The sequence below is a fragment of the Terriglobus saanensis SP1PR4 genome (assembly GCF_000179915.2).
Lineage (GTDB): Bacteria > Acidobacteriota > Terriglobia > Terriglobales > Acidobacteriaceae > Terriglobus > Terriglobus saanensis.
The window spans coordinates 2,413,427-2,471,097 of record NC_014963.1; the positions used below are offsets into that span (position 1 = coordinate 2,413,427).

Annotated in this window: 45 protein-coding genes and 1 tRNA gene (2 of these 46 running past the window's edge); 27 read left to right on the top strand and 19 right to left on the bottom strand. The window is 56.9% G+C overall.

Going from position 1 to position 57,671, the window contains the following annotated elements:
• A protein-coding gene (locus tag ACIPR4_RS10025) for a mechanosensitive ion channel family protein (protein ID WP_013568550.1) crosses the window boundary here: on the top strand, positions 1–930 show its 3' portion. The gene continues 18 nt to the left of window position 1, outside the view; the window shows 930 of its 948 coding nt (coding positions 19–948); its start codon lies beyond the left edge, outside the window; it ends in the stop codon at positions 928–930.
• Between the two features lie 12 nt (positions 931–942).
• On the opposite strand, the gene ACIPR4_RS10030 is transcribed toward ACIPR4_RS10025, so the two are convergent.
• Both ACIPR4_RS10030 and ACIPR4_RS10035 read right to left on the bottom strand, forming a co-directional pair.
• Positions 943–3,087, bottom strand: coding sequence for a thioredoxin domain-containing protein (locus ACIPR4_RS10030; protein WP_013568551.1), 2,145 nt, complete (start codon positions 3,085–3,087; stop codon positions 943–945).
• 37 nt (positions 3,088–3,124) lie between these two features.
• Positions 3,125–5,224 (bottom strand): TolC family protein, encoded by a 2,100-nt coding sequence (locus tag ACIPR4_RS10035; protein ID WP_245536505.1) that lies wholly within the window; start codon positions 5,222–5,224, stop codon positions 3,125–3,127.
• A 320-nt stretch (positions 5,225–5,544) separates the two neighbouring features.
• On the opposite strand from ACIPR4_RS10035, the gene truA reads away from it, so the two are divergent.
• The 6 genes from truA (at position 5,545) to ACIPR4_RS10065 (ending at position 11,471) form a co-directional block, all read left to right on the top strand.
• The gene (gene truA / locus ACIPR4_RS10040; protein ID WP_245536506.1) at positions 5,545–6,354 is read left to right on the top strand and encodes a tRNA pseudouridine(38-40) synthase TruA; all 810 of its coding nucleotides are present in this window, start codon (positions 5,545–5,547) and stop codon (positions 6,352–6,354) included.
• On the top strand, positions 6,351–7,571 hold the full coding sequence (locus ACIPR4_RS10045) for a M20/M25/M40 family metallo-hydrolase (RefSeq protein ID WP_013568554.1): 1,221 nt from the start codon (positions 6,351–6,353) through the stop codon (positions 7,569–7,571). Before truA ends, ACIPR4_RS10045 begins: the two co-directional genes overlap by 4 nt.
• Positions 7,572–7,587: 16 nt before the next feature.
• Complete coding sequence (locus tag ACIPR4_RS10050) at positions 7,588–8,511, top strand: DMT family transporter (RefSeq protein ID WP_013568555.1); 924 nt, start codon at positions 7,588–7,590, stop codon at positions 8,509–8,511.
• 139 nt (positions 8,512–8,650) lie between these two features.
• Complete coding sequence (locus ACIPR4_RS10055) at positions 8,651–10,303, top strand: trypsin-like peptidase domain-containing protein (RefSeq protein WP_013568556.1); 1,653 nt, start codon at positions 8,651–8,653, stop codon at positions 10,301–10,303.
• Between the two features lie 148 nt (positions 10,304–10,451).
• Complete coding sequence (locus ACIPR4_RS10060; RefSeq protein ID WP_013568557.1) at positions 10,452–10,859, top strand: peptidoglycan-binding domain-containing protein; 408 nt, start codon at positions 10,452–10,454, stop codon at positions 10,857–10,859.
• A 15-nt stretch (positions 10,860–10,874) separates the two neighbouring features.
• Positions 10,875–11,471: a hypothetical protein gene (locus ACIPR4_RS10065; RefSeq protein WP_013568558.1), complete on the top strand. Its 597-nt coding sequence runs from the start codon at positions 10,875–10,877 to the stop codon at positions 11,469–11,471.
• 17 nt (positions 11,472–11,488) lie between these two features.
• On the opposite strand, the gene ACIPR4_RS10070 is transcribed toward ACIPR4_RS10065, so the two are convergent.
• A complete protein-coding gene (locus tag ACIPR4_RS10070) occupies positions 11,489–11,848 on the bottom strand; it encodes an FtsB family cell division protein (protein ID WP_245536507.1) in 360 nt (119 codons plus the stop codon).
• Positions 11,849–12,320: 472 nt separating this feature from the next.
• Between ACIPR4_RS10070 and ACIPR4_RS10080 the strand changes: the two genes are divergently transcribed.
• The 3 genes from ACIPR4_RS10080 (at position 12,321) to ACIPR4_RS10090 (ending at position 14,062) form a co-directional block, all read left to right on the top strand.
• Positions 12,321–12,893 (top strand): biotin transporter BioY, encoded by a 573-nt coding sequence (locus ACIPR4_RS10080; protein ID WP_013568561.1) that lies wholly within the window; start codon positions 12,321–12,323, stop codon positions 12,891–12,893.
• Between the two features lie 32 nt (positions 12,894–12,925).
• Entirely contained in the window at positions 12,926–13,828 is a 903-nt protein-coding gene (locus ACIPR4_RS10085) for a menaquinone biosynthesis family protein (protein ID WP_013568562.1), read from the top strand.
• A gap of 158 nt (positions 13,829–13,986) precedes the next feature.
• Positions 13,987–14,062 (top strand) — tRNA-Lys (locus tag ACIPR4_RS10090).
• Positions 14,063–14,147: 85 nt separating this feature from the next.
• Here the strand turns inward: ACIPR4_RS10090 and ACIPR4_RS10095 are convergent.
• Positions 14,148–15,629, bottom strand: a complete 1,482-nt coding sequence (locus ACIPR4_RS10095; RefSeq protein ID WP_013568563.1) for an MATE family efflux transporter — start codon at positions 15,627–15,629, stop codon at positions 14,148–14,150.
• Positions 15,630–15,754: 125 nt separating this feature from the next.
• Here ACIPR4_RS10095 and ACIPR4_RS10100 point away from each other — a divergent pair, with 125 nt between their 5' ends.
• Complete coding sequence (locus tag ACIPR4_RS10100; protein WP_013568564.1) at positions 15,755–16,114, top strand: winged helix-turn-helix transcriptional regulator; 360 nt, start codon at positions 15,755–15,757, stop codon at positions 16,112–16,114.
• A 627-nt stretch (positions 16,115–16,741) separates the two neighbouring features.
• Here the strand turns inward: ACIPR4_RS10100 and ACIPR4_RS22720 are convergent.
• The gene (locus ACIPR4_RS22720; protein ID WP_187290279.1) at positions 16,742–16,900 is read right to left on the bottom strand and encodes a hypothetical protein; all 159 of its coding nucleotides are present in this window, start codon (positions 16,898–16,900) and stop codon (positions 16,742–16,744) included.
• A 116-nt stretch (positions 16,901–17,016) separates the two neighbouring features.
• On the opposite strand from ACIPR4_RS22720, the gene ACIPR4_RS10110 reads away from it, so the two are divergent.
• Both ACIPR4_RS10110 and ACIPR4_RS10115 read left to right on the top strand, forming a co-directional pair.
• Positions 17,017–17,310 carry a hypothetical protein gene (locus ACIPR4_RS10110; protein WP_013568566.1) on the top strand — a complete coding sequence of 98 codons (294 nt, stop codon included), beginning with the start codon at positions 17,017–17,019 and terminating at the stop codon, positions 17,308–17,310.
• A gap of 111 nt (positions 17,311–17,421) precedes the next feature.
• On the top strand, positions 17,422–17,805 hold the full coding sequence (locus tag ACIPR4_RS10115) for a hypothetical protein (RefSeq protein ID WP_013568567.1): 384 nt from the start codon (positions 17,422–17,424) through the stop codon (positions 17,803–17,805).
• 51 nt (positions 17,806–17,856) lie between these two features.
• Here ACIPR4_RS10115 and ACIPR4_RS10120 read toward each other — a convergent pair whose 3' ends face one another.
• Together ACIPR4_RS10120 and ACIPR4_RS10130 are read right to left on the bottom strand one after the other, a co-directional pair.
• Positions 17,857–20,736 carry a TonB-dependent receptor gene (locus ACIPR4_RS10120; protein ID WP_013568568.1) on the bottom strand — a complete coding sequence of 960 codons (2,880 nt, stop codon included), beginning with the start codon at positions 20,734–20,736 and terminating at the stop codon, positions 17,857–17,859.
• Between the two features lie 1,053 nt (positions 20,737–21,789).
• The gene (locus ACIPR4_RS10130) at positions 21,790–23,010 is read right to left on the bottom strand and encodes an FAD-dependent oxidoreductase (protein ID WP_013568570.1); all 1,221 of its coding nucleotides are present in this window, start codon (positions 23,008–23,010) and stop codon (positions 21,790–21,792) included.
• A gap of 134 nt (positions 23,011–23,144) precedes the next feature.
• Here ACIPR4_RS10130 and ACIPR4_RS10135 point away from each other — a divergent pair, with 134 nt between their 5' ends.
• Positions 23,145–25,736, top strand: a complete 2,592-nt coding sequence (locus ACIPR4_RS10135) for a hypothetical protein (protein WP_013568571.1) — start codon at positions 23,145–23,147, stop codon at positions 25,734–25,736.
• Between the two features lie 170 nt (positions 25,737–25,906).
• Here the strand turns inward: ACIPR4_RS10135 and ACIPR4_RS10140 are convergent, their stop codons facing one another.
• From ACIPR4_RS10140 to ACIPR4_RS10155, 4 genes are all read right to left on the bottom strand, one after another.
• Positions 25,907–27,247 (bottom strand): Gfo/Idh/MocA family protein, encoded by a 1,341-nt coding sequence (locus ACIPR4_RS10140; protein ID WP_041586034.1) that lies wholly within the window; start codon positions 27,245–27,247, stop codon positions 25,907–25,909.
• 309 nt (positions 27,248–27,556) lie between these two features.
• The gene (locus ACIPR4_RS10145; protein WP_013568573.1) at positions 27,557–29,170 is read right to left on the bottom strand and encodes an amino acid permease; all 1,614 of its coding nucleotides are present in this window, start codon (positions 29,168–29,170) and stop codon (positions 27,557–27,559) included.
• Entirely contained in the window at positions 29,170–30,720 is a 1,551-nt protein-coding gene (locus ACIPR4_RS10150; protein WP_013568574.1) for an APC family permease, read from the bottom strand. The genes ACIPR4_RS10145 and ACIPR4_RS10150 overlap by 1 nt, the downstream gene beginning before the upstream one ends.
• A gap of 62 nt (positions 30,721–30,782) precedes the next feature.
• A complete protein-coding gene (locus tag ACIPR4_RS10155) occupies positions 30,783–31,439 on the bottom strand; it encodes a thiamine phosphate synthase (protein WP_013568575.1) in 657 nt (218 codons plus the stop codon).
• A gap of 194 nt (positions 31,440–31,633) precedes the next feature.
• Between ACIPR4_RS10155 and ACIPR4_RS10160 the strand changes: the two genes are divergently transcribed.
• From ACIPR4_RS10160 to ACIPR4_RS10175, 4 genes are all read left to right on the top strand, one after another.
• Positions 31,634–32,407, top strand: coding sequence for an SDR family NAD(P)-dependent oxidoreductase (locus tag ACIPR4_RS10160; RefSeq protein ID WP_013568576.1), 774 nt, complete (start codon positions 31,634–31,636; stop codon positions 32,405–32,407).
• Positions 32,391–33,488, top strand: coding sequence for an NAD(P)H-dependent flavin oxidoreductase (locus tag ACIPR4_RS10165; RefSeq protein ID WP_013568577.1), 1,098 nt, complete (start codon positions 32,391–32,393; stop codon positions 33,486–33,488). Before ACIPR4_RS10160 ends, ACIPR4_RS10165 begins: the two co-directional genes overlap by 17 nt.
• Before the next feature lie 234 nt (positions 33,489–33,722).
• Positions 33,723–35,129, top strand: a complete 1,407-nt coding sequence (locus ACIPR4_RS10170; RefSeq protein WP_013568578.1) for a DUF418 domain-containing protein — start codon at positions 33,723–33,725, stop codon at positions 35,127–35,129.
• Between the two features lie 150 nt (positions 35,130–35,279).
• Positions 35,280–35,765 (top strand): SRPBCC family protein, encoded by a 486-nt coding sequence (locus ACIPR4_RS10175; protein WP_013568579.1) that lies wholly within the window; start codon positions 35,280–35,282, stop codon positions 35,763–35,765.
• Positions 35,766–35,825: 60 nt separating this feature from the next.
• Here ACIPR4_RS10175 and accC read toward each other — a convergent pair whose 3' ends face one another.
• The 3 genes from accC to ACIPR4_RS10190 all read right to left on the bottom strand — a co-directional run bounded on the left by accC (position 35,826) and on the right by ACIPR4_RS10190 (position 38,967).
• Positions 35,826–37,199, bottom strand: a complete 1,374-nt coding sequence (gene accC / locus ACIPR4_RS10180; protein WP_013568580.1) for an acetyl-CoA carboxylase biotin carboxylase subunit — start codon at positions 37,197–37,199, stop codon at positions 35,826–35,828.
• Positions 37,200–37,325: 126 nt separating this feature from the next.
• Positions 37,326–37,799: an acetyl-CoA carboxylase biotin carboxyl carrier protein gene (accB, locus tag ACIPR4_RS10185; protein ID WP_013568581.1), complete on the bottom strand. Its 474-nt coding sequence runs from the start codon at positions 37,797–37,799 to the stop codon at positions 37,326–37,328.
• Between the two features lie 73 nt (positions 37,800–37,872).
• The gene (locus tag ACIPR4_RS10190) at positions 37,873–38,967 is read right to left on the bottom strand and encodes a M24 family metallopeptidase (RefSeq protein WP_041586035.1); all 1,095 of its coding nucleotides are present in this window, start codon (positions 38,965–38,967) and stop codon (positions 37,873–37,875) included.
• A 46-nt stretch (positions 38,968–39,013) separates the two neighbouring features.
• On the opposite strand from ACIPR4_RS10190, the gene ACIPR4_RS10195 reads away from it, so the two are divergent.
• Entirely contained in the window at positions 39,014–39,871 is an 858-nt protein-coding gene (locus tag ACIPR4_RS10195) for a metallophosphoesterase (RefSeq protein WP_013568583.1), read from the top strand.
• 47 nt (positions 39,872–39,918) lie between these two features.
• On the opposite strand, the gene ACIPR4_RS10200 is transcribed toward ACIPR4_RS10195, so the two are convergent.
• The 4 genes from ACIPR4_RS10200 to ACIPR4_RS10215 all read right to left on the bottom strand — a co-directional run bounded on the left by ACIPR4_RS10200 (position 39,919) and on the right by ACIPR4_RS10215 (position 48,010).
• A complete protein-coding gene (locus ACIPR4_RS10200; RefSeq protein ID WP_013568584.1) occupies positions 39,919–40,170 on the bottom strand; it encodes a helix-turn-helix domain-containing protein in 252 nt (83 codons plus the stop codon).
• A 130-nt stretch (positions 40,171–40,300) separates the two neighbouring features.
• The gene (locus ACIPR4_RS10205; RefSeq protein ID WP_013568585.1) at positions 40,301–42,046 is read right to left on the bottom strand and encodes an AMP-dependent synthetase/ligase; all 1,746 of its coding nucleotides are present in this window, start codon (positions 42,044–42,046) and stop codon (positions 40,301–40,303) included.
• 199 nt (positions 42,047–42,245) lie between these two features.
• A complete protein-coding gene (locus ACIPR4_RS10210; protein ID WP_013568586.1) occupies positions 42,246–43,325 on the bottom strand; it encodes an IS30 family transposase in 1,080 nt (359 codons plus the stop codon).
• 146 nt (positions 43,326–43,471) lie between these two features.
• Positions 43,472–48,010: a glutamate synthase large subunit gene (locus ACIPR4_RS10215; protein WP_013568587.1), complete on the bottom strand. Its 4,539-nt coding sequence runs from the start codon at positions 48,008–48,010 to the stop codon at positions 43,472–43,474.
• Between the two features lie 295 nt (positions 48,011–48,305).
• Here ACIPR4_RS10215 and ACIPR4_RS10220 point away from each other — a divergent pair, with 295 nt between their 5' ends.
• From ACIPR4_RS10220 to ACIPR4_RS10255, 8 genes are read left to right on the top strand one after another with little or no spacing between them, the layout of a single operon-like run.
• Positions 48,306–48,746, top strand: a complete 441-nt coding sequence (locus ACIPR4_RS10220) for an arginine repressor (protein WP_013568588.1) — start codon at positions 48,306–48,308, stop codon at positions 48,744–48,746.
• Entirely contained in the window at positions 48,743–49,789 is a 1,047-nt protein-coding gene (gene argC, locus ACIPR4_RS10225; protein ID WP_013568589.1) for an N-acetyl-gamma-glutamyl-phosphate reductase, read from the top strand. The genes ACIPR4_RS10220 and argC overlap by 4 nt, the downstream gene beginning before the upstream one ends.
• Positions 49,786–50,568 carry an acetylglutamate kinase gene (gene argB, locus ACIPR4_RS10230; protein ID WP_013568590.1) on the top strand — a complete coding sequence of 261 codons (783 nt, stop codon included), beginning with the start codon at positions 49,786–49,788 and terminating at the stop codon, positions 50,566–50,568. Before argC ends, argB begins: the two co-directional genes overlap by 4 nt.
• The gene (locus ACIPR4_RS10235) at positions 50,565–51,896 is read left to right on the top strand and encodes an acetylornithine transaminase (protein ID WP_013568591.1); all 1,332 of its coding nucleotides are present in this window, start codon (positions 50,565–50,567) and stop codon (positions 51,894–51,896) included. The genes argB and ACIPR4_RS10235 overlap by 4 nt, the downstream gene beginning before the upstream one ends.
• Positions 51,886–52,992: an ornithine carbamoyltransferase gene (gene argF / locus ACIPR4_RS10240; RefSeq protein ID WP_013568592.1), complete on the top strand. Its 1,107-nt coding sequence runs from the start codon at positions 51,886–51,888 to the stop codon at positions 52,990–52,992. The genes ACIPR4_RS10235 and argF overlap by 11 nt, the downstream gene beginning before the upstream one ends.
• 50 nt (positions 52,993–53,042) lie before the next feature.
• Positions 53,043–54,257, top strand: a complete 1,215-nt coding sequence (locus ACIPR4_RS10245) for an argininosuccinate synthase (RefSeq protein ID WP_013568593.1) — start codon at positions 53,043–53,045, stop codon at positions 54,255–54,257.
• A gap of 2 nt (positions 54,258–54,259) precedes the next feature.
• Positions 54,260–55,660 (top strand): argininosuccinate lyase, encoded by a 1,401-nt coding sequence (gene argH / locus ACIPR4_RS10250; protein WP_013568594.1) that lies wholly within the window; start codon positions 54,260–54,262, stop codon positions 55,658–55,660.
• Entirely contained in the window at positions 55,650–56,201 is a 552-nt protein-coding gene (locus ACIPR4_RS10255; RefSeq protein WP_013568595.1) for a GNAT family N-acetyltransferase, read from the top strand. Before argH ends, ACIPR4_RS10255 begins: the two co-directional genes overlap by 11 nt.
• A gap of 1,149 nt (positions 56,202–57,350) precedes the next feature.
• Here the strand turns inward: ACIPR4_RS10255 and ACIPR4_RS10265 are convergent.
• Positions 57,351–57,671 carry the 3' end of an ABC transporter ATP-binding protein gene (locus tag ACIPR4_RS10265; protein WP_041586629.1) on the bottom strand. Its footprint extends 486 nt past the window's final position, so the window shows 321 of its 807 coding nt (coding positions 487–807); its start codon lies off the right edge, out of view; it ends in the stop codon at positions 57,351–57,353.

A 57,671-nucleotide genomic window follows, 5' to 3' on the forward strand; every position in this document is an offset into this window, starting at 1 on the left:
ACAGTCAATACCGCGCTGGAACATCCTGAAAAAAGCGTTCGGTCACTGGGAGCAAACTTCCACGATGACCTGATCGACTTTATCCATCATGACGCGCCGAAGATTGTTTTTATTCTTTTCGTTGCGTTCGTTTTGCAGCAGGTCGTCTCCTTCTTCGTGAAGCGCATGCGTGTCATGGCGGACAACCAGGTGGGCAATTCGAAGCGCGCCGCTCAGTTGAGGACTCTCTCTTCGATCCTTCGGGCCACGGCGTATGGCGCGATTACTTTTCTTGTCCTGTTGGAGATCCTTCCCCTCTTCAATATCGATCTCAAACCACTTCTCGCTTCAGCAGGCGTGGTCGGACTCGGGATCTCTTTCGGAGCGCAGTCCATCTTCAAAGACGTCCTCAACGGAGTCTTTATCTTTATCGAAGATCAGTTCAACGTGGGCGACGTGGTTAAGCTGGCCGGTCTGACCGGACAGGTGGAAGACCTGACGCTGCGCGCAACCACGCTTCGCGATGGGGACGGCACCCAGTACTTTATTCCTAACAGTCAGATTGCCACCGTCTCCAACCTGTCACGCGAATACTCCGTGGCTTCGCTCCCTGTAAGTGTGGATGCCAGCGCCGACCCGGACCGCGTGATGGCGCTGCTCCGCAAGATCGCGGATGAGGTACGCAATGACAAGGCTTTTGCAGACGTAGTCATCGCGGACGCGGACATTCTGGGCGTGGACAAGATCGTAGGCCGGGAGGTCATTTATCCGGTGAACCTGCGTGTGCGCGCAAACCAGAAAGACGGTGTTCTCCGAGCCCTGCGCAGGAAGGTTCTGATTGCATTCGAGAAGGAAGAGATCCCGCTGGGTGTCTCCAGCAGTACGATCCTGATGCAACAAAAAGCGGATCCCACCCAGTCTCCAGCACAGCCTACCCTCGGCGAGGGATAGGCTGCACAACCGTTAAGCTATTTCAGAGATTTCCCGAACAAGGACATCAGGATCGGAGGTTGGAGGTTGGCAACGACCGTCTCCGCAGACCATAGCAAAGCTGTTCTCAAACATCTCCGCTGGCAGATGAGGCAACGTCTCCGCCATGGGACCACGAAGGTCTTCAAGTTGAGACCGTTTTAGACGAAGGACGCTCTTGGTTGCAGAGTATCCGGCAAGCGCCGCGGCCTCGAGTACCGCGGAGGAATCGTCCTCGCCCACAACGACGATCTGAATTTCAGGCAGCAGTAATCGCTGCAATGCGAGACCGAAGGTGGCCGCATACAGTCCAAAGTGCTCGACGATCCCAGCGAAGGTCTCCAACGTGTCTGCGGCCTTGGCCTGGAGCTTTTCATCCATCGTCCAGTCCGCGAGTTGCAAAAGAAAGAGCGCTGCAGCGGAGTTTCCTGCTGGCGTAGGTGAGTCCTGAAGAGGCTTTCTTCGCGCCGACAGTGCACCCAGAGCGACGCCGGAGCCGCGCGCCGTATCGAAGAATCCGCCACCGACGGCATCCGCGAAATCGCGAATCATCCGTGCCGCTAGCGCCTCGGCATGGCGAAGCCACCGGCTCTCGCCCGTCACCTCCCATGCCGCGACACAGGCCAGACCCGCGAAGGCATAATCTTCCAGGACACCCGCTACTGCCTGTGCAGGTACATGCCCGTCCGCATACGAGATCACATGGCCCAGACCCGTCTCTTCATTCCATGCCTCTTGCAAAAGGCGGTCGAGGGAACGCAGGCCAAACTGAACCGTCTCCTGGTTGTGCAGTGCTCGTCCCGCTTCCAGATAGGCGGCGATGCATAGCCCGTTCCATCCTGTGTACATGGTGCGATCGACAAACGGCGCAGCACGTTCACTCCGTGCGCTGGCGAGTTTTCCGCGCAGAGAAAGCAGTAGACTCTGCACTTCCTCTTCGGTAATGCCAATGCGACGCGACACCTCTGCCAGCGTGTACCTCACATGGAGCACATTGCGAGAGGGATCGTGGTGCATATCGCCGATTTCACCGATATCGTAGTAGATCTCTGCCACGGCGAGTTCTTCAGGGCTTAAAACGGCAGCGGCTTCATCCCGTGTCCAGGTGAAGTAATCTCCGTCGTCGTCCAGGGTCAAATCTGCATCCTGCGAGCTGTAGAAGCCGCCGCGTTCGCGGTCGGAGAGTGTACCGTCCATCCATCGCAGAATCTCTCGTGCGACCTCAGCGTATTCGGGCACCAGAAAAGTCCGGAAGGCCCGGACATAGCTCTTCAGCAACTCTGCGTTGTCATAGGCCATCTTTTCGAAGTGAGGAACCACCCAGCGCTCATCTACTGAATAGCGATGAAAGCCCCCGCCAATCTGGTCTCGCATGCCGCCAAGGGCCATCTTGTCGAGGGTCACGCGCACGACGTTGCTTGCCTGCTCCGCAAGTGGGCCTCCACGCGAAGCGATATCCGTCAAAAGATCCAACGCACCGGGGTGCGGAAACTTCGGCTGAGAACCGAATCCGCCGTACTGCGGATCGAACTGCTTCAGCATCGACTCCGCCAGTTTGTTCACAAGGTCGGGACCTAAATCGGAGGACCGTCCGGAAAAGCTCTCATTGAATTCGATGGCTTGCATTACGGAGTCGGCAGAGTCCTCGACCTCGCTTCGCCGATCCTGAAAGGCATCCGCCATCGTTTGCAGCACCCGCTGAAAGCTGGGACGACCGAAACGGTCTTCTGGCGGAAAATAGGTTCCGCCGAAGAAAGGCTTGCCCTCGGGGGTCAGAAATGCAGTCAGTGGCCATCCGCCCTGTCCACTGATCGCGGAAACAGCTGCCTGGTAGCGGGTATCCACATCCGGACGCTCGTCGCGATCCACTTTGATTGCGATGAAGTATCGGTTGATCAGATCTGCCGTGTCCGCGTTTTCATACGACTCGCGATCCATCACATGGCACCAGTGGCACCAGACCGCTCCGATATCGAGGAGAATCGGCTTATTTTCACGAACCGCAAGCTCAAACCCCGCGTCTCCCCACTCATGCCATTGCACCGGCTGGTGCATGGCAGAGCGGAGATACGCGGAGGCGGAAGTCGCCAGGGAGTTCAAGACTTCGGTGCTCTGATCGGGCTTGTAATCAACACTCATACAAGCCCGATTCTAAATGCAGCGACGTCCCTGTTTCTTAGTGAACCGGCGTTGGCGCGATGTTAGGTAATGGTTCTGGTGATGCAGTGAGTGGCTTTGCTACGGGAGTCGGCCCGGGGGCCGTAAGGCCAGGAACCGCCGGTTTCTGGACCACGGTGCCGGTCGCGGCATCGGCGAGCGAGATGCCGTAGCGATCCAACGTGTTGGCTAGAATCTGCAGAAGGCTGGCGCGATCCCGGGCGTAAGCAGCCGTGGCCGAAATCAGGCTGTTCTCTGCGGTCGCTAGGTTGCGCTGCTGCTGCAGAACGTTCGCAGTAGTGGAGGCACCCAGCTTGTACTTCTTCTCTTCCGCGTCGAGAGACTGCAGCTGGAAGTCACGCGAACTCTGCGCAGACTGAACCGCCGCACGATCGTTGGTCAGCGCATACTGCCCGTTGATGACTTGCATGCGGGTCTGAATGTAAATCTGCTGCAAACGCATCTCGGATTGCTGATATTCCATCTGCGAACGCGCCTGATCCGCCTGTGCGATGCGGTTACGAATCGGAATGCTTACCGTTACACCTGCGCCCTTGTCGGGAGAAGTGTTGTTGAACAGATTTGAGAAGACATTGCCATAACCTGACGAGTTAGCACCCGGATTATTTGCGGTGACTACACTTCCGCCTACCGCAGAAGAACCATAAAAACCATAGACATCGACAGTCGGAAGAAGTCCGTTTTTCAGAGCCTTCCGCGTGATGTCGTTGTTCTTCATATTTAGAACAGCTTGCTCAATTTGAGGGTTGTTCTTATACGCCAGGGCGACCAGATCTTCGACGGTCTGGTCTTCTTCAGGAAGACGTCCAAGGTCGACGCGGTCCGTCGGAATCACAGGAGCTACCGAAAGCTGCGGATCGCTCAGGTTGCGCGCAATCGCCTGCTTCAGCAAAAGCTGCTGGTACTCCAGGTTGGTCTTGGACTGGATGCTCGCCTGCTGATCTGTGGCAACGGCATTATCCGAGTTCACAATATCCAGTGGCGCGAGCGTCCCGATCTCCAACTGTTTCCGGTTATCCTTCGCAAGCTGTGTGCTCTGCTCCAGAGCGCGCGTCTTGGCTAGGTCATCTTCATAGGCCGAAACAAGCGCCCAGTAGATGCTTTCCACCTGTGTGACGGTATAGATCACCTGTTGGCGAAACCCGGAGTCTGTAATCCGTCGAGTGTTCTTCGCCTGCACGATGAAGCGCCCGTTGACTCCCCACCCAAAGCCCTGCAGAAGATGCTGCTGTACACGCGCCTGGAAGGTGGATTGAAGAAGTGGGTTATACGAGGTGCGCGTGCTATTGCTGGTCTGGTGCGTATTGTTGAATGTCACAGCCAGAGTAGTACCCGTGATAAATCCCTGGTTATAACCAAAGTTGTAGGTGTTTGTGTCTTGGCTCAAAACATTTGTTCCACTGATGAGGTTGCTCGATTGCACAGTGCTGGCGCGCTCCGCCTGCACTGTGCCAGTAAGTGTGGGATCTAGCAACTGTGGCACAGGGCCCAATCCATTGGTGGAAAGAACGAGACCCGATGCACCCGTACCCGAGCCGCCGGTCGAAGTAGTCGTACCGCCCGGTCCACCCCCACCCGTAATGGTCGTCGTGGTGCCGCCCAAGGTGTTCGTCACGAGTCCGGTGGAAACACCACGCAGGGATCCGCCTGCCTTGGCGCGAAGGAGGTCGGTGTCGGCGATATCCAGATTCACGCGCGCGATAGCAATGTCATAGTTATTTTCCAGCGCCAGGGTAATGGCGTCAGAGAGCGAAAGGTAGATTTTGCCACCGCTCATCAGATCACCCAGACGCGGTGTATTGCTCAGACGCGGACGGGGGTAGTCCATCGAGGTATAAGGAGCCCAGACTTTGGGGAAAGCCTTTTTCGGCTTGGCGTAGTCGCCCGGCGTATCCCGGAGGAAGAGCGGTTCGGTGTAGACCGGCTGCGGGGCTTGAGGGAGCCCGGCCTGGCCGGTGGTATCGTTCTGCACGGCCTGAGGCGCAGCGGGTGTCGTCGGCGAAGGCGCAGGTGTCTGCTGCCCCCATGCCGTTCCATTCAGAGAACCCATCAGCATCAGGGCGATTCCTGCTGCAGCCTGCAAATTCTTCGATCTCACGTGTTTGCTCTCCAACAATAACTGCCTGCACCGTATACGGGCGAGACCTACACTTCGTTCCACGAACGCCTGAATCTTCTTTACGCATTTGAGCCGCAAAAAGGCCCAACGCTTCAAAAGTTTCGAACGCCACAGAATCAAAAGGAACGGAACCTCTGAAGTATAGCAACGCCTCTCTTGGCTTCAGGGTAGAAAAGCAAACGCGCATGGTACCGTCCAAGTGACGGCCTACGATGACCGCACATTGGCGCCACCCTCCTCACTTCATGCCGGACGCGACTCCCATTTCCGACGCATCAACCTCCCTCCAAGCGTGGAGATTGAAGCTTGCCTATGACGGCACAGACTTCGCTGGCTGGCAGGTACAGCCGGGCCTTCCTACGATTCAAGGCTCGCTGGCGAGCGCCATTCGTTCTGTAACTTCCGAGGAGGTGTTGCCCCAGGGCTCTGGCCGAACCGATGCAGGGGTGCACGCACTGGGGCAGGTCGTCTCGCTCAAGTTGGCCGTGCCCATCCCTCCGGACAATCTTAAGCGCGCCCTCAATCGCATCCTGCCCACCAGTATTCGCGTTCTGGAAGCTGGAATCGTCGCGCCGGAGTTCCATGCGCGCCGTGGCGTCCTCAGTAAGACCTACCGGTACACCCTCTTCCTCTGTCGTCCCACAAAGGATGTCGAAGAGATCGTCTGCTCTCCGGAAAGAGCACGCTGGGTATGGCAGTATCCCGCGCCACTTGACGTCGCCGCCATGATGCAAGCCGCGGAAAGGTTTGTAGGAACACACGACTTTACCTCGTTTGCCGCCAACGATCCCGAGCGCAAGACCCGTTTGGAGGCGGAAAGCAACGCCCCGGACAATATCCGAACACTCTATTCGTCGGCATGGACTCTGTGCGGAGACGAACTCTCCTACCAGGTCAGGGGGTCCGGCTTTCTTCACCATATGGTGCGCAACCTGGTCGGAACCTGCGTCGATGTGGGTGCTGGCCGCATCCTTGCTACTGAGATGGAGAAGATTCTGGTTGCAAAAAATCGCGGTGCCGCTGGCCCAACGGCACCGCCGCAAGGCCTCAGTCTGCTCGAAGTCGAATATGGGTCGGAGGATCTCTCCGATAAGGACAAGCGCGCATGAACGCCTCAGCCCATCAACGGATCGTTCGGATCGCCGCGCTTCCGGCAGTGCATCGCGCGTTTCAATGGCTGCACCTGCAGGAACAACGGTTTCGCCAGTGGCAGATCGATCTGACCCGCATCCCTGCACCTCCTTTTGGAGAAGCCAAGCGCGCCGCATGGACGCTGGAACAGATGCAGACGCTCAGCCTGACTTCTACCGGAATCGACGGCGCTGGCAATGCGATTGGTTATCTTCGCCCACCCGTGCCCGGAGAGCCTCTGCTTCTGCTTTCTGCCCATCTCGACACGGTATTTCCCCAGGAGACAGCCATTGACGTCCGTGAAGACGGCGATCTGCTCCATGCCCCCGGCATCTGTGATAACGGCGCAGGGGTTGCCGGTCTTCTTGCGCTGATTGGGTCCATCCTGCACGCGGGGCTACCCCTTGCAACCAACATTCTCTTCGCCGCAAATGTAGGCGAAGAGGCCGAAGGCAATCTTCGGGGTATGCGCCATCTCTTTCACGGGGAGATGGGACCGCGTATCACCACTGCCATCGCGCTGGAGGGAAGCGGCACAGAAACAGTCGTCACACGTGCCCTTGGAAGCAAACGCTTTCAAGTAACGGTAGCTGGCCCCGGAGGACACTCCTGGACCGACGCTGGGCGCGCCAACCCCATCGTCACACTGGCGCGTGCGATCGCCGAACTCACGCCTCACTCTCTCCTGGAAGATCCGCGGACGACGATCAACGTCGGCACCATCCAAGGTGGCACCTCGGTCACGGCGATTCCAGAAGTCGCGACCGCTCTCTTCGATCTGCGCTCGGTGGATGAAGGAGAACTTCTCGCCAGCGAAGTCCGCCTCTTCCGTGCAGTAGAAGATGCAGTACTCGCTGCAAACCTCTCACCAGGGAAAGACCTCAGTACGGAGGAGAACCTCCGCTTCCATATCCGCTCCATCGGCGACCGCCCCGCCGCCACGCTGCCCGAGGATTCTCCTCTCCTCCAGACGATTCAGGCAGTAGACCGTCACCTTGGCATTCGGACCAGCGAGCGTGTCGGATCCACCGATGCGAACCTCCCTCTGTCCCTCGGGATTCAGGCCGTCGCCATCGGCGCGGGAGGACGCGGAGGCGGCATTCATACCCTGCGCGAATGGTACGATCCGCGTGGCCGGGAGATAGCGCTGCGAAGAATCCTGCTCACGCTCGTCGACCGCTGTGATCTCAAATGAACAGGGATACTGCGGCATGACAACCAGAAAAGACTCCATCACCGCGCATCTCCTCCTTTTGGCGGTCGTGGCCCTCTGGGGTGGGACCTTCGTCCTGGTGAAAGACGCCCTCATCGACGCCAGTCCCCTGTTCTTCAACCAGATCCGTATGGCACTTGCCTTCGTGGTGCTTGCCGGCATTCACTGGAGGATCTGGCACAGCCTGACGCGCACCTCCCTCATCGCGGGTGCTGTCGCGGGTCTCTTTCTTGCTGCGGGCTACGATTTCCAGACTGTCGGCCTCGCGCGTACGACTCCATCCAAATCTGCCTTCCTCACAGGCCTGGTCGTAGTCTTCGTCCCGCTGCTGAGTGCGATTCCAAAACTGCGCCCCGCAGGAGTCGGAAGCCCAAGGTGGCCGGCAATCGCAGGAGCTGTGCTCGCTTTTGTTGGCATTCTTCGACTGACCTTACCCTCCGGCACTCCCATGCAAGAGATGTGGAGTGCGATCAACGTAGGGGATCTGCTGTCGCTGGCCTGCGCACTTGCCTTCGCCCTGCATCTGCTCGCCCTGGGACGCATGGCCCGGGAAGTCCCCACAGGCCACCTTGCCACCCTGCAGATAGGGTTTTGCGTCCTGTTCATGACCTTCGCCACACCAACATTCGAGAAAAGTTATTTTCATATGACACCACGCCTCGTCCTGGCCCTTGGGATCTGCGCTGTCTTTGCCACAGCCGCGGCATTCAGCATTCAGACCTGGGCCCAGCAGCACCTCAAACCGACGCACACGGCGCTTTTGCTCTCGCTGGAGCCTGCCTTCGCCTGGATAATGTCGCTTTTGTTGCGTCGCGAGGCCTTCAGCCTCCGCTCCGCTCAGGGTGCGGGCCTTATCTTTGCAGGCATCCTTGTAACAGAACTTCTGACCTTTCCCGTCGCCCTGGAGCCCGAAGCCAACTAGTCCTAGACTCATCCTTATATACCCTTTGGACCTTTCCGTGCGTCTAAATCCCCAAAGGGTGGGCCGGTGCATCTATACCGGAACAGACCTATACTCGGAAGCTTGAGCGACCGAACCCATACGAGGGATACTGCAGCATATGGAACAAACTCAGCCCAAATCTAATGGCTTTCTTGACCGCATTAGGAATCACCGCCTATCGGCCACTTTCTTACTTCTCGGCGTTCTCTCCGTCGGCATCCTTGCCGGGTCTGCGCTCACCACTACAGTTCACGGCAAAGAGCAGCAGATCAACAGCGCTGACGCCGCACCGCTCCGCATCCCACCCATGACCTCCACTTCCAACGCCTTCTCCACCATTGCAAAACAGGTGGGTCCAGCGGTTGTAAACATCAATACCGAGTCACTTCCCAAGCAGTCCACGGCACCAAAGCGCCGCACACAGCGCCGTGGTCAGGGTCAGGGTAACGATGATGATCCGCAGCAGCAGGGAGATATGCAGGACTTCTTCAACCGCTTCTTCGGCGGACAGCCCGGCGGCGGGGATGGAGATGATGAAGATGGTGCCGGTGGTGGCGAACGTCGCGCCCTCGGTTCCGGTTTCATCGTGGATCCGCGCGGTTACATCATCACAAACAATCACGTCGTCGACAAAGCGGACAAGATCTACGTCAAGCTTTCGACCGACTCCGACAACGGCCTTGGCCGTCTGGCGCGCGTGATCGGTACTGACAAAGACACCGACATCGCCGTCATCAAGATCGACACAAACCAGACGCTCCCCACGGTCAAGCTGGGCAACTCCGATTCTGCGCAGGTAGGAGATTGGGTGCTCGCCATCGGCAGCCCCTTCAACCTTTCGCAGACTGTAACGGCCGGAATCGTCTCTGCCAAGAACCGCACCATCGAAGATGGTCCGCAGAGCCAGTTCCAGCGCTTCATCCAGACGGACGCTTCCATCAATCCCGGCAACTCGGGCGGTCCCCTGGTCGACATGACTGGAGCGGTGGTCGGCGTCAATACGGCGATCTACACGCAATCTTCGGGCTCGGTCGGGCTTGGCTTTGCGATGCCGTCCAACACCGTAATCAACGTCTACAACATGCTCATCGCACCCGAGCACAAGGTTGTTCGCGGGTCGATCGGGATTGAGTTCCAGACCGGCGTCTCCTCTGCGGTAAGCCGAATGTACGGCTTCTCCAAGGGCGGCGTGCTCATCAACAGGATCACGCCTAATGGTCCCGCTGCCAAGGCGGGTCTTCAGCCTCAGGACGTGATCGTCTCCATTGACGATCGACAGGTGAAAGACGGGGATGACCTGGTCGCTGATATTGCACCTCGTCATCCCGGTTCCACGGCCAAGATCACCTATCTGCGTAACGGAAAGCAGAACACTGCCACCGTCACGATTGGAGATCGCTCCAAAACCGTCGCTGCGATCGCAGGCAATGGCGACCCAGACGATAACTCGCCCCAGAAGGACGACGCCACTCAGGGCAAGATCGGCATTACGGTAAGCGCCGTCCCCCCCGCTCTGGCTAAGGCACAGGAGATCAGCGGCGGCGTGTTGGTCACTGCGGTTCGTCCCGGTTCCTTCGCGGACGACCTCTCCCCTCGTGGGCTGGATAAGGGTGACATCATCGTGGAAATCAACCGCCATGTTGTGACGGACCAGGCTTCCCTGACCTCGATCGTCAATGGCCTAAAATCCGGCGACGACGTTGTCTTCGTGATTCGTAATGCGAGGGCACGTGATAAATCCAACACGTTCCTCGGTGGAACCTTGCCGTAGGTCGTTCTGAACGTTGCAGAAGGGGTTGGAGACACATGTCTCCGGCCCCTTTTACTTTCCGCGGCCTCTTGTAGAGGACGCACGCTTTCTGTAACTTGAAACAGTGACAGGAACCCTGAAACACTCCTCCCCGAGGTCGCTCGCTACCATGCGCCCATTTACTCTCACTGCTCTCTTTTTGCTCGCCCTGATCTCTTCAACCCCATCCCAAGCTGTTCGAACACGGCGCGGACCCACCTCCGGCAGAGCTTCACAGCGCGGGACAAAGGCTTCCAAGCACAAAGCAGAAGCCGTATCGCATCCGCGCGCGATCGAAGACGCCCGTGCGACACAGATTCAATCCGCTCTGATCAAAGCCGGTTACATGTCGGGAGAACCGACCGGCCACTGGGACTCTGCAAGTGAGACAGCCATGCAAAAGCTCCAATCGGACAACGGCTGGCAGAGCAAGCTCGTTCCGGATTCGCGCGCTCTCATCAAGCTGGGTCTCGGACCACAGACGCCGCAGACCACCACCGCCTCGTCCGCGGCTCCCACCGCACATATCGCGCAGTAGCCGCGTGACCCCACGGTGAAGCGGCATCTTCTTACCCTCCTCGCCGGTCTGGTGCTCGCGCTAGCTTCCGTTCCCGCGAGGGCTCTGGAACTCCGCATCACGGCGAAGGCTCTCGAACGCACGCTGCAGGCGCAGCTCTTCACCAACATTGAAGGTCGTTACTACATGCGCGGAGATCCAAATTCCGCCTGCTTCGTCTATGCCGACCAACCGCACGTCTCTTTTCAGGACGACCGCGTCGTCGTCCATGTACGCACCAACTCGCGCCTGGGCACAGGCATGTTCGGCAAGTGCGTTGGCCTAGGCTTTAACACGCAGGCAGACGTTTCGTTCATCCCCGACGCGGAGGGAGAAACCATCGGCTTTCGCGATGCGCGCATCGAGCGCTTTACCGGCAACAAGGAGCTGGATTTTCTCGTCGTCCCGTTTCTGAGTCGCAAGCTGCCCCAGCAGATGAAGGTCAACGCCGCCGATATGTTGCGCAGTCTGCTCGCCACGTCGCTGCAGTCGACCGGTTATGCCATGAAGCTGACAAACCTTAAGATTCACTCGATGCAGGTGCAGAAAGACGTTCTCATCGTCGATCTGGATGGCTCGCTCGACGTAGATTGATGGAGTTTAGGGAACCGCTAGTGCTTCGCAGGCTCGACGGGAAGGGTATAGATCACTTCTCCGGGACGCGTGTAGTGGAGTTCTTCGCGTGCCTCATGCTCAATCGCATTGGGATCGCTCTTGAGGCGTTCCACGTGCGCGTGTAGACGCTCATTTTCTTTCGTCAGATCGCCCAACTGCGCGTCCAGACTCTTGGTGTCCATACGCTTCTGCTGGAAAGCCGTCAGGCCATTCCGTCCGAAGACGACATGATATCCAAGCATTAGTGCTAAAACGCCCACAGCACCAGTCGCCATTCTCCGCCGACGTTGATACGCCTTTTCTCCCATGCGCGCTGCGGCAGAGGTAAGACGATGCAACGAAAGGGATGGGCTCACTCTTGGATTCATGACAGCTTTCAGTAGAACCTGAACTTCCCCTGGCATCAACCTTTAGCTCCCACGATTTGCATAGGGGAATCAAGCTCGGAACCTCTACGGTTTTGGTATCCTTGCTCACGGCCTATGCAGATTCTCTTCGCCATCGCGGTGCTCTCCTGTTCTGCTCTGATCTGGGCCGCGATCTCGATTACAAAACATATTCAGCGTACGAACAGGCGTTCTCGTTCTGCGCATCATGCTCCGGAGACTTTTGTTTCCTACGCCCAGGCTGGGCGTCCGCAGCAAGGCCCCCATCCTCGGGAAGACTTCGCTTCAGGCCTCGCCTCTCGCCTGTCGCAAGAGCAGTTTTCTCCCCTTTCCACGCGCAGACCTCCGGTCTCCGTCAGACCCGACCTCAACAATCGCAAAGCCAACGGGACTAACGGCTTCGCGCGTTGAATTGAATCCAAACCGAGGAACAAAGATCACTATGTCCATCAACGTCGCAGGCAAATACTCCGCCGCACCCGCCAAAGCCTACAGCATCGTATGGAACACCGTCTTCGTCATTGCCGGGTCGATGTTCATCGCAATCTGTGCTCATATCGCGGTCCCACTTCCCTTTTCTCCGGTCCCGATGACCCTGCAGCCCTTTGCCGTCATCCTCATGGGTATGATGCTCGGTCCAGTTGCTGGCTCGGCTGCGGCCGCAGCGTATCTTTTCGAAGGCCTGGCCGGCGCGCCCGTCTTCACAACACATGGGCCCGGCGGTCTGCTTCAGCTCCTCGGTCCGACTGGTGGATACCTGATGTCCTACCCGTTTGCCGCAGCCATCGCGGGTGCACTCTTCGCATGCCGGCGAACGTTCTTTGCTGGCGCCCTCGCGGGCACCGCCGCCATGGCCCTCGTGTTCCTCAGCGGTGCCGTATGGTTCGCTACCCTGACACACGCTCCGGCCCACGCTGTCTGGATCGCCTCCGTAGCCCCTTTCCTTCCAGGCGAAGTGGTTAAGATCTGCGCCGCCGCTGGCATCGCCTCCGCTCTACCCAACTTTCGTAACTAATTTCCTTACGCAGCATTCTTAGAAAGCAGCAGATGAGCCTCAGTCCTACAGATCCGAAGACGAAAACTAAAGCAGACGCTAAATTAGAGACCACTGCGGACACCCGCGTGATCTCCATCGCACATAGCCCCGACTCCGATGATGCCTTCATGTTCTATGGCCTTGCCACGAACAAGGTTCGCGTCCCTGGCTATAAGTTTCACCACACCCTGAAGGACATCGAAACGCTTAACCATCGCGCCATTGAAGACCCGTTCTTCGACGTCAGCGCCATCTCCTTTGGCGCCTATCCTTACATGCAGTCCGAATATGCCCTGATGGCCTGCGGAGGATCCGTAGGCGATGGCTACGGCCCGATCATCGTCTCGCAGAAGCCCTTCACGCCCGACGAAGTCCGCAAAGTGCGCATCGCTGTCCCCGGTGAGCTCACGACCGCTTACCTCGCTTTGAAACTCTTTGCTCCGGAGGTTGAAACAACGAACGTCCAGTTCCAGGAGATCATTCCCGCCGTTCTCGCCGGACATTTCGATGCCGGCCTCCTGATCCACGAAGGCCAACTGACCTACGCTGCCAACGGGCTGAAGAAGGTCCTCGACCTCGGCAACTGGTGGCGCGAGCAGACTGGCCTTCCCCTCCCTCTCGGAGGCAATGCCATCCGTCGCTCACTCGGCGAAGAAGCAATGAACATCACCACGCATGCCGTGCGTGACAGCATCCAGCATGCTCTCGACCATCGCGAGGAAGCTCTCAGCTACGCCATGCAGTTCGCGGGCGACATCGAACCTTCGCTTGCCAACCGTTTCGTTGGCATGTACGTGAATGAGCGCACACTCAACTATGGTGAAGACGGTCGCGAGGCCATCCGCCTCTTGTACGAGATGGGCTATGATCGTGGCGTCATCGCTCAGAAGACAAAGGTCGACTTCATCGGTTAATCGTGTTCCGATGGTCCGCAGGAGCGAGGGATTTCTTAACCTGCGGACCGAAGCGCCAGCAGAATCATGCGGCGAGATGTGGTATAGTTTGTATAAATCAGCCCAGCGAATCAATACTTTTCGCGCGGATCTTCCCGAGATCCATGAAGGCTAAACCTGGACGCGTAGCTCAACTGGCAGAGCATTCGACTCTTAATCGACAGGTTGTAGGTTCGATTCCTACCGCGTCCACCATCACATCTGCAACTTACAAGGCGATGCGCTCCACAGGCGCTCCGTTTATTTCTTTCAGCGCCACTGTACGTACAAAGCGGACATTTCAAGTGGACGCAGAATTTCCGAAGCTTCCATTGAACATAGGAATTGAGCAGACGAAAGCATCGACGACAATAGCGGCAGCTCCGATGAGAGAAAGTGTCGCGATACCTGCACCGAAATGTGCGACTGCCAGCCACCCCAAACCGGCCGCAATAAGCAGTCGGCTTGTTCCGGCTGCAAAGGGCCAGAACATGTGTCCGCTGCCCTGAGAGGCGAAGCCTAGCGAGAAACCAAAGCCGAGCAGACCATAGACGGGCGCAACTCGACGAAGATAGATTGCAGCCAGCAGGATCACCGCCGCTTCATGGCTAAAAAGATGCAGCCAGAGATTTGGGTAGAGAGCGATAACGAGACCAAGCGGTCCAATGATTAACGCGCCAAGTCCGCCGCCCATCCATGCGATGCGCCTGGCCCGGTGTACATGACCCGCTCCAATGTTCACGCCCGTCATAGTCAGTAAGGCCGTCCCTAGCCCGAACAATACCGGAATAAGAAAGTAATCCAGACGCGATGCAATACCGTACCCTGCAAGGGCATGTATCCCGAACACGCCGAAGGCTCCCGTGACCGCAATGACCGTGAGGTTTGTCTGGATAATCGCGATCGTGCTTAGAAGACCAACACGCAGGATGTCTGCAAAGAGACGCCATTGCAGCGGCGCCAAGGTAAGCTTCAGACCCGAACGGCCCGATGTCATATACCGGAGCAGCAACAAAGAAGCGATTGTGTAGTAACTACCGATGGCTATTCCTGCCCCGGCAACACCGAATCTGGGAACGGGCCCAAACCCAAAAATAAGTGCAGGCGAGGCGGGAATCAAAACAACCGCCCCTGTAAGGGTAACGACCGCAGGAACACGCATGTTACCGGCGCCACGAAGAGCAGAGGTAAGAAGACTAACTACCCAGATCGGTATGGAGCCAGCGAAGATATATCGTGAGTAGCGAATCGCGACACCGAGCGCCTCGCCACGCCCACCCAGTAAAGAGAACAGGGTCGGTCCAAACAGCCACGCGCCGATTGAAAAAAATAATCCCAGAACAATCGCAAGCACCAGCCCATGGAATACGAGCGCATCTGCGTCATCATGACGATCTGCCCCGATTGCGCGAGCAATCGCGGAAGATACCCCGCTTCCCATTCCTCCGTTCGACACCATCGTCATCAGTGACCAGAATGGAAAGACAAGCGCAGTACCCGCGAGTGCCACTACGCCAAGGAGGCCTACGTAATAGACTTCCGCAACTCCCACCAATGTCTGGACGAGCAAGACAACAATAGTGGGTAAGGCCAGCTTGACGATCGTAGAGAGGATCGGCCCCTGCAACATAGCTGTTCGTGCGCGCATCTTTGGGCTTGAATTGTTGTCGTTGCGCTCCGTCTTCTGAAATCCGTCGAGCGGATTCGCTGAGGTCGCGTTGTCGACCGATTCGATGGCAGACAAAATTCTTTGATTCTCTACGAGCGCGTCATCGTTCATCATTTCCATTTCTCATCGGCATGGTGGTTTAATAATGCAACCAAATAGCAGCATCGCAAATTCGGTATAATAATGCAACTGATCTTCTCTTGGTGGGTAGTAGCAAGGAACGCGGAAGCCCAAACACTATGCAACGTAAAAGCATGAAAGAATCGCCCTGTCCGATTGCGCGCACCCTGGACCTGATTGGCGAGTGGTGGTCTATCCTCATCCTCCGAGACGCCTTCCAAGGCAAGAAGCGATTTACGGAGTTTCAACAGAGTCTTGGATTGGCGAAAAATGTGTTAAGCGCCCGCTTGCACAAATTGGTAGACAACGGCATCCTGGAAATTATTCCCGCGTCGGACGGAAGCGCATACCACGAATACGTCTTGACCGATAAGGGACGATCCCTGCAGCCCGTCTTGATCGCTCTAAATCAGTGGGGCGCGTCTTATCTCCCCCAGCGCCGCCCCAGCAAATTAGAGCCTGATCGTAAAACGCGGTAGCGATCCAGATTGTCATCCACGACTGCATGTTATTGACACTGTGTTATACCGTTGATTCGATTTCTGCCGCATCGACTAATGATCTTAATCAACATATCTCTTGCAGAGACAAGAGACACCTGACTTCTCGTGTCTTGCCGCCTGTGGCCATTGTTGTACGAACGCCATCGCGATCGCTGCTGATTGTCCTAACACATCCAGCGCCTATCGACGGACTCGCCTTTCGCAATGTGCAGAGTGTGCACGTCTTCAGGCTAAGAGACTTCGTTCCCTCCGGTATGCTTGGGTTTCTCCCGGCCCTGCTTAGTAAAAGTGCGATTTGACTACAACTCAACAGATCGTTGTTTTCGGACGCGATGTCGCGCTTATGGAAACCCGACTTCTTGTTTTGAAAACTTCGGGATTTCAAGTTCGCGGCGTCTACTCCGTCGAGGCATTAGTGAATTCCCTCTGTACGAGCAAAGTGGACTTGATCTTGTTAGGTCACAGCCTTGTTAAAGACGACATGGAATCCGCGCTAAAGATAGCCGGTCAGTGGGCTCCGGATGTTCCTGTGCTGCGATTGACCATCTTCCCGTGGCTGATAGCGATAAGAAATGAGAGAATTCTGGATATTACGAAGGGTCCCTATCGACTCATCGAAACCGTACGGGCAATCGTATCCGCCCGCCAGGCAGAAGAGTCTTGAAACTTAGCCTGAAAGAAACCTGCCTGTATTGCGGCGGCCACTTTATCCGTTCCGTCCGGCGCGGGAGAGGCCAATACTTCCTTTCTAGTTTTCTTCATCTCTTTCCGTGGAAATGCGGAAGATGTGGACACCCGGTTTATAAAACCTCGAGAAAAGGCGTCCTCAAGAGATTTCATCCCTCTGACACGCACCGCAGTAGAAAGATGGTGAACAAATGGTTCTAGAACCCCCAGAACAGTGGCGTCTCATCTTTATGGGCTTTCCTCCCGAGCCCGCCACGGTGATCTTTTTTGTGAAGGGACAGCCGGATGACGCTCTCTTCCATCATGGAGAAACTGCATACTCCAACTTGATCGTTCGTTTGAAAAACCAGTTATGGCTGTCCCAGGAGCATGTAGAAGCGCTATCGGGAGCCATTACCCATGGCGGTCGATACTCGGTCGCGATCTCCGCAACCCGATCCGATCTGCGAGCGGCAGGACTGCTTCCGTATACCGCAGATTCGTAGATCCTGTGTGGATGGTTCAACCCCTTCAGCAGTAGTGCACGTAGGCGGGCGAAGAGACTTCATTTTCTTCGCTATGCTTGGATCTGTCCGTTCAACGGAAGTGCAGGCGTCGTGTCCACAACAAAAAAACAGATCGTGGTCTTTGGGCGTAACGCGACGCTCATGGAAACCCGACTTCTTGTTCTGGAAACTACCGGATTTCAGGGGCGCGGTATCTCCTCCATCGCGGACCTGGTCCACACCATTTGCATGGACGAAGCCGACCTGGTCTTGCTGTGTCACACTCTCTCCGATGAGGATGTGGGCTCCGCGCTCGCAATCGTCACGGACGCGAACCCACATATGCCCATCCTCCGACTTACCTTTTCTCCCTGGGCGGAGCAGCTCAAAGAAGAAACCATTTTGAACGTTCTGGATGGCCCATACAGACTTCTTGAATCTGTGAAGATGCTTTTGAGCTCTCCCGCGACAACCGAATTTTTGCCGGTCCCTTAGCTCCATCTCCTCGTTGAGAACACGTGGAAGATGGAGCCCGGTTCAGCCCAGCTAGAAGCTGATGCGCGCAGCCAGTTGTACGCTCCTTGGATCGCCCACTGCAGTCGCACCTCCAAACGGTGTGCCTGAGGTATTCGGCGATGCAGGGTAAGCTCCCGTGCCGAAGGTTCCATTCGGAATCATGTCGTTGCGATGGTTCAGTGCATTGAAAGCTTCGGCAATGCCCTCCAGGTGAACGCGATCCGTCAGCGAAAAGGTTCGGCTCAGCCGCGCGTTCAACGCGAAGAAATCAAAACCCGTCCCGACATTCCGTCCGATGACGAAACCTTTCAGGCCTTCTGTACAGGCATTGGTGACTCCACTCGGAGCGACGCTCAAACCGGTTGCTGCGATACAAGGCCGCTGCGTCGTCTGCTGCTTGGTCTGTCCGCCCGTCGTTACATTGAAAGGAAGTTGCGAGTAGTACTGCACGATGCCTCCCAGACGCCAGCCATGCGTGAGATGCGCCATCACGTTCTTGGCATGCGACATGGGCGAATTCAACGTCGCATCGAAGACCAGGCGGTGCCGTTGATCGTCGTCGGAACGACTGCGATCCACACTTAGATCGAAGTTGTTAATCGGCGAGCTGAAGAAGAACTCGCCGACATCGTCGATGGCCTTCGACCACGTATAGGACACACGCGCAGAACCCCATGAGACAGGCCGCTCCAGAAAAGAAACAGCCAGGCCGTCATAGTACGAATCGAAGACCGAATCGTACGGCTTGATGTTGCCACGTGTGGCGTCAGGCCTGAAGCCGTCCAGGTTGATGTTGCGATTCAGCGAAGACAGCAGATGGAGTCCCCGCGTGTGCTGATAGCTGATACCGAGCGTGCCCGTTCGATTGATCTGCTGCTCCACACCAAGACTCGCCTGTTCAGAGTAAGCATTCTGAATGTTCGGGTTCATCAATGCGTAGCTTATCTTGGAGCCAGGATTCGGTGTGGTCGAAACATTTGGAAAGGTCGGAGCACCCGTGTCTCCAGGAACATAGGTGTATTGAAGCAAGCGGCCATGCGAGGGATCGGTCGTGTTATTCGCGGACAACAGAGCATTCGCCAGAGCACGCAAAGGCACACGGTCGTAAAACAAACCAAAACTTCCGCGCACAACAGTTCCCTTGTTCGCAAACGGCGACCATGCAAAACCGACGCGCGGTGAAACGTTGTTTTTGTCCGTACTAATGGTCCGCAGAAACTGCAGGTCATAGCGGACGCCGAGATTCAAAGTCAAAGAAGGCGTCGCCTTCCACTCATCCTGCATGTACACGCCGATGTTGGGATTGTTCTGCTGCACAAAGGGCGTGCCGAAGTTTTGCGAGAACGAAGCGTACGACGTTCCACTCGTCTGAAACGCAGCCAAAGACGCGAACGTATAGGATCCCGCAATGGACATGGGAAAGGTGATCGTGTCGTCGTTGAACAGGAAGTCCACGCCTGTTTTGAAGGTGTGCGCTCCACGCTGCATTACCAGGTTGTCGACTGCTTCATAGAGATAGTTCAAACGTGCCGTTGGAGAGGAAGAAAAGCGTCCGAAGGTTGCCACGCCGCTGATCGTCACTGCGGGGCTGTTCTGCGTATTGGACGGCGCGTTCAAGCTGTCGTAGGTGAACTGCCCACGCGATTCGTTGAAGGTTCGTGGAGTGAGCATTGCGATATTGCTGATCGCAACAGTGTGATTTGTATCCTGCACCGCCGTGCCGTAACTCACATCCGCCAGGCTCCCGGCACCGCGCGCATTGATGCTTGCCAGCCCGTAGTAGCTATAGCGGACATTCAACTGGTCGGAATCACTGAATCGATGATCCAGACGAAGAAAGCCGTTATCGGTGTGAACGTTTGTGGGATAGAGCGTGGTCGCTCCACTTCCCACAGTCAGTCGTGGCCCGGTGAAACCGATTGTGTCGAGCCGTGTGTTGACTGCAGCCGCCTGCACCGGATTGATCGTAATCACGCCTGCGGTATTCATGCGTCGACCTTCATAGTTGCCGAAGAGAAACGTCCGCTCCCGCCGGATCGGCCCGGAAAGACTCGCCCCGTACTGGCCCTGTGTGAGCGGAAGCTTGTTCTGCGACAAAGCGTTCTGCGCATTGAGCCTCTGATTGCGAAGGAACCCATACACCGTGCCGTGCACATCCTTGCTGCCGCTGCGCGTCACAATATTGAAGTATCCTCCAAGCGCGCGACCAAACTCAGCCTGCCCTCCCGAAGTCACCACCTGAAACTCACGAATCACATCCAGCCCATACGAATTACCCGCCAGACCGGCAGCATCGTCGTTTGCGGAGAGTCCATCCACGACAAAACTATTGGAGAAGTTGCGTTGGCTGTTGATCGAATAGCCCTGGCCTACGACCGGAGCCGTCTCCGCGAAAGTTTGAACGCTTGCCGTATTGGTAGGGCTTACACCCGGTGCAAGCAGCGCGAGATCCAGGAAGTTTCTACCGCTGTACGGAAGGTCGTTGATCTCTCTTTGCAGGACGGTCTCCGAGATCTGGCTGCGGTTCTCTTCCACCACAGGCGGTTGCGCGGCAACCGTGATCGCGGTCTTCTCTTCGGCCACCTCCATTTGCAGCGTCAGGTCGAAGGCGCCCCCTACCGTCAACTGAATCTCGCGAGTCGTTGCTGCAAACCCTTTCGGCTGCGCGGTGAACCGGTAAGTGCCCACAGGCAGGAAAGGAACACGAAAGCGTCCCTGGCCGTCCGTCTCCACGGTTCTTGCTTGATTTGTAGCGACTTCTAATACCGAGATATTGACCTGCGGAATTGCGGCACCACTCGGATCAAGTACTCTCCCCGTCACGGAAGCGGTCGTCAAAGTTCCCTGCGTGAAAGCCAGGGTAGAGGAAGCCAGCACGGCACTCAAGAAAATACATCCAGATCGAAACATTTGTCTTCTCCAGCGTTGGGCTGCGGCCATACCGCAGCGTCCCTTGTTAGGCTTTATGGGAGTAATCGCTGGAGCCGGGTGGTCCACGTTTCGGGTGCGCGTAAGACGCGAGATAGCGCGTGGCGATGCTTCGCCGCAACTCGACCCGCTGATCGCTTGCAAGAGCAACGGCGTTCGAGAGATCAGAAGGTGCACCATAGTCATTCGAGAAATGCGGAGCTGGGCTGCCCCCCTGAAAAGGGCACCGCTCCGAGATGCGAGACACCGCTGGAGCACGACTTGCTCCGAAGGCATCGGCGTCCATTGAACAATGATGCTTCCCATGCGCTCTACAGCACGCTGGTAATGAAATCTCTGCAGCACGTTTCGGCGTCGCAGCCAGAGCCACCAGCGGATACAGAATGAGAACGAGCAGAAGCGCCGACTTCCACCGTATTCTGTCTTTTGCGAATTTTCGAAACACTACACGCACAGCTCGCTCGATCTCGGACCTTTTTCGCCTAGCAGGAACATTCCATTGAATGTTCTGAGCACCCCTCTTCAATGCGCAGACGCTTTTCGGCGAAAGAACATAGGGGTGATGCCTTCAGAATTTCAGGATGAAAGGATTAGGAGAGAACAGGAGCGGGAGGGCCACGCTTGAGCCTGCTCCGGTCGCGGGAGATCCGCCACTTAGACTCGGTCTGTGCCGACCCGCAGGGGTGGCTCACGATCGAAGCGAAAATAGCACTGGAATTTGAAGGACGCACTGCATGGTGAGCGATCACCGATGCCTGCGAGGAGAAAGGACACATCTCGGCAGGACGATTGAATTGAGGGGCTTGCGAAGAAGAACGCTTCTCTGCCCCGCCCCCTGCACAGAAATGCTTGCCTCCGCGCCTGCAACAGGCAGGCACGTGCTCCTCCGCGTTACGGCTCAGGGCAAAGAGCGGCGACGCGAGAGGCAGGCCGAAGACGGCCAACAGCAGCATGGAGAGAAGTCTTCTCACTGAATTGATTGAAGCACTACGGACCTGAACCCGCAAGCTCCGAACGATCCTTGCGTTCTCTGGGCTAAAAAGCCTTCCAACGGACCCGTTCCTGGCGTACACCAAGACCGACAAAACGAGCGGCCATCCCCTGCATCCACCGCGAACGCGAAGCGATCCTAAATATTAAAGGCATCTTCGATAACTTTCCTGCCAGCGCAGGCTTCAACAAGTTCTTCTGCACGGCACCTTGAAACGTCTGCACAACCTTCGCCGGCCAAAGCCTGCGCGCCTGCACTTTCTCCACCATGGCATCGGTCAGTCGGCCCTCGCGCAACGGCACGGACAGAAGATTCGCCGTAGCCACCGCATCCTGCACCGCCAGATTGATTCCGACACCTCCCACAGGAGACATAGTATGAGCGGCATCGCCGATGCAGAGCATCCCAGGCGCGCTCCACTTGATTAAGCGATCGACAGAGACCCTCAACAGCTTCACATCATCCCACTTCGCTAGCTCGTTAACCGAAGCACGAAGCTCTGGTGCTGCGACGGCAACATCATGGCGAAAAGCCTCCAACCCACGGACGTGGATCTCCTCCGCCCCACCCTTATTCACGACATATGCACACTGAAGATAGGCTTGCCGATCAATCGTGATCAGGAACTTGCCACCGTTGGAATGCATCGAGACCCCTTCCATCTCCGCGTCGTTCTTCTCCACACGAAACCAGAAGACATCAATCGCGGCGTGCTCGTCCTCCACCACAAGACCGGCTGCTGCACGCACCGTGGAGCTTCGCCCATCCGCTCCGACCGTCAACGTGGCGCGAACCTCCATCGGCCCCTCGGGAGTCTCCGCCTGCACCCCCACCACACGTTCACTCTCATGCAGAAGGGCCGTCACATTGGCTTCCATCAGAATCGTCAACTTTGGAAGGAGCTTTCCCTTTTCGGCGATGAAATTAAGAAAATCCCACTGCGGCATGAAGGCGATATACGGGCACGGCGTCTTGAGTTGCGAGAAGTCAACGAGCGTCACTTTCTCCCCGCCAAAATCCCCGCCCAGGTGGTCCACCTTTTGATGAGGCACTTTCAGGAACTCCTCCAGCAGCCCGAGGTCCTGCATAATCTGCGTCGTGGAGGGATGAACGGTATCTCCTCGAAAATCGCGGAGAAAGTCCTTATGCTTCTCAAGCACCACGGTCTCCACGCCTGCCCGCGCCATCAGATACCCCAGCATCATGCCCGCGGGGCCACCTCCTGCAATACAGCAACAGCACTGGACGATTCGTTTTGAGCTCATAGACTCCCTCTTCCGATCGCAGTCACCAAAATACCCATCCTTTCGTTGAAACGAAACGGGCAAAGCACGATTCTCACTCAAAAGCATCTCCCAAAGGAGACTGCGCAAGCCGAAACACCGTCTAAGGGGAAGATATGAAAAAGCTGCTTCCCTGCCTTGCCCTGCTTGTTCTTCTTGCGCCGAACCTGCAAGCCGCCGATACCGCACGCTTTGACCTGTCCGGACCGAAGATCGAGGTCAAGGTGACGCGCGGAGACACCGTGCTCCCGATCTCCCAGGTGCCGAACCTGCAGCCGGGTGACAAGATATGGCTGCACCCTGACCTTCCGCCCACGCAATCCGCACATCTGCTGCTCGTGGCGGTCTTCCTACGCGGCACCACCAATCCCCCTCCGGATATCTGGTTCACTCGCCTGGAGACCTGGGATAAAAAGACGCGTGCAGAGGGCGTGACCATTACCGTTCCGGAAGAAGCGCAGCAAGCGCTTCTCTTTGTAGCTCCAGAGACCGGCGGCGACTTCTCCACCTTGAAGTCCGCAGTGAAAGGCCGCCCTGGTATCTTCATCCGCGCCTCGGCGGATCTGAACGAGGCCTCCTTTGAACAGGCGCGTATCGAGCGCTATCTCGATGCGATGCGGACAGTTCCACAGGACGACCAGAAAGCCATTGCCGAGCACTCCCAGAAGCTGGCAGCCACGCTCAACCTGAAGCCGAATCCTGACTGCTTTAAGCTTCCCGTAGATCAGCAGGTCACATGCCTTCGGCAATCCGGATCGCAGACACTCTTGGAAGATGGCCACGGACAGACTGTCGCGGCTATGCTTTCTAACGGAACCTCGTCAGACTTTATCAACGCAGCGGCAGCGACGCCCCTCGGCGGCGCTGGCGTCTACTCCGCCTATGTCGGGGCAATCGTCGATGCCGTCCGCCTCATGAGCGGCCTCCATACCGCGCAGTACCAGTACATTCCCGCCATTCAGTTCCCTCAAAATCAGACGCTGAATCTGCGCCTCAACGCTCCTCCTTCGTTTCTCAATCCCAAGTCGGTGATTGTGATCGGTCTGCCCGCGATCCAGAAGGCCGTTCCACCGCCACTGCGTCCGCACGATGCACATCAGGTCGCTTGCCTACTCCAGCCGAAGATGATTCTCCCTCTGGAAGGCGCTCCGCTGGTCTTCTCGACTGGATTTGCGCACGACCTCGTTCTTCGCCTGAAAGAGGGCGGCAATCTGCCGCTCAAACCGGACGCCTTCGAAGGTGGACTGGAAGTTGACCGCAATGCGTCTGCGCGGAAGCCTTTGCATGATGCAGGAGATGCCAAGCCCGCTGAGACTTCATCAGCTCCTAAGGGACTTACGACCGAAGGAACGGTGCATGGCTTCTGGGGCTTCGATGCATTTGAAGGTCCAACCATTGCGATCCAGCAGCTTCCCGGCAAGGACTGGAAGATCGTCGGAAACAATCAGCTCACCGCCGGACAGGATAACCAGCTTGTTCTGAGTGGCACCGCGACCGCCTGTATCGACCGTATCCAAATCACTACGGAAAAGGGTCGCCCTGTAGACGTTGATTTCAAACCAGCGCCGGCCCCACCGAACTCGGATACCCCGCCTGCCAACACGCTGGAACTGCACGTTGCTCTGAAGAACATCAGCCCCGGAGGATACTCCCTGCACATTCGCCAGTTTGGCTCGACAACGGAAGACAAACTTGATCTCAAGGGATACACCGGAGCCATCCATCTGGAGAAACTCGCTATGCACCCGGGCGATCGCACGGCAGTGCTGACCGGCGCGGAACTCGGAGACGTCGAGATGGTAGAGATCGAAGGGGTCACCTTCAAACCGGAGAAATCAGCCAGCGGCCCTTCCTTGCAACTCACGGCAGAGAAAGGCGTCTCACCTGCCGATCAGGCCACAGCCCAGGCAAAACTCCGCGACGGACGCACGATGCCCGTCAAGATCACATTGCAGTCGGCCCGCCCAGGACTCACGCTGCTCTCCAAGACCTCTACTCCGGAAGCCGCGGATAAGACCATGCCCATCACGCTTGGAGATGAGAAAGCGATCCATGTCACGGCTCCGATGACTTTCGTCGTGCAGTCGGACAAGGCATTCCCACGCACGCAGAAGATTGAAGTCAGCACTGTGGACGGATCGGTCAAGACGATGCTCTCGCTTGCCGACGCTTCGCTCGTTCTGCAGGATGAGAAAACTGCGATTGCGACCATCACTCCTCTGAAGGCCTTCGGTCCCTCCGCCTTTGGACCTTTGCAGATGCGTCCTGTGGCCGATGACGGCACCACTGGGGAATGGATGCCTCTCGGCATCCTTGTCCGCACTCCCGCGCTGACCAACATCACCTGCACGGCCACAGACTGCACTTTGACGGGGAGCAATCTCTTTCTGCTTTCGTCCGTCGGGACGACGGCGGACGCAGCTTCTGCAAAACCAGTCCCCACGGGCTATGCCGCAGGCTCGCTTACCGTCCCGGTAACGGGCGATCACTCTAAGCTTTATCTCACGCTGCGCGACGATCCGGCTACACCCGCCACGGTGGCTGTTCCGGGCGCTGAGCCACCTCCTGTTCCTGTTCCAGCAGCCGCGCCGGCACCTGATCCCGCAACAAACATAGCGCCCGCCGCCCCCGCCACGACACCGACTCCTACGCCAGAGCCAACACCACCGGCATCTGCACCCACATCCACTCCAGTGCCAAAGTCTTAGCCCTGTGCCCCATTCTTTCGCGGTTTCATCGCGAAAGGGTGGGGTCGCGCGGAGCGCACAAACTATATCAGTGAGGAAAAAGCGGATCCCTTCGCTTCGCTACGGGATGACAAATCTGTGTCTCTACATGCATGGCATCATCGTGCATGTAGAGACATCCGGACCTTCGATTAAACCAACTTCATCGCATTTGGATCCCACTTCACCACTGCCCCACGTTGCAGACTCAGATTGCTCAGCAAAGCAGCACCTGCGGCCCGGAAGCCGAACGTCGCATCCTCTACCGGATTCTTCCGCGTACGCACAGAATCGAAGAAGTTCACAAAGTGGTTATAGCCATCGTTGTATCCACGCGGAGCCACAAACTTCTCCGAACCTGCCACAGGCGCAGTCAGAGGATGCGGCAATGGATACTTCTTCCGGTATTCCGATGTGATCTGCTTCTGCATCGCATCCGTATAGGTCCCAATCGAAAGCCCCGGCTCCGACTCGCGTGGAACTCTGCTGAGCGTCAGGCTGTTTCCGGCGATATCGATAGTGCCCTCAGAACCCGTAAAGAGCAATCCCTCGCTCTCATCACCACCGTCCACGAAGTTCACCCGCAGGCTCAGATTAAAACCCTCTGCATAATCGAAGAGCGCCAGCATCACGTCCGGAGCGTCGCGCCCGTCCTTCCAGAACCGCAGGCCGCCGGTCGCCATCGCGCGTGTGGGTCCATGGCTTCCTGTAATAAAGTGCGTTCCGCTGAAGAGATGGACAAAGAGATCACCTGCTACGCCGCTTCCATATTCATGCCACTTCCGCCACTGGAAAAACCGTTCGGCATTGAAGGGGATTTTCGGAGCCGTTCCCAGGAACCGTGGCCAGTCGCAGGTCTCAAGACTCGCATCCAGTGGCACTGTGTAATTCCATGCGCCATTCGAAGAGTTGCGGTCCCACCGCGCCGTCACCATATTGAGCTGCCCGATCGCACCGGACGCCAGCAACTCCTTCGCCTTGGCATAGACCACGGAACTCACGCGCTGACTTCCTACCTGCAGAATGCGACCCGTCTTGCTCGCCGTCTCAATCATCTCCGGCCCGTCCGAGTAAAGATGGATCATCGGCTTTTCGCAGTAGACGTCCTTGCCCGCCCGCATGGCGTCCACGGAAGCCTGCTTATGCCAGTGATCCGGCGTTGCCACGATGACTGCATCGATATCTTTGCGCGCCAGGATCTCGCGATAATCCCGCGTCGTGAAGATGTCGTTGCCCCAAAGCTCCTTGGAGTGTGCCAGCCGACCGTCATAGCAATCCGCCACAGCCACCAGTTTGACACCCGGCACCTGTACGGCATTTTTCGTATCGCTCTGCCCCTGGATGCCCGCGCCGATGAGAGCAAACTGAATGGTGTCGTTCGGGCCAATCGTTCGGCCGTTGCCCTGTGCCGCAAAAGCCGTCATAGGAAGCTGGGTAGCCGCTGCACTCATAGCCGCGGCGGTAAGAAATCGTCGACGATCGAAATTCTGCATCCGTTCAAGCCCCTTTGGCGACCTGCAAACGTTTCACACAGCCGCAGAATGAAAGGTAAGTCAATGCATCCGCTCTGTCCAGAGGCCCCAACCGGCTTTCTCATCCCGTAGCGTAGCCAAGAGATCTGCTCGAAAAGGGTGGGATCGCGCGGAGCGCACAAACCGGATTCGTCAGGAAGAAAAGCAGATCCCTTCGCTTTTAGCTACGGGATGACAAAGTAGTAGTGCACTCTCAAATTCGACACAACAATTCTGCATTTAAATACAACGAGCCAGTGGAAATCCACTGGCTCGCAAAACAAACGTTGACTATTCCGTTGGAGGCTCCGGCAACAAGCCCTTCTGGACCCGGCTATGCTTTCGGCTGTATGCAAAGTAAATGACCAAACCAATGATGAGCCACACGATCAGACGAATCCAGTTCGCTGGCCCAAGTTTCACCATCATGTAGCCATTGAAGAGCACACCCAGAACCGGCACGACCGGTATAGGCCAGACCAATGGCGCACGAAAGGGTCTAACGCGATCCGGATCAGCGCGGCGCAGTACGACCACCGCAATACACACAATGACAAATGCCAGCAACGTTCCGATGTTCACCATCTTGCCGATATCGTCGATCGGTGTCACCGATCCTACAATCGCCGCTAGAAAGCCTGCCAGAATAGTTCCCTTCCAGGGTGTACGGAAGCGGGGATGAATCGCTCCGAAAAACTTTGCAGGAAGGAGTCCATCGCGCGCCATCGCGTAGAGTACGCGGCTCTGTCCAAACAACATCACAAGCATTACTGACGTCAGACCCGCCAGCGCGCCGATTGTGATGATATGCGAAGCCACTACAAGGTGATGCTCCATGAACGCGCGTGCCACCGGAGCTTCAAGGTTGATATTTGGCCAGTACACCATCCCCGTCAGCACCGCGGCCACACCGATATACAGCACCGTGCAAATCGCCAGTGACGCAATCAAACCGATGGGCAGATCGCGCTGAGGATTCTTGGCCTCCTGCGCCGTCGTCGACACCGCATCGAAGCCGATATAGCTGAAGAACACTAGCCCTGCCGCCAGGCCGATACCCCCCATACCAAAGGGCGCGTAGCTGTGCCAGTCGTGGCCCCAGTTGTTGCGGTCCACATAGTGCGATCCAAGTCCGAGCACGAAGAGCACGACCGCCAGCTTAACCATCACGATAGCTGAATTGAACTTCGCCGACTCCTGCACACCGACCACCAGCACTGCCGTGATCAGAAGCGCAATCAGGAATGCGGGGAGGTTGAAGCCAATCTCTACGCCAAAAATCTTCGGTGCATTCAGCAGCGCGTGAGCCTGTACCACCATCGCGTCCGTGGGATGAGCTACGAGCGCGCCCAGAGCGTCGGCAAAGCTCTTCGATCCAGCAACCAATCCCGGCTGCGTCTTCTCCAGGATCCCCCGCGCAACCATGTCCATCGCCGTCCGCAGACCGGTCCAGTGGTCATATGCCAGCCACAGAGGAAAGTGCAGGCCAAAGATATCCAGAAACTCCACAAAATGGTTGGACCAGCCCGAACTCACCGTGCTCGCGCCCATCGCATACTCGAGCGTCAAATCCCAACCGATGATCCAGGCAAACAGCTCGCCCAGCGTCGCATAGGCATACGTGTAAGCCGATCCTGCCAGCGGAATCATCGCCGCGAACTCCGCATAGCAAAGTCCCGCAAACGCGCATCCCAGACCGCTCAGCACAAAGGCCAGCATCAAAGCTGGCCCTGCCGAATGTGCCCCAATTCCGCTCAATACAAAAATACCGGCGCCGATGACGGCGCCAATACCCATGGAAGTGAGAGCAAAAGGTCCCAGGGTTCGCTTCAAAGTGTGCGATCCCTGCTCCTGTGATTCGCTCATCAGAGCTTCCATCGTCTTACGTGCAAACAAATTTGCCATCAGGCCTCGTTATTCCTTGAAATCGACTCAGCACCGTTCATACGCCCCCACACAAAATAAACAGGAACACCTAGCAATACGATCACCAGGCCGGGCCATGTGTATTGAGGTTTGTAGCGTAAGAGTACAACACTGATCCACGTAGCCATCGCAATATATATAGCGGGCAGCACTGGATACCCGATTGCGCGGTAGGGCCGTTCCGCATTGGGCCTCGTCCGACGCAGAACAAACAGCCCTACAATCGTCAGCACGTAGAAGATCAGTACGGCAAAAATTACATAATCAAGCAGTTGTCCGTAGCTGCCGCTCAGGCAAAGTACACAGGTCCAGAACCACTGGACCCAGAGACTCACCACCGGCGTGTTCGACTTCGCGCTCAGCTTGCCTGCCGACTTGAAGAACAGCCCGTCCTTGCTCATCGCATAGTAAACACGGGCTCCGCTCATAAGCATCCCGTTTACGCATCCAAACGTCGAAATCAGGATCGCCAGGGCCATGATCTTCGCCCCATACCCTGCGAATGCCTGCTCCATCACAGCCGTTGCAACGCGGTCTTCTTTTGCAAACTGAATTCCCCGCCCCACAATCGTTCCCGCGTCCGCGACGCCATGGAGCGGCAGCACAGCCAGGTAGATAAAGTTGCAAAGGATATAGAGCAGCAACACCACACCCGTTCCCAACGCCAGGCTCCACGGCAGGTTCTTCTGAGGATTCCGAATCTCACCCGCAGTAAACGTCACATTGTTCCAGGCATCCGCGCTAAACAAGGACCCTACCTGTACCACAGCTACCACGGTTAGCATGCCCACCATTACCGTTGGGCCGCCCATACCCACGGTGACCGGATGCAATGTACCCCATCCAGCGTTATGCCAGAAGTGCCCGCCCGTGAAATTCGCCGCAATTGCTGTCGCGTTCCTTGCTAGCAGCCCAAAGAGCACAATCATCAGCAGCGCGAAGACCTTCGCCGACGTGAACACGTTCTGCACCAGAGCACCCAGCCGAACGCCAAAGCTGTTCAGCAGCGTGAGAAACGTAATGATCAGGATGGCCGCCAGGTTCGCAGTGTTCAGGCCGATCTCCATGTTGCCCAGAACCATCGGCCCCACATGCCAGGCCGGCACCGTACCTGCATGCCAAAGCCAGTGCGACTGGCTTACGCTGGGTACAAATACGCCAAAGAACTTGCCGAACGCCACACCCACCGCGGCAATCGTTCCCGTCTGGATCACGAGAAACAACGTCCATCCGTATAGAAATCCCCAGAGCGGACCGAGCGCCTCGCGCAGATAGACATACTGCCCACCCGCCTTCGGCATCATTGCAGCCAATTCGCCGTAGCTCAAGGCCCCGATTAACGTCATCACTGCGGTTACGAGCCACGCTGCGATCAACAACGCCGGAGAGTCAACGCCCCTTGTAATATCTGCCGAGACGATGAAAATACCCGACCCAATCATCGAGCCCATCACAATCGCGGTCGCAGAAAATAGACCTAGCCCTTTTACAAACTCAGGCTTTACCGAAGACGAAGCAGAATTTTCCATTGCGTCAGTTCTACTCGAAGATGCGAAGAAAGTCTTGTACAGGAGTTCCAACCGCGCGTTGATTACTCAACTATTCGTAAAAATGCTCGCGCCTGCGTCACCGGATTTCCACCCTCCAGTAACGCAGAAATCACCGCCACAGAATCGGCTCCAGCCTCCAGCACCGAAGCAGCATTCTCCAACTTGATGCCTCCGATGGCCACCAAAGGCTTCTTCGTTAGGGCACGAGCCGACCGCACGCCGGCCAATCCGACGGCCGACTTTGCATCGACCTTCGTCCTCGTCTCAAAGACTGGTCCAATCGCAATATAGGTGCAGGCAGCGCCGTCCGCCGTTCGGATCTGACGTTCCGTATTTGTCGAGACACCGATATAAGGAACCGCTCGCCGAGCCGCTTCCACCGTGCCATCCGTCTGTCCAAGGTGTGCCGCGCAAAGCCCGGCATCGCGCGCCATCGCAGGAGAATCATTCAACACTAGAAGGGTGTCCGTCCCACGAAAGATCTCCGCAAGCCGAACCGCATGCGCAATCATCACCATCGAAGGTGAAAGTTTGTCACGATACTGCACCAGCTTCACGCCAGCGTCGCGCCATGCCTTCGCCACATCAAACAAATCCAGACCACGCCCTTCCACCGCCATCAAATCCAGCACACCGTAAAGTCGCGGGATCGGTGTCCCCTGTGCCACCCGCTCCCATAGTGCGCTTTGCTCATCCATGTCTTAAGTTTACGCAGCCCCTTCACCATGGCATCTGCAACTAAAGGGACATCACTCAATCTTTCGGATAAATTTTCCGGAATAATCCATGCCAAGGCGTGTTTAACCGACACGTCTCCGAAACACGAGCGAACAATCAAGCTCAACGAGCATGCATCTTCCACTATTTTCAGAATCAGGCGCCAGGAACAAACATGACCACAGTACATCCCTTCTCCGATGGGCCCGCCCGGGTTGCCGCTTTTTCCGAACAATCAAAGGTAGCCGTTGTGACCGGTGCGTCGAGCGGAATTGGACTTGAAGTCACCAAGAGGCTGATCGCAAAAGGCTATCGCGTAGTGGCGAACTCTCGGAAAATTTCCTCCGCGACGACGCTACACAGCAAGGACGAGCTAAAGCTGGTGGATGGCGACATCGGCCTTCAGAAGACGGCACAGCAGGTCGTGGACACTGCCCTCAGGCATTTCGGAAGAATTGATCTGCTGGTAAACAACGCTGGCGTTTTTATCCCGAGACCCTTTACGGAATACACGTCTGAAGACGTCGAGAATGCCATCCGTACGAATTTGTCAGGCTTCTTTTACCTATCGCAGCTCGCTGTGAAGCAGATGCGCCTCCAAAAGTCCGGGCATGTCATCAACATCTCCACATCGTTTGCTGGCCAACCAGTTGGAATTCTTCCCGCAGCTCTCGCAAATCTTACCAAGGGTGGATTGGAGTCCGTCACACGATCGTTGGCAATTGAATTTGCGAACGAAGGCATCCGCTTCAATACCATTGCACCGGGTGTCGTGGATACTCCCATGCATCCAGCAGAAACGCATGATTTTTTGAAGCAGCTCAGTCCCTTGAAGCGTCTCGCGGATGTTGCGGAAGTCGCCGACCTGTTGCTTTATCTTGAGTCCGCTCCTTTTCTGAACGGCGAAGTCGTGCATCTGGATGGAGGTGCGCATGCGGGCAAATGGTAATGTGAAAAATTCGTGGAGAGACACAAGGGCGGCGCAGCTTCTAGGGATCAAATTTCCCATCCTTCAAGCACCCTTCGGTGGATTTCCTTCGCAGCCACTCACCGCTACGGTCTCCAACCTCGGCGGACTTGGTTCACTCGGAGCGGTGATGCTGGGCGGCTCGGCCATTCAGGAGGCCGTGGGTGAACTTCACACTCTGACCGACGCCCCGTTTGCGATCAATTTGTGGGTTTCCAACTCAGACCTGGCGACGACCCAAATCAACGCCGAAACCATCGAGCAAAGAATCCGTGCCTTCGCGCAATATTATGCGGAACTTGGCATCGAACCGCCTTTGACGGTAGAGGCCAAAGTTCAGAAATTTGAAACACAGGTTCGCGCCGTTATCGATGCGCGCACTCCGATACTCAGCTTTATCTATGGCATTCCACCTTTGGAGATCCTGGAAGAATGCCGCAAACAAGAGATCAAAACCATCGGTACGGCCACAACATCAGAGGAAGCAATTGCCCTTGAGCAGGCAGGCCTCGATCTCATCGTCGCCTCCGGTTTTGAAGGAGGCGGTCATCGAGCCTCATTTCTTCGTCCGGCTGCGGAGTCGCTTATGGGTGGCTTGTCGCTTATTCCTCAGGTCGTCGACGCAGTACAGATTCCAGTCATCGCAGCTGGAGGGATCTCAGATGGACGGGGGCTCGTCGCAGCCATGGTTCTGGGAGCAGAAGCAGTCCAGGTGGGAACTGCCTTTCTGATCTGCGCGGGCTCTGGCGCCAATAAAACATACCGTGCGGCCTTGCAATCAGAAGCTGGCCGCCATACTCAGCTCACCGACGCGTTTACCGGGCGGCTTTCCCGGGGCATTCAGAATTCTCTGATGGACCGACTCGGCGAAAGCAGCACTCCGCCCCTGCCCTTTCCTCTGCAGCATGCGCTCATCCAGACCTTGACGGGCCCCGCCTCCGCGCAGGCAAAAGCAGACTGGATGACCATTTGGGCAGGCCAGAGTGCCGCCCTTTGCCAGTACAGTGAGGCAGGTAAAGTTATGGCTGAAATGATCGCGACGGCTGACAGCTTCTTTTCGTGATTCCTCGGAACGCGAACAGCAAAACACGATAGCGTTCCCGATCCTTCAGTTTGAAAAACAAAAAAAATGCTGTAGAGGGAATAAAGACCAGGACGGCGTGTTTAACCCGCAGCTCCCCTAGCCGCAGACCTCTGGTTTAAACGAAGGATTACTCTTTCTCTTCGCATCGTGATGTGTCTCATCGGCTAGGTCCGGGTGAGAAGCCAATTTCTTTCCAGCAAGGAACACCTGCAGATGATGAAGGCCGCTGAAGCTGTCCCTCTCAATCTTTCCGTCCATGTCCATGAGGCAGACGCCGAGTCCATCACACTCGAACAACCTACGACGTCCAAGGAACGGATATCGAGCATTGACGTGCTCCGTGGATTTGCCCTGTTGGGAATCCTGATGCTAAACATCAACGATTTCGGTGCGCCCGAAGCCGCGCACGATATTCCGATAGGCATGCCGAAACCTGCGTTTACAGGGCCGCATGCACATCTCAATCTGGCGATCCTGATCCTGAAGTGGGTGTTCTTTGAAGGAAAGATGCGTGCGCTTTTTTCCATGCTCTTTGGTGCGGGTGTTGTCCTGATGACGAGCCGCGCAGAAAAGAGAGGCGCTGGAGCCCAAATCGCCGACATCTATCTACGGCGCAACATGTGGCTCGTAGCCCTTGGCTTCCTTCACGGATGCTTCCTCTGGCACGGAGATATCTTGTTTCTTTACGGGTTGACGGCGCTCCTGGTCCTCTATCCGATTCGAAAGCTCAGTGCAAAAACTCTGCTGACCGTCGGTACTTTCATCTCCCTCGTACTGGGAACGTATGCCCTCTTCGAGTACACAGGATCGGAACACGACCTGCGCCTCAGTAAGCATGCAGCCGTCGTCGCCGCCGACCGGAGGACCGGAAAGATCATTACATTGGAACAAAAAGCGGTTGAGACTGAATGGAACGCACTCGTGGAAAAGCACAAGGTCACCGACGCCAGTATCCAAAAGGCAATGGCAAGCGCGCAGGCTGGCTATTGGACGAATGTGAACGAACGCCGTCATGACTACATCGGATCTCGCGCGGCGCTTGAATATATCACATTTATAATAGAAAGTCTGGGCGCGATGATGATCGGCATGGGTCTCTTCAAAACGGGTTTCCTGACAGGAGAAAAGTCTTACGCCACCTATGCATGGACTGCTCTTATCGGATTCGCGGTCTCGGCCCCCATTTACCTCATCGGTATCTTAAAGGCTTATGCCGGTGGGTTTTTCTTCCTTGATCTTGAGAAATGGGTTTTCCTGCCATATTACTTTCCACGAGAGGCTGGGGCGATTGCGCTTGCTGCGGCCGTCATGATGGTGGTGAAGAGTAATATTCTGCGCACTCTGCAACATGCGCTCGCAGCCGTAGGACAGACGGCGCTGAGTAACTATATTCTGACGACGGTTATCTGCCAATTCCTCTTTCTCTGGGGCCCGTGGAAGCTCTACGGCAAACTGGAGTACTTCCAGCTTGTCTGTGTTGTATTTGGCGTCTGGTCTGTGAATCTGATCATCAGCCCGATCTGGCTGCGGACCTTTCGGTTCGGTCCCATTGAGTGGTTATGGCGCTCACTAACATACGTCAAACTACAACCGATGCTCATCAAGCGCCAGTCTGCCTAGAAGTAAAAACCATATGTCCCATCCTTTCCCGGCCTTATCGCAAAAGGGTGGGGCACGCGCGCAGCTCACAAATCAGATCCGGAAGGAAGTCTACACGGGAACTCATTATCCACAGCTTCATCATGCAGGAAAAATCAGAAGGAAAATGATTTGATTTCTACAGAATTTGATGAGAAAGTTCGTACCCTTCAAATCGTAAAAGAGGAACAGATCGCAGCTCCAATCGAAGTCGTCTTCGAGGAGATGCTGGAAGAAATGGGATCGAGATACAAAGGGCCAAACGGAGTCTCGCTACAACTCAAGATTGAACCCTGGCCCGGTGGCCGCTGGTTCAGAGACTTGGGAAACAACGCCGGATATTTCTGGGCGCATGTGCAGTCCATCAAACCACCCACGTTTCTTGAGTTCTATGGACCTATGTTTATGTCCTCGACGACAATCTCGCAGGTGCAGTTCCGGCTGGTTGAGGAGTCTGGATTCGTTCGCGTCAATATGATCCACCGAGTGCTGGGACAGATTCCGCAGGTCTTTTCTGATGGGATACATCTGGAAGAACGGTGGAGCGCAATCCTGCAGGCTGTGCATGATAGTGCAGAGGCTAAGACCGCTCGACGAAGCAGAACAACAAGTAGCTGACCGGAAGCGATAGCGAGCCAATACGCTTCCGGCCAGCAAATTCACTATTGAAAACTGACTTTATCCCCGCTCAGTAGCCTTCCGAGCCTCTTCCCGCTCGAAGAACCGCTCCATGAACTTCGTATCGAAGTCCCCCTTGCGAAAATCTGCATCCGCAAAGATCTTCTGGTGCAACGGAATCGTCGTATGAATTCCCTGCACCACAAACTGGCTCAGGGCCCTCTGCATCCGATTCATCGCCTCTTCGCGATCCTTGCCGTATGCAATCACCTTGGCAATCATCGAATCGTAGTAAGGAGGCACAACTCCCTCCGAGTACTGCGCCGTGTCCACACGAATCCCGTTTCCGCCGGGAACGTTGAACGCCGTAATCTTGCCCGCGCTTGGCGTGAACTTCTCCGGATGCTCCGCGTTGATGCGGCACTCGATCGCGTGTCCGCGAATCACAATCGGCTCCGTGATGATGCTGTTCAGCTTTTCGCCGCTTGCGATCCGTAACTGTGCCTTCACCAGATCCACACCTGTGATCGCTTCTGTGACCGGATGCTCCACCTGGATACGCGTATTCATCTCGATGAAGTAGATCGATCCGTCCTCGTCCATCAGGAACTCGATCGTCCCGGCATTCCAGTACCCGATCTCCTTTAGCGACTTCTCAATCACGCCGCCGAGTTTTTTACGCAGCTCGGGGCTAACCTGGAGCGATGGGGCCTCTTCGATCAGCTTCTGGTGCCGCCGCTGGATCGAGCATTCCCGTTCCCCAAGGCTCATTACGTTGCCGTGTTCATCCGCCAGCACCTGGAACTCGATGTGCCGGGGACGCTCGATGAACTTCTCCATGTAGAGATCGCCGTTCCCGAAGGCGTTCAATGCCTCCTGAGAGGCCTGGTTGTAGAGGCCCGGTAGTTCGTCCTTGTTGCGGCAGATGCGCATGCCGCGTCCGCCACCACCTGCTACGGCTTTCAGAATCACCGGATAGCCAACACTCTTCGCCCACTCAAGCGCTTCATCTGCGCCAGCAATTACGCCGTCGGAGCCAGGAAGAATCGGTACCTTGGCCTTCTTCATCGTTTGCCGCGCCGTGGACTTCTCACCCATCATCCGGGTCACCTCCGGCGGAGGTCCGATGAACTTGATATTGCTGGCCCGGCAGACCTCGGCAAAGTTGGCGTTCTCACTCAGCAGGCCATAGCCCGGATGGATCGCGTCCACATCCGCAATCTCCGCAGCGGAGATCACGGCAGGCACATTCAGATAGCTGTCCGAGCTGCGCGGCGGTCCAATGCAGATCGCCTCGTCCGCAAACTTCACATGCAAACTGTTCCGGTCGGCTTCGGAATAAACCGCCACCGTCCGAATCCCCAACTCCTTGCAGGCAGAGATCACCCGCAATGCAATCTCACCCCGGTTCGCGATCAAAACCTTCCGAAACATAACCCTCACTTACCAAATCAATCCAACATCAACGAAAACAACCCGGTGCCCCATTCTTTCGCAGGCTTTATCGCGAAAGATGGGGTCATGCGCAGCGCATCCTTTGCACAAAGCGCGACCAGAATTCTACCGGGCCCGTACCGCATATAGAGGCTGCCCATACTCGACCGGCTGCCCATTCTGAGCGACTTGCTTCACGATCTCGCCAGCGACATCGCTCTCGATCTCATTCATCAGCTTCATTGCTTCCACGATGCAAAGCACCTGGCCTACTTCGACCTGATCGCCGACCTTCACAAAAGCGGCCACGCCCGGAGCGGAGGACTCATAAAACGTACCCACAATCGGCGACTTCACTTCATGCAGCACTTCCGCAGGCTCTTCAACCGGAGCGGCAGCACCGGGGGCCGAAGCCACCGGCAAGGCCCCTGTAGTAGCCGCGAACTGTTGCGGTGCCGAGTGAATGATCTGGGGCTGCAGCGCGCTGGCAAACTTGATCCGCACCTGCACGTCATCGCGATGCAGATCGAACTCGGCAATCTCGTTTTCCTTCAGAAATGCCACCAATTCCCGAAGTTCTTTCAAATCTTTCTCTTCCATAGAAAACCTACTCCAGTTCTTCGACTAAATTCATATCATTCTGCCCGTTCGCGGACTAGAACCTTAAACCAAATTACAACTCCATCCAACTCTTCACCGAAGGCGTCAATACTTCACAACCCGCCTCCGTCACCAGCACGGTATCTTCGATACGAACGCCATACTTTCCAGCCAGATAAACGCCCGGCTCAATCGTAATCACCATTCCAGACTCAAGCTTCTGCGCCTGTTTGGCTCCCACTCGCGGACCTTCGTGGATCTCCAGACCCACACCATGCCCTGTCGAATGGCTGAATTCCTTTTCCAGGCCAGCAGTCCGCAAAACTTCGCGCGCTGCCTCGTCTACTTCCGCACAACTTACGCCTGACCGTACCGCGGAAACAGCCCTAATCTGCGCCTCCAGCACAGCATCAAACGTCTTCTTCTGCTCTGCTTCCACATGGCTAAACCTCGCGCTGCGACTGAGATAAACCGTCCGTGTCATATCCGAGCAATACCCACCGAGAATAACACCGAAGTCCAGGGTCACCATCTCCCCCCGGGCCAACCTCTTCCCACTGGCTTTTCCGTGTGGGAGCCCTCCGCGTACCCCACTCGCCACGATCGTCTCGAAGCTCATGGCCTCTGCTCCTGCCCTGCGTGCGCGATATTCCAACTCCGCTGCCACCTCTATCTCGGTCATTCCCGCTTCAATGACTCCAAGCATTTCGTCATAAACGCGACACCCCAGCAGGGCCGCCTGTCGCATCGTCTCGGCCTCGTCGGTATCCTTGACCTCGCGCAATCGAACCACCATCCCGGACACAGCGCGAAAGAATCCCCTACGCACCTTCCCGGAGACCGCCTGCTTCATCGCCTCCAGCGCCGCCACAGAAGTCACAGCGGCATCGAAACCGCAGAGCTTTGCTCCCGCCTTCTCCAGCCACGCACAGGCCTCCTGCGCTACAGGTTTCTTCGCGATCGTCACAGACAGCCCCTGGACTTCCTCCTTGGCTTGCGCCGTATATCGCCCGTCTGTAAAGAGCCGCCTACGCCCTCCCATGAGCGCAACAGCCGCGTTCGATCCGGTAAACCCACTCACCCATCGGACATCCGCCGGATGCGTAATTACCATTGCTTCCAACCCCTTGGCACGCATCGCCGCAACCACCCGCTTCGCTCTGGTCATCAGACGATTCTAAACGTCCTGCTACCGCAACCACTAGAATCACCCTATGGCCCTTACTCGCCGTCAATTTCTAGCCGGAGCCGGAGTCACTCTGGCCGCCGCAGCCTCGCCGGGCCTCTACGCCTGGGGTCCAGGGCGTCTTCATTTGACCCTCGTCCGCCACGACGTCTTCATTCCCGACCTCCCACCGGCCTTCCATAACTTCACCATCGCCCAGCTCTCCGACTTTCATTTCGGGCCGATCGACGAAACGAGCCTCGTTGAGCACGCCGTAGCAGTCGTCAACTCGCTCAATCCCAATCTCGTCGCACTTACAGGCGACTTCATCACCGCCGACCACGACGACAACACCAACAACCTCAAGAACGCTACCGACTGCGCCGCTGTCCTCTCAAAGCTGAAGGCTCCTCTTCGCTACGCCAGTTTGGGGAACCATGACACAGCGGACCCGGAGGGTGTCACCTCAGCCCTGGAAGACCAGGGTCTCATCGTTCTAAGAGATAAATTCATTCCGCTGGATCTTCGCGGAGACCGCATCTGGCTCTCCGGCATTTCAGACTCCTTGTTCCAACATCCGAACCTGAACACCGCCATTCCCCCTACCGAAAAGAACCCCGTCGTCCTCCTTGGTCACGAGCCGGACTTCGCCGATAAACTCATCCAATTCTGCGCCGCCACCCAAAGGCGTTGCGATCTATTCCTAACCGGCCATACCCATGGGGGCCAGATCAATATTCCCGTCATCACGCGTTATGTCCTTCCACGGCACGGGCAGAAGTACATCCAGGGGCCCTTCCAGCTCGGTTCGACACTCCTTTATGTGAATCGGGGCCTGGGGACGATCCACCTTCCCCTCCGCTTCAATGCCCCGCCGGAGATTACCTTATTCACCCTCAAGGCTTAAATAGAAACGGCCCGGATCTCTCCGGGCCGTTCGATCTCAAGCAAACTCTAAAGCGCCGAACGCACCGGCTTCTTCTGCTTTGGTTCTACCGCCGCAGGAGGCGTTACTACGCCGCTCTGACGGTCCATCCAGCTATCCAGCAGGTTCTTCTTGAAGCGCCAGCGATTTCCCAGCTTGAACGCGGGTACAAAACCTTCCGACGCGTAACGGTAGAGCGTATCCCCGCTGATACCGAGATAATCCGCAGCCTGCCGTATATCCATTACTTCACGAACTGCCACATGCTGTGCCGTAGCCATAAAACTCCAAAACTTTTCGGGAATCGTCGGCGTCGGAGAAAACGCTCCTCAGCCAGCCTACCGTTTGTACCCTCTTTTCCACAGCGATTCAAGCACAATCTTAGGCCTTAACTCCGCCGTCAATAACGGCTTAGTCCTCCCCGCCGTACATAGACGCAATATCCGACGCATGCTTCTGGGCCACAATCCGCCGCTTGAGCTTCATGCTTGGAGTCACTTCGCCGGTATCGATGCCCCATTCCACCGGTAATAGGCGGAACTTCTTGATCTTCTCGAATGGTGCCAGGGTCGCATTCACGCGTTCAATCTCAGCCTGATACAGGGCCAGCACGGTGGCATCCTTCACCAGGGCCTCGCGCTCCCCCTTGATGCCTTGTGCTTCCAGAGTTGCAAAGTTCGGCGTCATCAAAACGGAGATAAACTTTCGTCCATCACCCTGGAGGGCTGCATACCCGATCAGGCTGCTTACCTTCAGTCTGTTCTCGATCGGCTGCGGTGCGATGAACTTGCCGTTGGTCGTCTTGATCAGTTCTCGCTTTCGGTCCGTAATCGTCAGAAAACCCTCGGCATCGATGTTTCCGACGTCTCCGGTGTGGAACCAGCCCTCGGGATCAATTGCATCCGCAGTGGCTTCAGGCTTCTGCCAGTACCCCTTGAAGATGCTCGGACCGCGCACCTCGAGTTCACCGTCCTCCGCGATCCTGCACTCAATATTCTTCATCGTTGGTCCTGTCGTTCCGATCTTGTGCCGACCGGGCAGATTCACCGAGATCACCGGAGACGTCTCCGTAAGCCCGTACCCTTCGAGAATCGGAATGCCTGCATCCGCGAACCAGTTTGCCAGATCGATGCCCAACGGTGCTCCGCCAGAGACGAACGTCCCGACACGTCCCCCGAACGCGGCCTTCACCTTGCTGTAAACCAACTTGTTCGCCAGCTTCCAGCTCAGAGAGCCGGGCGTCTTCCCCGCCAACAGCGTCTTTTGGCTTTTGCGTCCCACGCCAATTGCCCAGCCGAGGATCTTCTTCTTTACAGGACTTGCGGCGCTCTTCTGTTCCACCGAGTGGCGGATCCGTTCGTAGAGTCGCGGCACCGCCACAAAGATCGTGGGCTTCACCGCTTGGAAAGCTGGCAGGAGTCGCTCCACCTTGCCGCAGTAAGCCACCGTCACATCCAGCGCGTAAAAGAGATAGTCGATATGCCGCGCGGTCACGTGGCTTAGCGGCAGAAACGAAACGCAACTGTCATTCGCGGAAAAGTTGAAGAGGCCGGTCGTCATCGTGAGGTTCGAGGCAATATTGCCATGCGTTAGCATGACGCCCTTCGCATCCCCGGTCGTGCCGGACGTGTAAATAATTGTTGCGAGATCGTCCGGCCCCACACTCTTCAGCAACGTATCGAAGTCCGCATTGGGAGCAGTCGAGGCCGCGTCGGCAAACATCACCACGCCCGCGAGTGGCTCCTTCACCTCCATCACCACTACGGTTTTCACCCCTGTGGCTTCTCGCGATCCCAGGACCTTCTTTGCCAACTCCGCGGTCGAAACGACGCAGATTTTGGCTCCGGAGTCCCTCAACTGCGCCGCAGTCTGGTCTGCGGTCAAGGTAGGAAACAACGGCACACCTACAGCGCCCACGGCCATGGTGGCAAAATCTGTCACAGCCCACTCCCAACGGTTCTCCGCAATAAGGGCCACACGATCGCCCTTGGCTACACCTTGCGCGCGAAGCCACGCAGCCAGACCACGCACATGGCCCATCAACTCAGAAGAGGTGATGGAATGCCATGCACCACCTGCATCCTGTCTCATGGCAACCGTCGCTTCGCCCTTGCTACCAGCGACCAACAAAACATCATTCAACGTAGTCAACTTCATCGGTCCAGAATCCTCATCGGCGCACACCCGCGCAACAGAATCCTACATGGGTAACCCCACCCATGCCCAATCACACTTTATTTTGAATTTAGGGAATAAAACCTGTGCCCTACCCTTTCGCGGCTTTCTCGCGAAAGGGTAGGGTCGCGCGGAGCACACAAACCAGATTCGTCAGGAACGCGAAAAAAGCGGGGTGGATTCATGTTCCAAGTGCAACGTTTTTTACTTTATCTGGGTTTTGCCAGAAGTGTACGAAGTCGAAGTCACCTTGTGGTAGGAAGAGTTCAGCTGGGGCTTTGTTTCCGAGGGATTTTCTGATTCTTGCGTTGAGCTGCATGGCGATTTCGTCGAGTTGCTGCTGGGAGTAGACGCTGAGGTCCTGTCCCTTGGGGAGGTATTCGCGGACCAGGCCGTTGGTGTTTTCGTTGATGCCTCTTTCCCATGGGCTGTGGGGATGGGCGAAGTAGACCTTGACGCCAGACTTCTCTGTGAGGGTGCGGTGCTGGGCCATCTCCCTTCCCTGGTCGTAGGTGAGGGTGAGGCGCATGGGGCTCTGGAAGCGGTTGAGGATGGTGGCGAAGGCGTTGGCGGTGGTCTCGGCGCGACCGTCCTCGAGCTTGACCAGGGCGAGGAAGAGCGTGGTGCGCTCGACCAGGGTGCCGACGCGGGAGCGGTTCATCCTGCCCTTGATGAGGTCGCCCTCCCAGTGGCCGGGAACGAGACGCTCGTCCACCTCGGTGGGCCGCTCGTCGATCAGGGTCATGCCGTCCACGAAGGGCCGCTGGTGGCGGTTGGGATCGCGTGTGCCGCGCTGGGGACGCTTGCGTCGCAGAAGGCGCAGCAGCTCCGTGCGCAGCTCGCCGCGCGGCATGGCGTACAGCGCGGTGTAGATGGTCTCGTGCGAGATGCGCACAGGCTCGGGCATACGTGACAGTGTGGACGCGATCTGGAACGGACTCAAGCGCTGGTGAAGATACCGGCGAACTTCGGTCCATAACGGAGTGCCCGGCACCAGCTTCCGCTCCACGCGGGGCTTGCGATGAGCCTGCCGCGCCCGCTGGCCGGCACGCCGCGCCACGTAGCCGCCGTTGCCCCAGCGACGGCTCTGCGCACTGCTCTCGCAAGACCGCTTCCAGCCGTTGCGGCGCAGCTCCCGCGTCACCGTCGATCGCGAACGCTGCAGACCGGCGGCGATCGCCGCTGGTCTCCAACCCATCTGCAGCTGACTCTGAATCACAACACGTTCAAAATCATCCAGCTGACCATAACAATTCCCCATATACAACACTCCTATCCAGAAATGTTGCACTTGGATCTTGAGACCAGCCAGATCCCTTCACTACGCTACGGGAAGACAAAGAACCGGCATCGCTCCCGTACATCGCAAAAGCGCGATGTACGGGATACCCGGATTTCGGCGCTACATTAAACCTGCGGCTTAGGTGTAAACCGGACGAAGCCTTTCACTACGTTCTCCCAATCCGCCAGCAAAGCCGCCGCCTTACTGCTCTGCGATACCTCTGCATGACGTTCCAGCAGCTTCCGCAGACGTGCCTGCGACGTCGGATCCACCTCAGAGTAAGGCTGAGGCTGCAGGAACTCCTCGTGGTACTGCTTCCGCTTCAGGAAGGACCCATCCGCATCCAACACCCATGCAATGCCGCCTGTCATGCCTGCGCCAAAGTTCATGCCGACGGTGCCAATTACAACCACTACGCCGCCTGTCATGTATTCGCATCCGTGGTCGCCGATGCCTTCAACGACGGTCCATGCACCAGAGTTACGCACAGCAAACCGCTCGCCCGCGCGTCCTGCGGCAAACATGCGGCCCTCGGTGGCTCCATAGAGAGCCACGTTGCCAAGGATCGTGTGCTTGCCACTGTCCTTCGCTGCCAGACCACGCGCACGGAGCACGAGTTCACCGCCGCTCAGGCCTTTGCCTACAAAATCGTTCGCCTGCCCGTCCAGCACGATCCGCATGCCGTCCACTGCGAATGCGCCGAAGCTCTGCCCCGCCGTTCCGTGGACAGTCAACTGCACATCCGGCTTCGCCACTGGCGTTTCTGCCGCGGCGCGCCAGAGCGCAATCTCGCCAGCGATCCGTGCACCGAAGGCGCGATCACGGTTCGCGATCTCGGTCTCGCCCTTGAAAGCGACACCCGCGCGGACAGCTTCCATCGCCGGAGCCACAAACTGCTCTTCCAGAGAAGGCCGCGTCTGGGGCCGGTCATTCCGGACGCCCATCCAGCGAACGTCGCCGCTTGTCGGCTTCGCCAGCATGGCCGTCAGATCGATGCCGCCGTCATGCCGCACCTGCTCCAGCAGATCAACACGTCCCACAGCCGCCTCCAGAGAAGGCAGGCCGTAGCGGGCCAGCAACATCTGTACATCCTGCCCAAGCTGCTCGAAGTAGCGCACGACATGCTCCGGCTTACCGCGGAACTTCGCGCGCAACTCCGGCTTCTGCGTCGCAATGCCTGTAGGACACGTATTCAAATGGCACTGGCGCGCCATGTCGCAACCCAGAACAACGAGAACAGCTGTTCCGAAGGCATACTCATCCGCTCCCAGAAGCGCAGCGATTAGTACATCGCGGGCCGTGGAGAGGCCGCCGTCCGTCCGCAGACGAACGCGACCACGCATGCCGTTTTCGATCAGCACCTGCTGCGCTTCGGCCAGACCAAGCTCCCACGGATTACCCGCGTACTTGATGCTGGAGAGCGCCGCCGCGCCCGTCCCGCCAACGTTTCCGGCGATCACGATGTAGTCGGCATATGCCTTGGCGACACCCGCAGCTACAGTGCCTACGCCGCAGCTGGAAACCAACTTCACGCCGACAGCAGCACGAGGATTCACGGTCTTCAGATCGTGGATCAGTTGTGCCAGATCTTCGATCGAGTAGATGTCGTGATGCGGTGGAGGAGAGATCAGCGGCACACCCGGTTGCGCATGACGTAACCGCGCGATTAGGCCGCTCACCTTGTGTCCTGGCAACTGTCCACCCTCACCCGGCTTCGCGCCCTGTGCCACCTTGATCTCGATTTCTTCGGCGTGGGCAAGATACTCCGCTGTGACACCAAAGCGACCTGAGGCTACCTGCTTGATCTTGTTGTTGAGATGCGTATGCACGGCCGGGGCCTGAACCAGAGGCTCCATGACGGCTACGCCGCCGCTTGCATCCTTGCGTGCTACCTGGACGAACGAACCGGCCTCACCTGGCTCCGGAACGCGACGGTTCGATGGATGCAGACGATACACATCCGAATCCTCACCGCCTTCGCCCGTGTTCGACTTGCCACCCAGCGTGTTCATCGCCATCGTGATCGTCGAATGCGCTTCAGGACTTAAAGACCCAAGGCTCATCGCGCTCGCGACAAAACGCTTGTACATTGTTTCGGGCTTCTCCACTTGGTCGAGCGAAAGCTCTGGCCCGGCGGGGCGAATCTCAAGGAGTTCGCGCAACACATTGGGATCGTGCTCTTCCGTGTTTTTCGAATACATCTGGAACGCCGCGCGCGCATCGGTCGGAGGCGGCATATTGCGTGCGCTTCCAACGACGCTCTGCAGAGCCTTCACGTTCTGCGGCTGCCACATGTGCGGCTCGCTCACATCCGCCCGGCGGAACTTCACCCAACCGTAGTCGGGCAGGTCGTCGCGCTTCGCATCGGCAACTGCTGGCGTGAGTGCTGCTCCCCATTGCTGCCGAAGCTGCTGTTCCAACTCCGCATATCCGATGCCGCCGAGCGGCGCAGGCGTCTGCGGGAAACAACGGTCAACGACTTTCTTGCTGAGTCCGAGAATGTCGAACTGATACGCACCGCGATAGCTGTCTACCACGCTCACGCCCATCTTCGACATGATCTTGGCCAGACCGGCATCGAAGGCGCGCAGCATCTTCTTCTCTGGGATCTGTGGGTTGTCGCCTTCGCCCGCAGTGAGACGCGCCGTCTCAAGCGCAAGCCACGGGCAGACTGCTCCTGCGCCATAGCCGATCAGCACGGCCGCGTGATGTACGTCGCGAACGTCGCCCGCCTCAACCACAATGCCTGTCTTGGTCCGCAGTCCTGCCGCAACAAGCGCCTGCTGCACGACGCTCAGCGCGATTGCCATCGGGATCGGCAGCTTTTCATTCGTCGCGCGCTTGTCGGTCAGAAGAAGAATCTCCGTGCCACCCTCTACCATCTTGACCGCATTCGCGCAGAGGTCTTCGATGCCGTCTTCCAGAGTAGAACTTGCAAGGAAGAAGCAGTTCAACTCATTCATCCGTAGTTCTGCGTGAGGATACTTGCCCTGACGCAGCGCCTGCATTTTACCGAGAGAGATAAACGGAGATGCCAGAGCCATGCCCAGCAAAGGAGCATTCTTGTCCAGCATGTGCGACCACGGTCCAAGACGCGTATGCAGTGAAACCACGCAGGCTTCGCGCAGAGGATCGATCGCAGGATTGGTCACTTGCGCGAACCTCTGACGGAAGTAGGCGTATACGGGCCGCGGAGCCTTTGCGAGATAAGCCAGAGGCGTATCGTCACCCATGGACCACACGGCGTCCTTGCCATCCACAGCCATCGGCTGTAGCACCATGCGCACATCTTCCTTCGTATAGCCGAAGTTGCGCTGGGCCTGCTGTACCTCTTCTACAGCCGTCGGGATCAGGTCGACCCAATCGGCGGAGACGGTTTGGTCATCGGCCATGGCGGCGTACGTTGGATCCGAATCGAAGAGATCCAGAAGGGCCTCGTTCTCGTAGAGCATCTTCTTTTCGAGATCGAGCACAAGCATTTCGCCCGGTCCCAGGCGTCCAGTGTGAACGACCTCGTTCGGATCGAGGTCCACAAGACCTGCTTCAGAGCCAGCAACAACGAGACCGTCGCTTGTTACGGCGAAACGACAAGGACGCAGACCGTTGCGATCCAACGCCGCGCCGACGTACCGTCCGTCCGTGAAGCCAAGCGCCGCAGGTCCATCCCATGGCTCCGTGATGTCCATGTGATATTTCAGGAATGGAGAATCGCGCTCCACCATGGCTGCGGGCAACAGAATGCGAATCGCCTCAGCAACTGTGCGTCCATTACGGGTCATGAGTTCGATCGTTTCATCGAGGCTCGTTGAATCTGTTCCACCCTGCGTCAGGATGGGCATGCACTCCTGCGGCAGCGTAGAGTAGCGTGCTTCCATGCGGGCGCGGTTACCCCAGACCGTATTGATCTCTCCGTTGTGCGCCAGCAGCCGTCCCGGCTGCGCACGGTGCCATGTCGGCGTGGTATTCGTCGCGTATCTCTGATGAAAGAGAGCGAACGAAGTCAGATAGCTCTCGTCCTGTAGATCAGGAAAGAACTCCGGCAGCAAGCGTCCAGCGCACATCGCCTTATACACAAGCGTCCGCACAGAGAGCGAGCAGATGTATCCTTCGACTTCGCCTGCCTCGCGGCGACGCTCGAACTCTTTGCGGGCAAGATACAAACGACGCTCGATCGCTTCGGTCTCTTCACCGCTGGCGTCGGTCAACAGGAGCTGACGAATCTTCGGCATCGTCTCCAGCGCGATCTCGCCGAGCACCTCGGGCCTTACCGGAACATCACGCCATCCCAGAACTTCAAAGTCCTGATTCTTGACGCACGCATCCAGAACATCGCAGGTTTTCTCGCCTTCGAGAAAAACCATGCCCACACCCAGCGGCTTGGCAGCGTCGAGTGCAATACCTGTTACGCGCAGAAGAAGGTCGCGCGGAATTGCAGCCGTGATGCCGACACCATCCGAGCTCTTACCATCGGCAGCAACGGCGCCGCGATGTGCAAGACGAGCCAGCGCCGTAAGAGCGTCTTTCAAGATCACATGGGAGGGGATAGCAGTTGTGGTCGCAACAAATCCAACGCCACAAGAGTCGTGGTCAAACTTGGCATCAATCAACGAGGGGCCGGCAAAGCGGCGCGGCGTGGAGACACCGGTGGCTTGCGTGGCCTTCATGGCCGCGCTTCGCAAACTAGAGTTACAGGATTCCATACTTCAATATACGTCGCATTCCAGTCATCTGCCATGGGTCGAATGCCTCACAGGCATGGTTTTTTGTGGCTCTTGACTTATTCCCTGTGAATATTTATACATAGATATGCATTTTTATGCAGAAAAGGGCGTGGCCGCTCATGGCCGCGCTTTTTTACCTCAGAAAACATGCTTTTGCGGCGATTCCGGTCGCATTGATTTCGAAATTAGATGCCTTTTACTCAATTTGCTCGATTCAGAATCGGACTGTATAAACTGCATGAAACAGCAACGGCACGGCTCAATTCGCACACTTTTGGAGACTTCCACCGTCACCAATCAGGATGATTTGCGCAAGAAGCTGGCTAAGCTAGGCTTCATCGTCACGCAGGCTACGCTCTCTCGCGATATCCACGAACTCCGCATTTACAAAGGACCAAACGGCTATGCCCTGCCCTCAACGGTAGTCGAAGAAGACGACGAAGACCCCGGCATTAAAGAGACACTGGAAAACTTCGGACTCAAGGTTCGGCAGGCACAGAACCTCCTCGTCGTGATCACCACCACTGGAAGCGCGCAGCCTATCGCTGCAGCTCTGGATTACGAGGACTGGCCCGAGGTCATCGGAACGATTGCAGGCGACGATACAGTTCTCGTCATCTGCAAAGACAGTAAAGAAGCAGGCACGCTCAAGGCGCGCATGGAAGGAATGATCGGTTGAAGCACGTAAAGGCAGCAGTTGCGGGAGTCACAGGATACGCAGGCGCGGAGCTGGCGCGGCTCCTATTGGCGCACCCCTACGCCGACCCCATCTTCCTGGGACGCATGGGATCGACGGAAACGACCTCGCTTACGGATCTGCACCCTCAGCTCGCACGGAATGATGGCAAGCCTTCACCGGAAGTCGTCCCCTTCGATTGGGAACTTCTGCGTGCGCAACAAGTCGATTTCCTCTTCCTCGCCACGCCGCACGAGCAGTCCCGCGAGTGGGCGCCTGTTGCCATTGCAAATGGCCTGCGCGTCATCGATCTCAGCGGCGCATGGCGGCTGCACGATCCCGCGAATGCTGCTGTGTACAAGCTTGAAGATCATGATCCATCCGCCGCCGCGAAGCTGCAGGCCGAGACCGTATACGGTTCACCCGAACTGCATCGCGCAGAGATCAAAGATGCGCGCATGGTGGCGAACCCCGGCTGCTATGCGACCTCTGTGATTCTTGCGCTTGCGCCTCTGGTGCAGGCGAACGTCATCGACCTCTCGCGCGGCATCGTGGTCGATGCGAAGTCAGGCGTCTCCGGTGCGGGCAAGGCTCCCACGACAAAGACGCACTTTATGTATGCCGCGGACAATCTCTCCGCCTACGCCGTGCATGGACATCGCCATACCGGTGAATTGCTGGAGCAGCTACATCTCACGTCGGAAGATATCCGCTTTACGCCGCATCTTCTGCCGATTCCGCGTGGCATTCTGTCGTCCATCTATCTGCGCCTGCGCGAAAAGAGCACGCCCGCAGCGGTGGATGCGATCCTGCGGGATTTCTACAGGAATTCGCCGATGGTGCGCGTGCATGCGCCCGGCGATCTGCCCCAGATCCAACATATTTTGCGCACAAGCTACTCGGACATCGGCTTCGATCTTGCGCCGAACGGACGCGATCTTCTCGTCGTCTCGTGCCTGGACAACTTATTGAAAGGTGCTGCGTCTCAAGCGGTACAGAACATGAACGTGATGTGCGGATTCGATGAAGCGGAGGGTCTGCGATGAAGTTTGTTGTGAAGCTCGGCGGCGCAGCTCTTGAAAAGCCGGAGCTGCTGATTGCGATTGGAAAGGCTATCACCAATCTTGTTGCCGATGGCAACCAGGTGGCGATCGTGCATGGCGGCGGCGTGCAACTGACGAAGACGCTGGCGCTGATGGGCAAGAAGAGCGAGTTTATCTCCGGCCTTCGCGTAACGGATGCAGAGACGCGCGACGTCGCGTTGATGGTGCTTGCGGGGCGCGTGAATAAGTCCCTGGTTGCGGCGCTTGGACAGCAGGGTCAGTCGGCCGTGGGTATCAGCGGCGGCGATGGCCACGTCTTTCGTGCGCGGAAGAAGAAAACCACGCCGGACCTCGGCTTCGTGGGCGAGATCGCGGCCACCGATCCGCGCTGGCTGGATGCGATCTGGAAGATGGGCGCGGTGCCAGTCATCAGCTCAATTGCGCTCGGTTTTGACGGTGAGTACTACAACATCAATGCGGATGAGATGGCGGCGGCCTGCGCCATTTGCACCCATGCGGATGCGCTGGTCTTCCTGACGGACGTTCCCGGCGTCAAAGGTGCAGATGGTTCTGTGATGCGCTGGCTTTCCTTGAAAGAGATTCCAGCGCTGGAAAAGCAGGCCGTGATCAGCGGCGGCATGTTGCCCAAGCTGAACGCATGCCGCGATGCCCTTCTGGGCGGCGTCAAGCGCGTACGAATTCTGCCAGCGGAAGCGGCAGCAGTGTTGCCCGACCTGTGCACGTCTCGGGTAAATGACGGCACGGAGGTGATGGTGGCATGAAGAGTTCGACAACGATCAACAGCGCAACACGGAACGAGACTGGATTGAAGACCGGAGGGACAGCCCAGATGAACCTGGTAGCGACGCAGGCGGCAGAGAAGAAGCTGATGGTACAGACCTATGATCGTCATCCCGTCATGTTTCAAAGCGGTGAAGGTGTTCGCCTCCGCGACGTCGAAGGGAATGACTACCTCGATCTTCTGAGCGGCATCGGCGTCTCCGCACTTGGCTACGCGCATCCTGCGATCACGCGTACCATCGCCGAACAATCTGCCAAGCTGCTGCATACGTCTAACCTTTTCTTCCACGAAGGCACCGCCAATCTCGCGATGAAACTTACGGAGATCACTGGCATGGACCGCGTCTTCTTCTGCAACAGCGGAACGGAAGCCTGGGAGGCGGCACTCAAGCTGGCACGCGCCCACGCTGATCTTCTGCGCAGCGAAGGGAAGACCATCGGGACACGGATCATTGCTCTCGAGCACAGCTTCCATGGACGCACTATGGGATCGGTTGCCACGACGCACAAGGCGAAGTACCGCGAGCCATTCGAACCGGTTATGCCAGGCGTCGAGTTTGTTCCCTTCAACGACGTAGAAGCCCTTCGCGCTGCCTTCTCGAACGAGATTTGCGCGATCTGTGTTGAGCCTCTGCAAGGCGAAGGTGGTATTCACGGCCTGTCGCAGGAGTTCTTTGCCACCGCACGCGAGCTGTGCGATTCCACCGGCGCACTCCTGATGGCAGACGAGATCCAGAGCGGCATGGGACGTACTGGAAAGTGGTGCGCGTATCAGCACTATGGCATCCAGCCCGACGTGACCACGCTGGCTAAGCCGCTTGCCGGTGGTCTGCCGATGGGAGCGATGCTTTGCACGGAAGAAGCTTCTCGTGCACTGACTCCTGGGATGCATGGAACCACCTTCGGCGGTGGCCCGCTGGCATGTGCCGTGGCTTTGACCGTAATCGACACGATTGAGCGCGAGAAGCTTCTCACACATGTCGTAGAAACAGGCGCTTACTTTGTGGAGAAGCTGAATGATCTCGCCAAGAAGCATGACTGCATTACGGATGTTCGAGGCATGGGCCTAATGCTTGGCATCGAGTTGAACTCCGCAGACCTCGCGGGTCAGATCGTCAAGACGCTGTTGGAGCATCGCGTTCTCATCAATCGCACCAGCGAGACGGTGTTGCGCTTCCTTCCTCCTTTTATCCTGACGCGTGCGGATGTGGATGAAGGTATGGCGGCGCTTGACTCAGCGATGACACAGTTGACGCCAGCCTACGCAGAAACGGGACGTCTCGCTGGGGAGCATGGGCATGGGGACTAAGACACTGGTAATGCAACCGAAGATGAACGAGGAAGTGGGAAAGAGCATGATGGGAACAAAGTCGAGCGCCGTCCTGGGGATCCAGTCCGATGCTGCTTTCATGGAAGCAGCGAAGCAGTTGCGTGGGCGCGATCTGTGCTCTATCGCCGACCTGTCCGTGCAGGAACTCGCTGCGATCATGGAACTGGCACACGCCGTAAAAGCTCATCCGGAAGACTTCCGTCACGCCCTGGATGCCCAGCAGATGGTGTTGATCTTCGAGAAGGCTTCCCTACGCACGCGCCTGACCTTTGAAGCCGCGGTGAATACCTGCGGCGGCAATGCGATCTTTGTCGACCAAACACAATCTCCTCTAGGTGAACGCGAATCGCTGGGCGACATGGCGCACAATCTTGAGCGCTGGATGAACATCATCGTGCTGCGTACTTACTCCCACGATACAGTGCTGGAGATGGCAGCAACAAGCAAGGTACCCGTCATCAATGCGCTCTCCGATTACGAGCATCCCTGCCAGGCAATTGCGGATTTCTTCACACTGGAAGAGAAGTTCGGATCGTGCGAAGGCTTGAAGTTCACCTACGTTGGTGACGGAAACAACGTGTGTCATTCGCTGATTCTGGCTGGGGCCCTGCTCGGTGCACACTGCACCGTGGCGACACCCAGAAACTACGAACCAAAGCTTGAGATCATCCACAAGGCGATCGCTATCTGCGAAGAGACTGGCGGAAGTCTGCAGCTCACGCATGATGCGATAAAGGCGGCGACCGGGGCCGATGCGATCTACACAGACGTCTGCATCTCGATGGGCCAGGAGCATGAGGCAACCAAGCGCGCACCCATCTTCAAGCCCTATCAGGTCAACGAAGCACTGATGGCACAGGCCTCAGAACACGCGGTCTTTATGCATTGTCTTCCTGCGCATCGCGGTGCCGAAGTGACGGATGCGGTGATGGATTCACCACAGGCTGTCATCTTCGACCAGGCGGAGAATCGTCTTCACGCGCAAAAGGCTCTCATGCTCATGCTGCTGGGCGGAGCGAAGCGGATCCAGCGGAAGCGCGGACCAGATGGCAAGAAGCGCACCACGCTGGCATAGGAACGCTGGCCCAATTTTACGAACAAGATTGAATTACTGAAGGAGTAGTTATGGCGGAGAAGGTTGTTCTTGCATATTCGGGTGGTCTGGATACTTCGATCATCATTCCGTGGCTCAATGAGAATTATGGCTATGACGTTATCGCCTACATCGCAGATGTAGGTCAGGGCGAAGACATCGATGCAGTCGTAAAAAAGGCCTATGCCACCGGCGCTAAGAAAGCCATCGTCAAGGATCTACGCGAAGAGTTTGTGACTGACTATGTTTGGCCGACAGTTCGCGCGGGCGCGGTATACGAACATAAGTATCTGCTCGGCACGTCCATTGCCCGCCCTGTTATCGCGAAGCATCAGGTGGAAGTTGCTCTCGCCGAAGGCGCAACAGCTCTTGCTCACGGATGCACTGGTAAGGGGAACGACCAGGTGCGTTTCGAGCACGCGTTTCAGGCTCTCGCTCCCGACCTCAAGGTGATAGCGCCGTGGCGTGAGTGGAACCTGACCTCGCGCGAAGAGTGCATCGACTACGCCGCAGCACGTGGCATTCCGGTCGAAGCGAGCCGCACGAAGATCCATTCGCGTGATCGCAATCTTTGGCACGTCTCGCACGAGGGCGGCGAACTGGAGAGCATCATGAACGCTCCCCTGCCCACGACGTGGACAATGACGAAATCGCCGCAGGATGCGCCTGACCGTGACGAACTGGTGGAGATCGGCTTTGAGCAGGGTGCACCTGTGTCGATCGATGGGCAAAAACTAACTCCGGTCCAGATCGTCGAACTTCTAAACGAGATCGGCGCGCGCAACGGTGTGGGACGTATTGACCTGGTGGAGAACCGCCACGTTGGGATGAAGAGCCGCGGAGCGTATGAGACTCCCGGCGGCACGCTCATCGTTACGGCGTTACGCGAGATTGAAGCGTTAGTGCTGGACCGCGAAGTCGCGCATTACAAGGAAGTACTTTCGGCCAAGTATGCCGAGCTGGTGTACTTCGGTCTTTGGTTCACGCCTCTGCGCGAGTCACTCGATGCGTTCTTTACGGAGAGCGCAAAGAACCTTACGGGTAGCGTGAAGCTGTCGCTCTACAAGGGCAACGTGAATGTCGTCAGCCGCCAGAGCCCGTTTTCGCTGTACTCCACGGATCTTTCCAGCTTCACGATGGGCGAGAGCTATGACCAGAAGGATGCTGCTGGCTTCATCAAGATCCTTGGCCTTCCTGCGCGGACACGTGCACGCATGCTGCAACAGGTGAAAGAGGTTGTTAAGTGAAGATGTGGTCGGGCCGCTTTCGCGAGCCCTTGAACACGGCGTTTGAACAATGGCAACGTTCGTTTCCGTTTGACTGGCGGCTTCTCCCACAGGAGATTGCCGCCAGTAAGGCGCATGCGCGCATGATTGCCGCTGCGGGCATTCTGACAGACGCAGAGCTGGCTGAGATCCTTCGCGGACTTGCGCTTGTTGGGGAGTCGGCTACGAAGGGCGATGTCGTCGTATCCGAAACACCGCAGGCTGAAGACATTCATCACTTCGTTGAGCTTGAATTGACGAAGCATATCGGTACGCTGGCATTGAAGCTGCATACGGGACGGAGCCGGAACGAACAAATCGCGACGGACCTGCGGCTTTTTACCCGCGATGCCATCGATGCTGCGTTGCGTGATCTGGCAAACTGGGCTGAGGCTCTGGTCTCACTCGCAGAGAGCGCGGGCGATGCCGTGATGCCCTCGTATACGCACCTGCAGCGCGCAGAGCCGGTTCTTGTGTCGCACTGGCTATTGGCTTATGTTGAGATGATTCTTCGCGATGCTTCACGCTTTGCTGATGCACGCAAGCGCCTAAACCTTTGCCCGCTAGGCTCTGGCGCGATTGCAGGCGCAACACTGGCCCTTGACCGGACGATTGCCGCTGCGGAGTTGGGCTTCTACGCTCCAACGGCGAACAGCATGGACGCGACGAGTGATCGCGACTTCGCTCTGGAGTTTGCCCAGGCTGCTTCTACGCTTGGTCTGCATATCTCTCGCTTTGCGGAAGAGTTGACGCTGCACGCAACGGCAGAGTTCGGATTTCTCGATTTGCCTGAAGCGTTTTCTACCGGCTCGTCGGCGATGCCACAGAAGAAGAATCCCGATCTCACCGAGCTGATCCGCGGCAAGAGCGGGCGCCTTCTGGGCGCGGTCACGACGCTGTCTATGATTCTTAAGGGACTTCCGCTGGCCTACAACAAGGACATGCAGGAGACGCAGGAGGCCACTTTCGAAGTGGCAGCCACGCTAGGGGGCATGCTACCTCTACTGGCGCCATTCACCAGCGCGCTGAAGTTCCGCTTCGATCGCATGGAGGCTGCCGCCCAGGCTGGCTATCTCAACGCGATGGCTGCGGCGACCTATCTCGTTTATAAGGGGGTTCCCTTCCGTACGGCGCATGAAAAGATTGGCCACGCGGTGCGCTTTGGCCTGGATAGCGGACGCGAACTGAATGACTTGGCGGTATCGGAGCTAAAGCAGTTTGGCGAAGAGTTTGGAGATGATTTCCATGACTCCATTACCCTCCGCGCAACGGTAGACTGCCACGACGTGATTGGCGGAACGGCGACGAAGCGCGTGCGGGAAGCGCTGGTTTCCGCACGCGAGCGTGTCCGTGCGATGCTTAAGGAACAGGATCATGGCCGCTAGCATTCGCAAAGCCCGTCTCCAGGACGCGGCGAACATCTTCGAGGTCGTCAATTCGCTTTCGGGCGATGGTACGCTCCTCCGCCGAAATTACGCCGAAATCTGCGAAAACGTGCGTGATTTCCATGTAGCGGAGAGTGAAGCCGGGATCTTTCTCGGCTGTGGTGCACTGCATCTCTATGGGCCGCATCTCGCCGAGGTCCGTTCGATTGTGGTGAAGCCCGAGGCAAAGGGTCAGGGCGCAGGCGGCCGCTTATTGAAAGCTCTACTGGATGAGGCCGAGGAGCATGGAATCCAGTCCGTGTGTCTTTTCACGCGCATCCCGGACTTCTTCTTCCACTATGGCTTTCGCATCACGATGGATCGGACGGCGCTTCCGGACAAGATTTACAAGGACTGCCAGAACTGCCCTCGTCTGCATGCCTGCGATGAAGTGGCGATGGTGCGTGGCCCGATTCCACGGGTAGCCGTCCTGGGTCCGAGCAAAATCAAGCAGCCGGAACTTGTTCCTTTGCAGATTGCTTTTACTGGGACAGATCACTAAAGCCGATCATCGGACGTTTTGCATTCGATCGTCGTATTTTTTCATCTGAATGCTGACAAGATCGTTGGTCTTTTCGAGGGCGGACTGGGTATTCGCGTCCAACTGATTCCAAAACGGAAAGCCTGTCGAGTTTCTATCGTGGTCTGGTCAATTTCACCATTCTCAAGAACCATCGCCGCGCTTAGGAGGGTGATGGATTTTTCCTGAGGAACCATCTTGGCCGTACGGACTCGATACCGGATATCGGTGCAAGCATCAAGGTGAGCCTTGTCTCCAAGTCCCCACCCTATCTGATTCCGGCGACACGCGGCTGGCGTTCGGTAGAACGTAAACAACGTGATCGTATAATATCCGCGATCAAAATAATCGCGATAGTTAAGTTTCAACCAATCGGGGTTGGAGAGGTCGGGAATATAAATTTCTACATCCTTCTCCGTCCCGACAAGCAGAGGGGCTGTCCATTGCTTCGTCTCGTCCAGAACCTGAGCTGGTTTACCGAAAGCTCCTCGCTGGATTACCTGTTGCCCAGAGATTGAAGCCCAGGATGTTCCGGCCAAAAAGAGCACTATTGAAAGACGGTGCTTAGAGCAAGTCGTTCCGAAGCACATCGGTAAATCTCTCCTCAAATGACTACTTTGCTGGCATCTAGCTTACCGGGATTTAATGCCTGGAGTCTCAAAAGTCTTTATCCATTTGAGCTAACAAAGAAGGGGGAAGACCTCGTGCGGTTTCCCCTTCTTGTTTAGCAATAGTGATGCGTGCAGAAGATCGGCAGATTTCCAGAAGTTTATTACTCTCGCTTTCAGTGATTTAGAGGAAGAGATGAAAACTGAAAGGCTTGGCAGGATTTCGATGCAGGCAAGCAAATCAGATCCCTCGCTTCGCTACGGGTGACAGACTCAACACACCCTGATCGAATGACGCACTCATGCCACAACCGAGCGCGAAAAGAAGGAAGGGCCGGATGCTCACCCATCCAGCCCTTCCCTTTTGCCCCCGGCGTCAGTTATCAGCCCAGGACAAAACCAGTCGAACCGGGTGGAATGCTCAGTCCTTGGAAGAAAGAGCGGGATACCCGGCACGATCACACGCACGTTGCGTATGAGATGAGACGGGGGTCTGGCGATGGGGTTTACAAGGATTAGTAAATTACCAGGCGTGGAAAAAACCTTCTCGCTCGTGCAGGTCGACGTCAATACCGAAGAGCATGCGTAGATTTTCTTTAGTCAAGAGCGTTTGTTTACTGCCATCAGCGACGATCCGCCCTTCACGCATCATCACAACGCGATCGATCTCAGGGATGATGTCCGCGATATGATGCGTGATGAGGATGAGCCCCGTTCCCTGCTGCGCAAGCCGACGCATGGTGTTGCGGAGTTCACGTTGAGCTGCAAGATCAAGCGCGTTCGAGGGCTCGTCAAGCAGCAGCATACGGTTTCCTGCGGCGTCCGTATCTGCGCCAACAAGTGC

Coding starts and splice junctions, on each gene's coding strand:
- ACIPR4_RS10045 (WP_013568554.1), top strand. CDS start 6,351: ATGAACGCCTCAGCCCATCAACGGATCGTTCGGATCGCCGCGCTTCCG.
- ACIPR4_RS10255 (WP_013568595.1), top strand. CDS start 55,650: ATGGCCGCTAGCATTCGCAAAGCCCGTCTCCAGGACGCGGCGAACATC.
- ACIPR4_RS10215 (WP_013568587.1), bottom strand. CDS start 48,010: ATGAAGGCCACGCAAGCCACCGGTGTCTCCACGCCGCGCCGCTTTGCC.
- ACIPR4_RS10145 (WP_013568573.1), bottom strand. CDS start 29,170: ATGGCAAATTTGTTTGCACGTAAGACGATGGAAGCTCTGATGAGCGAA.
- ACIPR4_RS10235 (WP_013568591.1), top strand. CDS start 50,565: ATGAAGAGTTCGACAACGATCAACAGCGCAACACGGAACGAGACTGGA.
- ACIPR4_RS10165 (WP_013568577.1), top strand. CDS start 32,391: ATGCGGGCAAATGGTAATGTGAAAAATTCGTGGAGAGACACAAGGGCG.
- ACIPR4_RS10155 (WP_013568575.1), bottom strand. CDS start 31,439: ATGGATGAGCAAAGCGCACTATGGGAGCGGGTGGCACAGGGGACACCG.
- ACIPR4_RS10220 (WP_013568588.1), top strand. CDS start 48,306: ATGAAACAGCAACGGCACGGCTCAATTCGCACACTTTTGGAGACTTCC.
- accC (WP_013568580.1), bottom strand. CDS start 37,199: ATGTTTCGGAAGGTTTTGATCGCGAACCGGGGTGAGATTGCATTGCGG.
- ACIPR4_RS10130 (WP_013568570.1), bottom strand. CDS start 23,010: ATGAGCTCAAAACGAATCGTCCAGTGCTGTTGCTGTATTGCAGGAGGT.
- ACIPR4_RS10150 (WP_013568574.1), bottom strand. CDS start 30,720: ATGGAAAATTCTGCTTCGTCTTCGGTAAAGCCTGAGTTTGTAAAAGGG.
- ACIPR4_RS10080 (WP_013568561.1), top strand. CDS start 12,321: ATGTCCATCAACGTCGCAGGCAAATACTCCGCCGCACCCGCCAAAGCC.
- ACIPR4_RS10245 (WP_013568593.1), top strand. CDS start 53,043: ATGGCGGAGAAGGTTGTTCTTGCATATTCGGGTGGTCTGGATACTTCG.
- ACIPR4_RS10170 (WP_013568578.1), top strand. CDS start 33,723: ATGATGAAGGCCGCTGAAGCTGTCCCTCTCAATCTTTCCGTCCATGTC.
- accB (WP_013568581.1), bottom strand. CDS start 37,799: ATGGAAGAGAAAGATTTGAAAGAACTTCGGGAATTGGTGGCATTTCTG.
- ACIPR4_RS22720 (WP_187290279.1), bottom strand. CDS start 16,900: ATGAAGAAAACTAGAAAGGAAGTATTGGCCTCTCCCGCGCCGGACGGA.
- ACIPR4_RS10205 (WP_013568585.1), bottom strand. CDS start 42,046: ATGAAGTTGACTACGTTGAATGATGTTTTGTTGGTCGCTGGTAGCAAG.
- ACIPR4_RS10030 (WP_013568551.1), bottom strand. CDS start 3,087: ATGAGTGTTGATTACAAGCCCGATCAGAGCACCGAAGTCTTGAACTCC.
- argH (WP_013568594.1), top strand. CDS start 54,260: ATGTGGTCGGGCCGCTTTCGCGAGCCCTTGAACACGGCGTTTGAACAA.
- ACIPR4_RS10200 (WP_013568584.1), bottom strand. CDS start 40,170: ATGGCTACGGCACAGCATGTGGCAGTTCGTGAAGTAATGGATATACGG.
- ACIPR4_RS10140 (WP_041586034.1), bottom strand. CDS start 27,247: ATGCAGAATTTCGATCGTCGACGATTTCTTACCGCCGCGGCTATGAGT.
- ACIPR4_RS10210 (WP_013568586.1), bottom strand. CDS start 43,325: ATGGGGAATTGTTATGGTCAGCTGGATGATTTTGAACGTGTTGTGATT.
- ACIPR4_RS10135 (WP_013568571.1), top strand. CDS start 23,145: ATGAAAAAGCTGCTTCCCTGCCTTGCCCTGCTTGTTCTTCTTGCGCCG.
- ACIPR4_RS10060 (WP_013568557.1), top strand. CDS start 10,452: ATGCGCCCATTTACTCTCACTGCTCTCTTTTTGCTCGCCCTGATCTCT.
- ACIPR4_RS10095 (WP_013568563.1), bottom strand. CDS start 15,629: ATGATGAACGATGACGCGCTCGTAGAGAATCAAAGAATTTTGTCTGCC.
- ACIPR4_RS10055 (WP_013568556.1), top strand. CDS start 8,651: ATGGAACAAACTCAGCCCAAATCTAATGGCTTTCTTGACCGCATTAGG.
- argB (WP_013568590.1), top strand. CDS start 49,786: ATGAAGTTTGTTGTGAAGCTCGGCGGCGCAGCTCTTGAAAAGCCGGAG.
- ACIPR4_RS10160 (WP_013568576.1), top strand. CDS start 31,634: ATGACCACAGTACATCCCTTCTCCGATGGGCCCGCCCGGGTTGCCGCT.
- ACIPR4_RS10050 (WP_013568555.1), top strand. CDS start 7,588: ATGACAACCAGAAAAGACTCCATCACCGCGCATCTCCTCCTTTTGGCG.
- ACIPR4_RS10120 (WP_013568568.1), bottom strand. CDS start 20,736: ATGTTTCGATCTGGATGTATTTTCTTGAGTGCCGTGCTGGCTTCCTCT.
- ACIPR4_RS10100 (WP_013568564.1), top strand. CDS start 15,755: ATGCAACGTAAAAGCATGAAAGAATCGCCCTGTCCGATTGCGCGCACC.
- ACIPR4_RS10085 (WP_013568562.1), top strand. CDS start 12,926: ATGAGCCTCAGTCCTACAGATCCGAAGACGAAAACTAAAGCAGACGCT.
- argF (WP_013568592.1), top strand. CDS start 51,886: ATGGGGACTAAGACACTGGTAATGCAACCGAAGATGAACGAGGAAGTG.
- ACIPR4_RS10110 (WP_013568566.1), top strand. CDS start 17,017: ATGGTTCTAGAACCCCCAGAACAGTGGCGTCTCATCTTTATGGGCTTT.
- ACIPR4_RS10190 (WP_041586035.1), bottom strand. CDS start 38,967: ATGACCAGAGCGAAGCGGGTGGTTGCGGCGATGCGTGCCAAGGGGTTG.
- ACIPR4_RS10195 (WP_013568583.1), top strand. CDS start 39,014: ATGGCCCTTACTCGCCGTCAATTTCTAGCCGGAGCCGGAGTCACTCTG.